This window comes from Amycolatopsis lurida, from assembly GCF_900105055.1.
Classification (GTDB): Bacteria; Actinomycetota; Actinomycetes; order Mycobacteriales; family Pseudonocardiaceae; genus Amycolatopsis; species Amycolatopsis lurida.
In genome coordinates this window covers 111,993-167,859 of record NZ_FNTA01000003.1, presented here as the reverse complement: position 1 = coordinate 167,859, position 55,867 = coordinate 111,993, and the positions used below count along the sequence as shown (strand labels likewise).

The 55,867-nt window shown below is 68.6% G+C and carries 56 protein-coding genes (2 of these 56 only partly in view); 26 read left to right on the top strand and 30 right to left on the bottom strand.

Annotated elements, in window-relative coordinates:
* The 3 genes from BLW75_RS03170 to BLW75_RS03160 all read right to left on the bottom strand — a co-directional run.
* Nucleotides 1-235, bottom strand: partial view of a histidine phosphatase family protein gene (locus tag BLW75_RS03170; protein ID WP_034318705.1) — the start only. It extends 476 nt beyond the left edge of the window; the window shows 235 of its 711 coding nt (coding positions 1-235); the start codon lies at nt 233-235; its stop codon lies beyond the left edge, outside the window.
* A gap of 62 nt (nt 236-297) precedes the next feature.
* Complete coding sequence (locus BLW75_RS03165) at nt 298-1,137, bottom strand: undecaprenyl-diphosphate phosphatase (RefSeq protein WP_034318569.1); 840 nt, start codon at nt 1,135-1,137, stop codon at nt 298-300.
* Nucleotides 1,137-2,183, bottom strand: a complete 1,047-nt coding sequence (locus BLW75_RS03160; protein ID WP_034318572.1) for an LLM class F420-dependent oxidoreductase — start codon at nt 2,181-2,183, stop codon at nt 1,137-1,139. The genes BLW75_RS03165 and BLW75_RS03160 overlap by 1 nt, the downstream gene beginning before the upstream one ends.
* A 137-nt stretch (nt 2,184-2,320) precedes the next feature.
* On the opposite strand from BLW75_RS03160, the gene BLW75_RS03155 reads away from it, so the two are divergent.
* The 3 genes from BLW75_RS03155 (at nt 2,321) to BLW75_RS03145 (ending at nt 4,631) form a co-directional block, all read left to right on the top strand.
* Nucleotides 2,321-3,286, top strand: a complete 966-nt coding sequence (locus BLW75_RS03155) for an aldo/keto reductase (RefSeq protein WP_034318575.1) — start codon at nt 2,321-2,323, stop codon at nt 3,284-3,286.
* A 113-nt stretch (nt 3,287-3,399) separates the two neighbouring features.
* Nucleotides 3,400-4,413, top strand: coding sequence for a YncE family protein (locus BLW75_RS03150; protein ID WP_034318578.1), 1,014 nt, complete (start codon nt 3,400-3,402; stop codon nt 4,411-4,413).
* On the top strand, nt 4,410-4,631 hold the full coding sequence (locus BLW75_RS03145) for a DUF5703 family protein (protein ID WP_016334446.1): 222 nt from the start codon (nt 4,410-4,412) through the stop codon (nt 4,629-4,631). The genes BLW75_RS03150 and BLW75_RS03145 overlap by 4 nt, the downstream gene beginning before the upstream one ends.
* Nucleotides 4,632-4,730: 99 nt before the next feature.
* Here BLW75_RS03145 and BLW75_RS03140 read toward each other — a convergent pair whose 3' ends face one another.
* The 6 genes from BLW75_RS03140 to BLW75_RS03115 all read right to left on the bottom strand — a co-directional run bounded on the left by BLW75_RS03140 (nt 4,731) and on the right by BLW75_RS03115 (nt 12,400).
* On the bottom strand, nt 4,731-5,474 hold the full coding sequence (locus tag BLW75_RS03140; protein ID WP_034318581.1) for an SRPBCC family protein: 744 nt from the start codon (nt 5,472-5,474) through the stop codon (nt 4,731-4,733).
* A gap of 9 nt (nt 5,475-5,483) precedes the next feature.
* Nucleotides 5,484-6,071, bottom strand: coding sequence for an ArsR/SmtB family transcription factor (locus BLW75_RS03135; protein ID WP_034318707.1), 588 nt, complete (start codon nt 6,069-6,071; stop codon nt 5,484-5,486).
* Nucleotides 6,072-6,111: 40 nt separating this feature from the next.
* A complete protein-coding gene (locus tag BLW75_RS03130) occupies nt 6,112-6,993 on the bottom strand; it encodes an alpha/beta fold hydrolase (RefSeq protein WP_034318583.1) in 882 nt (293 codons plus the stop codon).
* Nucleotides 6,993-8,315 (bottom strand): M20/M25/M40 family metallo-hydrolase, encoded by a 1,323-nt coding sequence (locus BLW75_RS03125; RefSeq protein WP_034318586.1) that lies wholly within the window; start codon nt 8,313-8,315, stop codon nt 6,993-6,995. The genes BLW75_RS03130 and BLW75_RS03125 overlap by 1 nt, the downstream gene beginning before the upstream one ends.
* Nucleotides 8,316-8,515: 200 nt before the next feature.
* Nucleotides 8,516-10,018 carry an FAD-binding oxidoreductase gene (locus BLW75_RS03120; RefSeq protein ID WP_158005408.1) on the bottom strand — a complete coding sequence of 501 codons (1,503 nt, stop codon included), beginning with the start codon at nt 10,016-10,018 and terminating at the stop codon, nt 8,516-8,518.
* A 273-nt stretch (nt 10,019-10,291) separates the two neighbouring features.
* Nucleotides 10,292-12,400 (bottom strand): acyltransferase family protein, encoded by a 2,109-nt coding sequence (locus tag BLW75_RS03115; protein WP_034318714.1) that lies wholly within the window; start codon nt 12,398-12,400, stop codon nt 10,292-10,294.
* 225 nt (nt 12,401-12,625) lie between these two features.
* Here BLW75_RS03115 and BLW75_RS03110 point away from each other — a divergent pair, with 225 nt between their 5' ends.
* Nucleotides 12,626-12,856 (top strand): hypothetical protein, encoded by a 231-nt coding sequence (locus BLW75_RS03110; protein ID WP_034318590.1) that lies wholly within the window; start codon nt 12,626-12,628, stop codon nt 12,854-12,856.
* A gap of 68 nt (nt 12,857-12,924) precedes the next feature.
* Here BLW75_RS03110 and BLW75_RS03105 read toward each other — a convergent pair whose 3' ends face one another.
* Together BLW75_RS03105 and BLW75_RS03100 are read right to left on the bottom strand one after the other, a co-directional pair.
* Nucleotides 12,925-13,419, bottom strand: a complete 495-nt coding sequence (locus tag BLW75_RS03105) for a hypothetical protein (RefSeq protein ID WP_034318593.1) — start codon at nt 13,417-13,419, stop codon at nt 12,925-12,927.
* Nucleotides 13,420-13,436: 17 nt separating this feature from the next.
* Nucleotides 13,437-13,967 carry a hypothetical protein gene (locus BLW75_RS03100; protein WP_143055286.1) on the bottom strand — a complete coding sequence of 177 codons (531 nt, stop codon included), beginning with the start codon at nt 13,965-13,967 and terminating at the stop codon, nt 13,437-13,439.
* Nucleotides 13,968-14,794: 827 nt separating this feature from the next.
* On the opposite strand from BLW75_RS03100, the gene BLW75_RS03095 reads away from it, so the two are divergent.
* From BLW75_RS03095 to BLW75_RS03070, 6 genes are all read left to right on the top strand, one after another.
* Nucleotides 14,795-17,674, top strand: a complete 2,880-nt coding sequence (locus BLW75_RS03095) for a type 2 lanthipeptide synthetase LanM family protein (protein ID WP_241783907.1) — start codon at nt 14,795-14,797, stop codon at nt 17,672-17,674.
* Nucleotides 17,675-17,687: 13 nt separating this feature from the next.
* On the top strand, nt 17,688-17,882 hold the full coding sequence (locus BLW75_RS03090) for a hypothetical protein (RefSeq protein WP_034318598.1): 195 nt from the start codon (nt 17,688-17,690) through the stop codon (nt 17,880-17,882).
* 89 nt (nt 17,883-17,971) lie between these two features.
* On the top strand, nt 17,972-20,860 hold the full coding sequence (locus BLW75_RS03085; RefSeq protein ID WP_034318601.1) for a helix-turn-helix transcriptional regulator: 2,889 nt from the start codon (nt 17,972-17,974) through the stop codon (nt 20,858-20,860).
* Between the two features lie 3 nt (nt 20,861-20,863).
* Nucleotides 20,864-21,103 carry a glutaredoxin family protein gene (locus tag BLW75_RS03080; protein WP_034318604.1) on the top strand — a complete coding sequence of 80 codons (240 nt, stop codon included), beginning with the start codon at nt 20,864-20,866 and terminating at the stop codon, nt 21,101-21,103.
* The gene (locus BLW75_RS03075; protein WP_034318607.1) at nt 21,100-21,312 is read left to right on the top strand and encodes a putative acetyltransferase; all 213 of its coding nucleotides are present in this window, start codon (nt 21,100-21,102) and stop codon (nt 21,310-21,312) included. The genes BLW75_RS03080 and BLW75_RS03075 overlap by 4 nt, the downstream gene beginning before the upstream one ends.
* Nucleotides 21,313-21,370: 58 nt before the next feature.
* Nucleotides 21,371-22,357 carry a YihY/virulence factor BrkB family protein gene (locus tag BLW75_RS03070; protein ID WP_034318610.1) on the top strand — a complete coding sequence of 329 codons (987 nt, stop codon included), beginning with the start codon at nt 21,371-21,373 and terminating at the stop codon, nt 22,355-22,357.
* A gap of 197 nt (nt 22,358-22,554) precedes the next feature.
* On the opposite strand, the gene BLW75_RS03065 is transcribed toward BLW75_RS03070, so the two are convergent.
* Complete coding sequence (locus BLW75_RS03065; protein WP_034318613.1) at nt 22,555-23,436, bottom strand: manganese catalase; 882 nt, start codon at nt 23,434-23,436, stop codon at nt 22,555-22,557.
* Between the two features lie 33 nt (nt 23,437-23,469).
* Nucleotides 23,470-23,925 carry a DUF4383 domain-containing protein gene (locus tag BLW75_RS03060; protein ID WP_034318616.1) on the bottom strand — a complete coding sequence of 152 codons (456 nt, stop codon included), beginning with the start codon at nt 23,923-23,925 and terminating at the stop codon, nt 23,470-23,472.
* Between the two features lie 186 nt (nt 23,926-24,111).
* Between BLW75_RS03060 and BLW75_RS03055 the strand changes: the two genes are divergently transcribed.
* Entirely contained in the window at nt 24,112-24,792 is a 681-nt protein-coding gene (locus tag BLW75_RS03055) for a hypothetical protein (RefSeq protein WP_091596829.1), read from the top strand.
* 123 nt (nt 24,793-24,915) lie between these two features.
* On the opposite strand, the gene BLW75_RS03050 is transcribed toward BLW75_RS03055, so the two are convergent.
* Nucleotides 24,916-27,240 carry a chitobiase/beta-hexosaminidase C-terminal domain-containing protein gene (locus tag BLW75_RS03050; protein ID WP_395766709.1) on the bottom strand — a complete coding sequence of 775 codons (2,325 nt, stop codon included), beginning with the start codon at nt 27,238-27,240 and terminating at the stop codon, nt 24,916-24,918.
* A 198-nt stretch (nt 27,241-27,438) separates the two neighbouring features.
* Nucleotides 27,439-27,894, bottom strand: coding sequence for a hypothetical protein (locus BLW75_RS03045; RefSeq protein ID WP_034318622.1), 456 nt, complete (start codon nt 27,892-27,894; stop codon nt 27,439-27,441).
* Nucleotides 27,895-28,065: 171 nt separating this feature from the next.
* Here BLW75_RS03045 and BLW75_RS03040 point away from each other — a divergent pair, with 171 nt between their 5' ends.
* The 3 genes from BLW75_RS03040 (at nt 28,066) to BLW75_RS03030 (ending at nt 30,468) form a co-directional block, all read left to right on the top strand.
* Entirely contained in the window at nt 28,066-28,893 is an 828-nt protein-coding gene (locus tag BLW75_RS03040; RefSeq protein WP_034318625.1) for a peptidoglycan-binding domain-containing protein, read from the top strand.
* Between the two features lie 121 nt (nt 28,894-29,014).
* Nucleotides 29,015-29,638 (top strand): cyclodeaminase/cyclohydrolase family protein, encoded by a 624-nt coding sequence (locus tag BLW75_RS03035; RefSeq protein WP_034318628.1) that lies wholly within the window; start codon nt 29,015-29,017, stop codon nt 29,636-29,638.
* A complete protein-coding gene (locus tag BLW75_RS03030) occupies nt 29,635-30,468 on the top strand; it encodes a bifunctional 5,10-methylenetetrahydrofolate dehydrogenase/5,10-methenyltetrahydrofolate cyclohydrolase (protein ID WP_034318631.1) in 834 nt (277 codons plus the stop codon). The genes BLW75_RS03035 and BLW75_RS03030 overlap by 4 nt, the downstream gene beginning before the upstream one ends.
* Before the next feature lie 97 nt (nt 30,469-30,565).
* On the opposite strand, the gene BLW75_RS03025 is transcribed toward BLW75_RS03030, so the two are convergent.
* Nucleotides 30,566-31,138, bottom strand: coding sequence for a TetR/AcrR family transcriptional regulator (locus BLW75_RS03025; RefSeq protein ID WP_034318634.1), 573 nt, complete (start codon nt 31,136-31,138; stop codon nt 30,566-30,568).
* Between the two features lie 112 nt (nt 31,139-31,250).
* Here BLW75_RS03025 and BLW75_RS03020 point away from each other — a divergent pair, with 112 nt between their 5' ends.
* Nucleotides 31,251-31,991 carry a class I SAM-dependent methyltransferase gene (locus BLW75_RS03020; RefSeq protein WP_034318637.1) on the top strand — a complete coding sequence of 247 codons (741 nt, stop codon included), beginning with the start codon at nt 31,251-31,253 and terminating at the stop codon, nt 31,989-31,991.
* Between the two features lie 43 nt (nt 31,992-32,034).
* Here BLW75_RS03020 and BLW75_RS03015 read toward each other — a convergent pair whose 3' ends face one another.
* The 3 genes from BLW75_RS03015 to BLW75_RS03005 form a co-directional block, all read right to left on the bottom strand.
* Nucleotides 32,035-33,492 (bottom strand): cellulose binding domain-containing protein, encoded by a 1,458-nt coding sequence (locus tag BLW75_RS03015; RefSeq protein WP_091596663.1) that lies wholly within the window; start codon nt 33,490-33,492, stop codon nt 32,035-32,037.
* The gene (locus tag BLW75_RS03010) at nt 33,489-35,780 is read right to left on the bottom strand and encodes a cellulose binding domain-containing protein (protein ID WP_241783909.1); all 2,292 of its coding nucleotides are present in this window, start codon (nt 35,778-35,780) and stop codon (nt 33,489-33,491) included. Before BLW75_RS03010 ends, BLW75_RS03015 begins: the two co-directional genes overlap by 4 nt.
* Nucleotides 35,781-35,967: 187 nt before the next feature.
* On the bottom strand, nt 35,968-36,333 hold the full coding sequence (locus BLW75_RS03005; protein WP_034318646.1) for an RNA-binding S4 domain-containing protein: 366 nt from the start codon (nt 36,331-36,333) through the stop codon (nt 35,968-35,970).
* 173 nt (nt 36,334-36,506) lie between these two features.
* On the opposite strand from BLW75_RS03005, the gene BLW75_RS03000 reads away from it, so the two are divergent.
* Nucleotides 36,507-38,048 (top strand): GMC oxidoreductase, encoded by a 1,542-nt coding sequence (locus BLW75_RS03000; protein ID WP_034318651.1) that lies wholly within the window; start codon nt 36,507-36,509, stop codon nt 38,046-38,048.
* A 41-nt stretch (nt 38,049-38,089) separates the two neighbouring features.
* On the opposite strand, the gene BLW75_RS02995 is transcribed toward BLW75_RS03000, so the two are convergent.
* Both BLW75_RS02995 and BLW75_RS02990 read right to left on the bottom strand, forming a co-directional pair.
* The gene (locus tag BLW75_RS02995) at nt 38,090-38,569 is read right to left on the bottom strand and encodes a carboxymuconolactone decarboxylase family protein (RefSeq protein ID WP_034318653.1); all 480 of its coding nucleotides are present in this window, start codon (nt 38,567-38,569) and stop codon (nt 38,090-38,092) included.
* Complete coding sequence (locus BLW75_RS02990) at nt 38,566-39,645, bottom strand: NAD(P)H-dependent amine dehydrogenase family protein (protein ID WP_034318723.1); 1,080 nt, start codon at nt 39,643-39,645, stop codon at nt 38,566-38,568. Before BLW75_RS02990 ends, BLW75_RS02995 begins: the two co-directional genes overlap by 4 nt.
* Before the next feature lie 351 nt (nt 39,646-39,996).
* On the opposite strand from BLW75_RS02990, the gene BLW75_RS02985 reads away from it, so the two are divergent.
* The 3 genes from BLW75_RS02985 (at nt 39,997) to BLW75_RS02975 (ending at nt 42,136) form a co-directional block, all read left to right on the top strand.
* Nucleotides 39,997-41,133 carry a Cmx/CmrA family chloramphenicol efflux MFS transporter gene (locus BLW75_RS02985; protein WP_034318655.1) on the top strand — a complete coding sequence of 379 codons (1,137 nt, stop codon included), beginning with the start codon at nt 39,997-39,999 and terminating at the stop codon, nt 41,131-41,133.
* Nucleotides 41,134-41,194: 61 nt separating this feature from the next.
* Nucleotides 41,195-41,791 (top strand): formylglycine-generating enzyme family protein, encoded by a 597-nt coding sequence (locus tag BLW75_RS02980; protein ID WP_034318726.1) that lies wholly within the window; start codon nt 41,195-41,197, stop codon nt 41,789-41,791.
* An 81-nt stretch (nt 41,792-41,872) separates the two neighbouring features.
* Nucleotides 41,873-42,136, top strand: coding sequence for an amphi-Trp domain-containing protein (locus BLW75_RS02975; RefSeq protein WP_034318657.1), 264 nt, complete (start codon nt 41,873-41,875; stop codon nt 42,134-42,136).
* Between the two features lie 211 nt (nt 42,137-42,347).
* On the opposite strand, the gene BLW75_RS02970 is transcribed toward BLW75_RS02975, so the two are convergent.
* A complete protein-coding gene (locus BLW75_RS02970) occupies nt 42,348-43,073 on the bottom strand; it encodes an SDR family oxidoreductase (protein ID WP_034318660.1) in 726 nt (241 codons plus the stop codon).
* 93 nt (nt 43,074-43,166) lie between these two features.
* Here BLW75_RS02970 and BLW75_RS02965 point away from each other — a divergent pair, with 93 nt between their 5' ends.
* A complete protein-coding gene (locus tag BLW75_RS02965; protein ID WP_034318663.1) occupies nt 43,167-43,841 on the top strand; it encodes a TetR/AcrR family transcriptional regulator in 675 nt (224 codons plus the stop codon).
* A gap of 1 nt (nt 43,842) precedes the next feature.
* Here BLW75_RS02965 and BLW75_RS02960 read toward each other — a convergent pair whose 3' ends face one another.
* Both BLW75_RS02960 and BLW75_RS02955 read right to left on the bottom strand, forming a co-directional pair.
* Nucleotides 43,843-44,691, bottom strand: coding sequence for a fructosamine kinase family protein (locus tag BLW75_RS02960; RefSeq protein WP_034318668.1), 849 nt, complete (start codon nt 44,689-44,691; stop codon nt 43,843-43,845).
* Nucleotides 44,692-44,778: 87 nt separating this feature from the next.
* Nucleotides 44,779-45,597 carry a helix-turn-helix domain-containing protein gene (locus BLW75_RS02955; protein WP_034318671.1) on the bottom strand — a complete coding sequence of 273 codons (819 nt, stop codon included), beginning with the start codon at nt 45,595-45,597 and terminating at the stop codon, nt 44,779-44,781.
* Nucleotides 45,598-45,654: 57 nt separating this feature from the next.
* Between BLW75_RS02955 and BLW75_RS02950 the strand changes: the two genes are divergently transcribed.
* On the top strand, nt 45,655-46,518 hold the full coding sequence (locus BLW75_RS02950; protein ID WP_034318674.1) for an alpha/beta fold hydrolase: 864 nt from the start codon (nt 45,655-45,657) through the stop codon (nt 46,516-46,518).
* On the opposite strand, the gene BLW75_RS02945 is transcribed toward BLW75_RS02950, so the two are convergent.
* A complete protein-coding gene (locus tag BLW75_RS02945) occupies nt 46,515-46,892 on the bottom strand; it encodes a hypothetical protein (protein ID WP_034318677.1) in 378 nt (125 codons plus the stop codon). The genes BLW75_RS02950 and BLW75_RS02945 overlap by 4 nt on opposite strands.
* A gap of 161 nt (nt 46,893-47,053) precedes the next feature.
* On the opposite strand from BLW75_RS02945, the gene BLW75_RS02940 reads away from it, so the two are divergent.
* Nucleotides 47,054-47,809, top strand: coding sequence for a thioesterase II family protein (locus BLW75_RS02940; RefSeq protein ID WP_034318680.1), 756 nt, complete (start codon nt 47,054-47,056; stop codon nt 47,807-47,809).
* 98 nt (nt 47,810-47,907) lie between these two features.
* Nucleotides 47,908-48,924, top strand: coding sequence for an alpha/beta fold hydrolase (locus BLW75_RS02935; protein ID WP_091596660.1), 1,017 nt, complete (start codon nt 47,908-47,910; stop codon nt 48,922-48,924).
* On the opposite strand, the gene xylA is transcribed toward BLW75_RS02935, so the two are convergent.
* Nucleotides 48,921-50,090 (bottom strand): xylose isomerase, encoded by a 1,170-nt coding sequence (xylA, locus tag BLW75_RS02930; protein ID WP_034318743.1) that lies wholly within the window; start codon nt 50,088-50,090, stop codon nt 48,921-48,923. The genes BLW75_RS02935 and xylA overlap by 4 nt on opposite strands.
* A 93-nt stretch (nt 50,091-50,183) precedes the next feature.
* Here xylA and BLW75_RS02925 point away from each other — a divergent pair, with 93 nt between their 5' ends.
* Nucleotides 50,184-51,341, top strand: coding sequence for an ROK family transcriptional regulator (locus BLW75_RS02925; protein WP_034318745.1), 1,158 nt, complete (start codon nt 50,184-50,186; stop codon nt 51,339-51,341).
* Here the strand turns inward: BLW75_RS02925 and BLW75_RS02920 are convergent.
* The 4 genes from BLW75_RS02920 to BLW75_RS02905 form a co-directional block, all read right to left on the bottom strand.
* Nucleotides 51,316-51,777 carry a hypothetical protein gene (locus BLW75_RS02920; RefSeq protein ID WP_034318747.1) on the bottom strand — a complete coding sequence of 154 codons (462 nt, stop codon included), beginning with the start codon at nt 51,775-51,777 and terminating at the stop codon, nt 51,316-51,318. The two genes, BLW75_RS02925 and BLW75_RS02920, sit on opposite strands and share 26 nt — an antisense overlap.
* 115 nt (nt 51,778-51,892) lie before the next feature.
* The gene (locus BLW75_RS02915; protein WP_034318749.1) at nt 51,893-52,270 is read right to left on the bottom strand and encodes a hypothetical protein; all 378 of its coding nucleotides are present in this window, start codon (nt 52,268-52,270) and stop codon (nt 51,893-51,895) included.
* A 309-nt stretch (nt 52,271-52,579) separates the two neighbouring features.
* Nucleotides 52,580-52,951, bottom strand: a complete 372-nt coding sequence (locus BLW75_RS02910) for a hypothetical protein (protein WP_143055285.1) — start codon at nt 52,949-52,951, stop codon at nt 52,580-52,582.
* A gap of 256 nt (nt 52,952-53,207) precedes the next feature.
* Nucleotides 53,208-53,747 (bottom strand): Lrp/AsnC family transcriptional regulator, encoded by a 540-nt coding sequence (locus tag BLW75_RS02905; RefSeq protein WP_241783912.1) that lies wholly within the window; start codon nt 53,745-53,747, stop codon nt 53,208-53,210.
* Nucleotides 53,748-53,825: 78 nt separating this feature from the next.
* Here BLW75_RS02905 and pdhA point away from each other — a divergent pair, with 78 nt between their 5' ends.
* Both pdhA and BLW75_RS02895 read left to right on the top strand, forming a co-directional pair.
* Complete coding sequence (pdhA, locus tag BLW75_RS02900; protein ID WP_034318750.1) at nt 53,826-54,917, top strand: pyruvate dehydrogenase (acetyl-transferring) E1 component subunit alpha; 1,092 nt, start codon at nt 53,826-53,828, stop codon at nt 54,915-54,917.
* On the top strand, nt 54,914-55,867 hold the 5' portion of the coding sequence (locus tag BLW75_RS02895; RefSeq protein WP_034318751.1) for an alpha-ketoacid dehydrogenase subunit beta. Its footprint extends 45 nt past the window's final position; only the first 954 of its 999 coding nucleotides appear in the window; the start codon lies at nt 54,914-54,916; the stop codon falls past the right edge of the window. The genes pdhA and BLW75_RS02895 overlap by 4 nt, the downstream gene beginning before the upstream one ends.

Here is a 55,867-nt window from a genome sequence, read left to right as displayed (position 1 = left end):
GCTCTTTGAGCTTCTCCAGACCGCGCGCCTCGGCCAGCTTCGCGACCGTCTGGCGGCAGCGGAGCATCGGCGACACCACCAGCTCGGCGAGGGGGACCGGCGCCAGGCGCTCGACGAGCGCGGCCGCCTGCGCCCGGCCGGTGTCGTCCAGGCCGACCTTGGGCGTGCGCCCGGCCAGGACGCCCGAACCGTTCGCCGTGGACTTGCCGTGGCGCAAAAGGATCACAGTACTCACGTGGCCCACCCTACGTGTCGTGCTTTGCCCACTCCCGCGTTTCGTCCTCTGGATGCGCGGGATCAGATGTGCGGACCCGCGCCGGGGTCCAGGACACCGGTGAAGATCAGCACGAACAGCAGGACACCGAGCACGAGCCGGTAGATCACGAACGGCACGAAGCTCTTGGTCTTGATGTAGGACATCAGCCAGGCGATGACGGCGTACCCGACACCGAACGCGACCAGCGTCGCCAGGATCGTCGGCCCCCACTGCGCCGGGGCACCGTCCTTGCCGATGTCGGTCAGCTTGTACAGCCCCGAGCCGAACACCGCGGGCAGCGCCAGGAGGAACGAGTACTCCGCCGCCTCCGCACGGGTGTAGCCGAGCAGCAACCCGGCGCTGGTCGTGCCACCGGAGCGGGAGACGCCCGGGATCAGCGCCAGCGCCTGGGCGAACCCGAAGCCGAGGCCGTGGGGCACCGTCAGGTGGTCGAGGGTGCGCTGCTGCTTCCCGATGCGGTCGGCCACCAGCAGGATCAGGCCGAACACGATCAGTGTGGTCGCGGTGATCCGCAGGTCACGGAAGGTTTCGTCGATGGCGTCCTGCAACAGCAGGCCCAGCACCACGATCGGCAGCGAGCCGACGATGATCAGCCATCCCAGCCGGGCGTCGGGGTCCTGGCGCCAGTCCTTCTTGTAGATGGAGAAGAACCAGGCGCGGAGGATCTTCCCGATCTTGGCCGAGAAGTACAGGATGACCGCGAGTTCGGTACCGATCTGGGTCACCGCGGTGAATGCGGCGCCGGGGTCGTCCCAGCCGGCGAGTGCGGCGGTGATCCGCAGGTGCGCGCTGGAGGAGATCGGCAAGAACTCGGTCAGGCCCTGGACGAGACCCAGGACCAGCGCTTCGAACCAGCCCATCAGGCGACACCGGCCGTTTCGATCGCCTCGGCCGCGACCTCGAGGGCGCGTGCGGAGCCCTCCGCGTCCGGCATGGCGGGCGCGACGGTCAGCGTCGTGGCGCCGGCCTCGGCGAAGGCCTGCATCCGTTCGGCGATGCGCTCCTTGGGGCCCAGCAGCGACGTCGCGTCGATGAACTCCAGCGGGACGGCCGCCATGGCGCCCTCGTAATCCCTGCCCAGGTACTTCTGCTGGACGTCGGCGGCTTCGCGCTCGAAGCCCATCCGGCAGGCGAGCTGGTTGTAGAAGTTCTTCTCCCGGCTGCCCATCCCGCCGATGTACAGCGCCGCGTACCCGCGGACCGCGTCGGCGCAGGCCTTCCAGTCTTCGCCGACCACGAGCGGGACGGACGGGACGACGTCGAAGCCGTCGAGCGAGCGCCCGGCCTGGTCCGCCCCGGCCTTGATGAGCTTCAGCTGCTCACCGGCGTGCTCTGGCGAGAAGAACACCGGCAGCCAGCCGTTCGCGATCTCACCGGTCAGTTCGAGGTTCTTCGGGCCGATGGCGGCCAGGTACACCGGGATCTCTTCGCGGACGGGGTGCACGGTCAGGGTCAGCGCCTTGCCGGGACCGCCGGGCAGGGGCAGCTGGAAGTGGTCGCCGTCGTACCGGACCCGCTCACGGCTCAGCGCCTTGCGGACGATCTCGACGTATTCGCGGGTGCGGCCGAGCGGTGCCGCGAACTTCACGCCGTGCCAGCCCTCCGAGACCTGCGGGCCGGAAACACCCAGGCCGAGCCGGAACCGGCCGCCCGAAAGCGTGTCCAGGGTCGCGGCGGTCATCGCGGTCATCGCCGGCGTCCGCGCGGGGATCTGGAGCACCGCGCTGCCCACATCGATCCGTGAGGTCTGCGCCGCCACCCACGAGAGCACTGTCGGCGCGTCCGACCCGTAGGCCTCCGCGGCCCAGACGACCGCGTAGTCCAGTTCGTCCGCCTTCTTCGCCAATGCCAGGTTGGCCGCGTCGTTCCCCGCGCCCCAATAGCCCAAGTTCAGTCCGAGTCGCACGGCGTGAATGTATCCACCGGAGAGTCACTCCTCCGTTCAGGGTGTTGACACCGCGATGACCCGCACGGTGGTACTCGATCACGACACGCTCACCTGCTCCGCGTCCAGCACTTGCCTTCCGGCTAGGCTCGCCCGTCGTGGAAAAGCGACAGCTCGGCCGGTCGGGACTTCGGGTCTCGCGGATGGCCCTCGGGACCATGACGTGGGGTGGCGACACCGACTCGGAGGAGGCGGCCAGCCAGCTGGTCGCGTTCGTCGACGCCGGGGGCACCCTGGTCGACACCGCCGACATCTACGGCGAGGGCGAGAGCGAACGCGTCCTCGGGGCGCTGCTCGGCGACCTCGTTCCCCGGGACGACATCGTGCTCGCGACCAAGGCCGTCGCCCGCCGCGCCGACGGCCCGTTCGGTGGCGGTGCCTCGCGCGGCGCGCTCTTGAGCGCGCTCGACGGCTCGCTGCGACGGCTCGGCACCGACCACATCGACCTGTGGCAGCTGCACGCGTGGGACACCACCGTGCCGGTCGACGAGACCCTCGCCACCCTCGAGTACGCCGTGACCAGCGGCAAGGTCCGCTACGTCGGCGTCTCCAACTACTCGGGCTGGCAGCTCGCGACCGCCGCGGCCCGCAGTTCCGCCGTCGCTCCGCTGGTCTCGACGCAGGTCGAGTACTCGCTGCTGGAGCGCGGCGTCGATCGGGAGGTCGTCCCGGCCGCGGAGCACCACGGCATCGGGCTCCTGCCGTGGGCACCGCTCGGCCGGGGCGTGCTCACCGGCAAATACCGCAGCGGGACACCCGCCGATTCGCGCGGCGCTTCGAGTGTTTTCGCCGGCTATGTCGAACATCACCGGACCGATCGCGCGGCCCGGATCGTGCAGGCGGTCGCGACGGCCGCCGACGGCCTCGGGACCTCGCCGCTGGCCGTCGCGCTGGCCTGGGTCCGAGACCGGCCCGGCGTGGTCGCACCCGTGGTCGGAGCCCGTGACACCGGTCAGCTGACCGGTTCGCTCACGGCCGAGGAGATCACGCTCCCGCCCGCCATCCGGTCGGCGCTCGACGACGTCAGCGCGATCGAGGTCGGATACCCGGAACGCGGCCTGTGAGCCGTCTCGAATACTGGATCAGGTGACTGTTGGGTGACGCGGACGTGACGTGGTGGAGTTCCTGGAGGATGCTGGACAGGTCCGTACGACGAGTAGCAGGTGGAGGCACCAACGTGGGTCGGCTGTCCGCCGTTTCCCGGATCGCGATCCCGCTCGCCGGTGTCCTGGTGCTCTCGTCCTGTAGCGCGGACGACACGCCGAACGACACCTTGCAGATCGTGCAGAACCCCGTCGCGGCGACCGCGGCGGTCTCCCCCGCGGTGACGGTCAAGCCCGCGGGGGCGGTGTTCGCGACGGCGGGCGTGAAAGCGCTGGTGACCGACGAGGCGAGCAAGACGCTGGTCGTCGCGGTTTCGGAGCCGCCTTCGCTGCGGATCTACGATCTCGCCGCCCTTGACGCCCCCAAGACGACCGTGGCGTTGCCCGGACCCGCCGAGCGGCTCACCGTGTCCCGATCCCAGGTGCTCGCCAGCGTCCCTGACAAGAGCCTGCTGGTGAAGGTCTCGCTGCCCGGCGGCGCGCTGGAGACTGTCCCCGTCGCGGGACAGCCCTCCGCCGGTCTCGCCGACGGTGACGCGACGCTGGTCTCGGTGCGGGACCGCAAGGCCGTCGAGGTGCTGGCGAAGAACGCGGGACCGAGGACCATCACCGGCCAGATCTACAGCGCCGACGACGTGCTGAACACCGGCGACGGCGTGGTCGTGCTCGACAAGCTCCGCACCGCCCTGTTCGCCGTCGACCTCGCCGAAGGCAAGATAGGCGAGGGCCTCCGGGCGGGCGACGGCGCGGCCAACGCCGTCACCGACGATCTCGGACGTGTCTTCGTCACCGATGCTCGGGCGGGGGCGCTGCTGGCGTTCTCCACAACGCCGTTGCTGCTGCGCCAGCGCTATCCCGTACCCGGCGGGGTGTACGGCATCGCCTACGACCGCACCCGCGGCCTCGCCTGGGTCACGCTCACCGAACGCAACGAGGTCGTCGGGTTCGACGTCCGCGGCGGAGAACCGATCGAGAAGCACCGGTTCCCGACCGTGCGGCAGCCAGATTCGGTCACCGTCGACGAGCAGGGCGGCCGTGTGGTCGTCGGCTCGGCCATCGGAGAAGGGATCCAGGTGATCACGCCATGACAGTGGTGGACGAGGCGGTGGTCGAAGGGGATTGGGAGTACCGGCGGTTGCAGCTTCCGCCCGGTGTTTCCCGGCGTGCGGCGGCGACACAGCTGTCGATCCACGCCGAGTTCGCCGGCTGGGAGCTCTCGACCGTCCGGCTCTACTCCGATGGGACGCGGAGGGTGTGGTTGCGCCGCAAGCGCACCGCCACTCCCCTGCCCGGCCTCATCACTTGAGCTGAACGGCGCCGCGCGCACGGGGGTCGTGAGTGATAAAGAGCGTTAGAACGACACTTACCACTCACGACGCGCGAGGTGCGACGAAGAGCCCCTTCATCACTTGAACACCCGGCCGAGCCACTCGGCCCAGAGCTTGTCCTGTTCCGCGGAGTCGACATCGCCGAACAGGTGATGCATCGCGCACATCGGCCCGGTGAAGCCGCGGACGAACCTCAGTAGGGCGTCCGCGGTCCGGATCCCGACCGTCTGCGCGTTCGTGAAGTAGACCTCGCCGTCCACAGTGGACACCGGCCCGGTGGAGAGGCGGACCCGGTCGCCTGTCTGCGGGCGCCCGGCGAGGCCGAGTTCACGGCCGAGCGTCAGCCACGCACTGTCCCAGTCCTCGATCATCGGCCCGAACACCGTCACCGGCACCGCTTTCCGGCCGGTGAACCGGTTGAGGTACTCGACGAGGGTGCGGAGGAACAGCTCGCCGCCCGCGGTCATCGCCTCGAACTCGTCTTCCCAGTCGTCGCCGGGCAGGAAACCGCTCGTCACGGTCCGCAGCACGGTACTGCCGCCGGACCGGCCCTCGATGAGGAACTCGTAGGCGACGAAGCGCCCGTCCGGCGCGGGTTCCGTGCCGTAGACGAGCCGTTCCAGCGGGTCCCACGACGTGATCGCCGAGGTGGGTTCGAAGCCGCCGAAAGCGGTCTTCACGGTGCCGCCGACGCCTCCGTCGACCTCGTTGCGCCCCATGAACCAGGACGTGATCCCCGGCCCGGTCGCGATGGCGTCCCAGACCTGTTCCGGGGTCGCGTCGACCTCGACGCGGTCGGTGATCTCGAATTCGCGGCCCATTCAGCGCTCCTAGGGCTCGGTGCGGACGCTCGGGTGGACGGCGACGACGATCCGGTGATCTCGGCCCTGTTCGGCGCCTTCGTCGTGGTACTTGCTCACCAGGTTCGTGATCGCGACGGTCAGCTCTTCGGCGAACGCGGCCCGGTCCGCGGCGGAAGAAAACCGCACCTCGCCGTCGATCGCGAAGGTCGCGACCCGTTTGCGCGCCTTGGTCGATCCGGTGATCAGCAGGCCGACGTCGCGCACCAGCCTGCCCGCCACGGCGAGCAGCCACCGTGCGGACAGACGGTCCGGTGACTGGGCCGGATCGGGTTGCACGGCCGAGAGCGCCGTCGGCGAGATGACGTACGACGACGCCGTCGCGCGCATCATGCGCTCGGTGACGTTGCCCTTCCGCCGCTCCTCGACGAGCTCGACCAGTCCGTGCTTCTCCAGCGCGCGAAGGTGGTAGTTCACCTTCTGTCTCGGCAGGTCCACCCGCCCGGCCAGCATCGTGGCCGATGCCGGTTCGGCGAGTTCGGCGAGCAGCCTGGCCCGGACCGGATCCAGCGACACTTCGGCCGCTTCCGCGTCCTCGATCACCGCAACGGAGAACATGTCGAAACGGTGCCACCGAAAACAGATTTTGTCAAGAAAGTCAGGATTGTCGGCGAGCATGGTTCGCCAGCGCCAGAAGGCGGGGAATCACCTGCGGAGCCGCCTCGAGCGGCACGACATGCCCGACTCCGGGCAGCACCACGGCCGTACCGTTCTCCACCGCGCCCGCCAGCTCCTCGACGTCCGCCGTCGGCACTAGCTTGTCGCGCTCCCCCACGATCGCCGTCACCGGCACCCCCCCGACCTGCGACAACGCCGACTCCCGGGTGTAGGCGTCCAGCGCGGGGCGGAACGCGGACACCGTCTGTGGCCAGTTGCCGCGGATCATCCGCACGGTCAGCTCGACGTCGGCGGGCACCGGGTCGTCGCCGAAAAGCCACCACCGCAGCCCGGCGGTCACCGCCTTGCTCGTATGCTCCCGCACCAGGCCGATCAGCTTCGTCCCGAAGACGATCTCCAGGTCCCGCCCGAGTTTCCCGAGCGCGTTCGGCCAGATCGCGTCCGGTGTGACGCCGCCCGCCGACATGGCGAGCAATCCGAGTCCCGCCACCCGCGCCGCGAAGACGTCCGGATGGCGCTGGGCGAGCGACAGGATCGCGAGCCCGCCCATGTCATGGCCGACCAGGACCACCTTGCCGTCGGGGACCACTCTGTCCAGAACTTCGGCCAGATCGTCGGCGAGTTTCCCCATGGTCGCCGACGAGGCCCGGACCTCACCGGATTCTCCGTGGCCACGCTGGTCGTAGGCCACTACGGCCAGCGATTCCTCCGGGGACGCCTCGGCCAGCACCGGCGCGATGGCACGCCAGCTTCGCCTGTCGAGGGCGTACCCGTGCAGGAGGACCACGGTCACCGGCGCCGACGGATCACCCCAGCGGTCGAAATGCAGGGGTGTCCCATCGGCGGCCAGCAGACCGGGCATCAGGCAGAGCGGAGGAAGCGGTCGAGCACCCGCACGCCGAACTTCAGCGCGTCGACCGGGACACGCTCGTCGACCCCGTGGAACAGCGCGGAGAAGTCGAGGTCCGCGGGCAGTTTCAGCGGGGCGAACCCGAAGTTGCGGATCCCGAGCGACTGGAACGATTTCGCGTCGGTGCCGCCGGAAAGCATGTACGGGAGCGTGCGGGCGCCGGGGTCCTCGGCGAGGACCGCGTTGGTCATCGCGTCGACCAGGGCGCCGTCAAAGGTCGTCTCGACCGGCGGCAGCTCCATCCACTCCTTCTCGATGTCCGGCCCGAGGATCTCCTCCAGTTCGGCGTTGAACGCTTCGAGCCTGCCGGGAAGGATCCGGCAATCGACCGAAGCCTCCGCGACGGACGGGATGACGTTCGACTTGTAGCCCGCGGTGAGCATCGTCGGGTTCGCCGTGTCGCGCAGGGTCGCGCCGATCATTCGGGAGATGTTGCCGAGTTTCGCGACGGAACCCTCGATGTCGTCCTCGGGGAAGTCCCAGCCGGTGATCTCGGTGACGCCGTCCAGGAACTCGCGGACGGAGTCGGTCATCACCAGCGGGAAGCGGTGGTTGCCGAGCCTGGCGACGGCCTCGGACAGCTTCGTGACGGCGTTGTCGCGGTGGATCATCGAGCCGTGACCAGCGGTGCCGCGCACCCGCAGCTTCATCCAGCGGATGCCCTTTTCCGCCGTCTCGATGAGATACGCGCGGACGTTGTCCTTCAGCGTGATCGAGAAGCCGCCGACCTCGCTGATCGCCTCGGTGACGCCTTCGAACAGCTCGGGCCGGTTCTCGACCAGCCACTGCGCGCCGTACTTGCCGCCCGCCTCTTCGTCGGCGAGGAACGCGAAAACCAGGTCGCGCGGCGGAACGATGCCGTTGATCTTGTAGTGGCGGGCCAGCGCGAGCGCCATGCCGCACATGTCCTTCATGTCCACCGCGCCGCGACCCCAGACGTAGTCGTCCTGGATCGCGCCGGAGAACGGGTGCACCGACCACTCCGAGGCGTCGGCGGGAACGGCGTCGAGATGACCGTGAATCAGGAGCGCGCCGCGCGACGGGTCCGCGCCCGGCAGCCGGACGATCACGTTGTGGCGGTCCTTGCCGCCGGACTCGACGTAGGTGATCTCGTAGCCCGCGTCGGTGAGCTTCTCGGCGACGTACTCCGCGGCGGCGCGTTCACCGACCAGCGTGTCGGGGTCGCCCGTGTTGGTGGTGTCGATGCGGATCAGTTCACTGGTGAGGGTGACTGCCTCTTCGGCGGCTGCTTCGATCAAATTCGGTTCGGTCACCAGGCATTCCTACCATTGGCGGAGCCGGCCGACCCGCTGCCGCCGCGTGGTGGACGGGGTGTGAAGACCCACTTCCCCGTCATCTGTCGTGAATGGGCGGCCACTCGAACGCATCTCTCGAGGAACGAGCGCCTCAAGGAACGCCGGACACGCGCCGCACGAGAGGCTGAATGGGCCGACCAGGTGGCGCACCCTTATGACTACGCGTAGTCGGCGTGCGCGGGCCCCGGTTTGATGTTGTGGTTGCCCGCGAAGACGTTCTCCGGATCCCAACGGCGCTTGGTCTCGATCAGGCGCTCGGTGTTGACAGGTGCGTAGACGCGGTGCGTGAACGGATCGTCGACCAGGTCGCGGAAGTTGCCGTAGACGCCGCGGCCGGCATTGATGGCCGACCACTGCTCCTCGATCCGCACGATGTCCTGCGGTCCGGAACCTGGTGGCAGGATGCCGGTGAAGATGGCCAGGGCCTCCGTATCGCGCCAGCCGAACGCTGTCTCGGTGGGGACGACCCGGTTGACGGCTCCGATCATGCTGCGAATGCTCAGGATCGATCCCGGCGCCTGCTCGCTCAACTCGGCGAGGCTCGCGATCACCCCGTCGTCGAGAACGACGAATGCGTTGTGCTCCTCCGACACGACATCGTCGACGTACGCCTCGGGCTCAGGCGCGTCGACGGAGACACTCTCCAGGATGTCCTCCAACGCCTCGGGCTCACCGCCGTCTTCAAGCACCGACACGTAGGGGCGAAGGTCGAAGCTGGTGTGGAGGATTCCGGGGAGCTCCAGCAGCGGGGCGATCGCCGCCCGGGCCTCGTCCTCGTTGTCGCCACCCCAGAGGACGAAGAACTGGCAGTTCGCCGGGGAGCGCCCCTCGGCAGGCATGACGAAGACGGTGGAGTTCAACCGCTCGTCGGCAGCGTGCAGAACGTCGCGCCATCGGCCGAGCAGCTCGGCCATCCCCGTGGCGTCAGACGGCTTGGTCGTCGTGATCGTGCCGTAGTAGACGGTGCCGGGCAGAGGATGGGCCTGGAACGTGAACCGGGTGACGATGCCGAAGTTGCCACCGCCACCGCGGATCGCCCAGAAGAGATCGGCGTGGTGCTCGGCATCGATGGCCAGAACCTGGCCGGACGCGGTGACGATCTCGGCGGCGACCAGGTTGTCCAAGGCCAGACCGTGGCGGCGCACGAGCCATCCGACGCCGCCGGTGAGCGTGAGGCCCCCGACCCCCACCGAGCTGGTGTCCCCAGAACTCAGGGCCAGCCCGTGCGGCCGTAGCGCGTGGGCGACCTGCCCCCAGACCGCGCCACCACCGACATCCACTCGGCCGTCGTCGTGGACCCGAACCTCGTCGAGCGATGTGAGCAGGATCAGCAAATCGCCATCGCTGACAGCGAAGGGTCCGTGCCCACCGCCGCGCACGGACACCGGCAGGCCATGCCTGGTGGCGAAGCTGACCGCCAGGCCGACATCACCCGCTGTGGCAGGACGCACGATCACCGCGGGCGTGGCCACGACCACGTCCTCTGCGACGATCTGGTCGAAGCCGGGGTCTGCGGACACGAGAACGTCCCCCGTGCTCTTGCTCCGCCACGTGGCCAGCTCGGCAGGCGCAATGGAGGCAGAACGATTCATTGTCATGGCGATCGCCCTTTCCGGCTCCGCACGAAGGCGCGCACAAGGTCCATCAGCCAGGCCGAGCATACATTGTAAACATGCCCGTGTCGCGTGCCGTCGGATCCGCCCTGGAAGGTGTGCCTGAACGCTCTTTCGACCAGGGAGTTTCTCGGCACCGTGGGGGACAAACGCGGCGGCGGACACGACGACGACCGACCGTGGCATTGGTCGGGTAACCGCAACACCGTCGACGTTCGACCGCTGCGAGCCACAGGCGTCACAGCAGGAGCGGGACTCCTCGACCCAGTACGTGAACGTCGGTCTCCCCGTTGCCCGCCGAATCCCAGGGCTCGCGCCCGGTCACACCAGGCCGAGTCCCGCGATCAGAGGCGCGTAGAGCGTCCGCACGTACGAGTCCGTGAGGTGATTGTCCCGGTACACCACGACGTTGCCGACGACAGCCGGGCACACGCCGCCGACGCAGAGCCAGGGCGTCAGGTCGACGACCGTCGTGCGTGGCACGCGTTCGGCGGCCTCCACCAACGGGTCCTTGTCCTGGCCGAACGCGTCACCAAAGGGCGTGTCGCATTCCGTGTGCCGTCCGGGGTTGATTTCCAGGCAACGCGGGATGTTCTCGGCCGGCCTGGGCACATCGCGGATCACGCCGGTTCGGATACCGGCGTCCGAGATACGCCGCAACATGGTCTCGTAACCGTCCACGGTCTGCGCACGCGACTCCCAACGCCATTTCAGGTCCTTGTCATAGGACTCGGGAGACATCGCGGAGGTCACCACGAGTTCCGGCCTCATGGCGAGGATTCCGGCGAGTTCGAGTTCGTTCTGGTCGGAGCAGACGGTGAGACCGGCCGGTGCGACGGAGGTGAAGGGGCAGCCGTTACGCAGCATCATCTTCACCCGCCACTCAGGATGCTCGCGCACGAACCGCGCGAAAACGGTACTGAACATCGCCGCGTGCGAGTCGCCGACCAGCACGATCGTCTTCGGCGCGGTCGCCGCGCCGTAGATGCACTTGTCACCGGTGGGCGGCCAGTTCTCGATGTCGTACACGCTGCAGTTGACGGACAGGTCCCTCAGCGGCCAGTCCTGCGTCGCCACTGCCGGGTCAGGAGTCAGCGGGACACCGTCCGGTGCCGCTCTCGGGTTGTCCTTGTCGAGCGCGAGGGCGCCCGGGTGACTTTCATCGAGTCTGGCGGCCGACGCGAGGCGCTCGAGCTCCGCCGAGGCGTACTGCCACGGTACCGTCGCGGCGACCGCCGTGACCGCGACCAAGGCCGCTCCGAGCAGGTATGCGCCGCGGAGCCGGGGTGTGCGGCGGCGGAAGGGCGTGGTCCTCCCGCCGCGGAAGGCGTCTTCGACCAGGTGTTTGGACACCATCGCCAGCGCCAGACTGAGCACGAAGACACCCACCGCCTGCCGCCGCGTCAGTTCCGTGCTGCCCGCGAGCTGCAGGACCACCACGATCACCGGCCAGTGCCAGAGGTACAGGCTGTAGGAGATGTCGCCGAGATAGCGCAGCGGCTGGAGCCCTAGCACGACCGAGACTTCCGGGCGTGCCACTCGCTGGTCGGCGGCGACGGTCCCGGCCAGCAACAAGCCGACGGTGCCCAGCGTCGGGAGGAGGGCGAGGTAGCCGGGAAACGCCATCGCGGTGGTCAGCACGAACGAACCGAGCAGGACCGCGACCATCCCGCCCCAGCCGAAGAGCAGCCGGGCCCCACCCTTGAGCCGGACGCGATGCACGGTCATCGCGGCGAGGCCGCCGAGCCCGAGTTCCCACATCCGGGTGGGCGTCACGAAATAGGCGCGGCCGTGGTCGAGCTCGCTGTAAACCACCGAGAACACGAAAGACGCGGCGGTGACGAGGGCGACCGCGATGACGGCCTGACGGGCGGCCTTCGGCCCGGCGCGGTGGGCCAGGCGAGCACAGACGAGCAGGACCAGGGGGATGAACAGGTAGAACTGCTCTTCGACGCTGAGCGACCAGAAATGCTGGACCGGCGACGCGGCGGCGGTGGCATGGGCGTAGTCGGCGGACTGAGCGGCCAGCGCCCAGTTCTGGACGTTCAGCGCGGAGGTCAGGACGTCGCTCATGATGGCGGGCCAGCGTGAGATCGGCAGGACCAGCCAGGTCACGAACACGGTGCTCAGGAGGACGACCGACGCGGCGGGCAACAGGCGCCGGATACGGCGAGCGTAGAACTCGCGCAGGCGGATGGTGCCGGTGCGGCGCAGTTCGCCGGCGAGGGTGCCGATGATCAGGTAGCCGGAGATGACGAAGAAGACGTCGACACCGACGAAGCCCCCAGGCAACCATTCCGGCCGGAGGTGGTAGACGATCACCAAACCGACCGCCAGCGCGCGCAACCCCTGGATATCCCGACGCTGGGCACGTGGCCCGGCCGACGCCGCTCCCGGCGGAACCGTCTGTTCGACCTGCGCGAGCGCCACCGCACCCCCCTGCCCCATCGCTTCGGCCGCGCGGGACGAAGGCGGCCACTCGGCCAAGAGCGTAGATCACCCGATCGGGCACGTGTCTTCACCCTCCCGAGTGCAGTGGGTCGCCATTGCCGACACGGGCGTGGAGGTGAACTCGGCCGTTCGGCTGACAAGCGAGTCCGATTCATGATTGTTTGTGCACGCACGTGTTCCAAGAAGAGAACTGGGGCTTCACAAGTGAAGAAGAAGATCGCGGCGACCGCCGCTGTCCTTGGCGCAATGGCGTCGACGATCGCGTTCGCGCAGCCTGCCGGCGCGGGTGTCGATCCGAGGTACTACTACGAGTCCAGCTGGTCGACAGAGGGCGACTGCCGGCTCAACGGCCACTCCGGCCAGCAGAGTGGCCGATGGTCGGCCTACTTCTGCTCCGCGTCGACCTGGTCGTGGGACCTCTACATCAAGCGGTAGCCCACGAAGCCGGGCTCCGGCGGCGCGAATTCGCGCCGCCGGAGCCCGGGTGGGAAACCGAAGCGCGGTCAGTTCACCGTCACGGTCGCGGCCACCGGCGGCTGCTCGTCCGCGGGCAAGGCGCACCACCAGTAGGTGAGCGGCTTGCCGAAGCGGTGGAGCCCGAGGGTGACGGTGCCGGGAGTCGAGAAGGTGACCTGCTGGGTGCCCTCGACGCTGAAGTGACCACCGGTCGTGATCCTGGCCGGGTTGTTCAGCACGTCGATCTTGACCTCGCCGGTGCCCGCCCCTCCCTGTCGCAGGAAGCCGACCAACCGGGCCGACCCCGCCGACAAATCCGCATTCGGCCATGGCTCTACGCCGTCGATCTTGACGAAGACCGGCACAGGCACCCCGCTGGTCGCGGTTGCCGGCGCGGTGATCGTCACGTTCACCGTTCTCGGACCGCTGTATGGGCGGCAGGTCTGGGTCACAGTACCGGCGGAGGCGGTACCCGCCGTCACGGTCAAGCCGAACCCGGTGGCCACCGCGATGGCGACGGCCGCGATCTTTCGACGGAACATGGGGAGGTCCTTTCCACTCAAGGCTGCACGGTCACGGTCTCGGCCACGGGCGGATCGGCCTGCCCGCAGTTGTAGTACGGAGGAACGCCGTATCCGTTCGAGGCGAGGGTGCCCGTTCCCGTACTGGTGAAAGTGACTTTCGCCGTCCCCTGCATGATCCACGGATCGCCCGGCTCGAGGACGGTCGGCGAGCTCAGGTAGAAGTTGACGGTGCCGCTGCCTGCGCCGCCCAAAACGAGCCGGCCTGAGGTATAGGGCCTACCTGAACCCGGCCCCGGATAAGGCTGGACGTTTTCGACCTTGACGGAAACGGCAGCCTCCACGTTCTTTTTCACGGTGGCGGGCGCGGTGACGGTCACGTGCACGGTCTGGCTGGCAAGCCTCGGATGACAGGCGAAGGTCTGGGTGACGGTGCCGGCCGCGGCCGAATCCGCCGCCACGGTCAGCCCGAACGCTGTCGCCAGCGCGACGGAGACGGTCGCGATTGTTCGACGAAACACGGGAAAACCCCATTTCCGGTGAGTGCGTGAGCGATCACCGTCCCGCAATCGGCCGGAGCGAAGCGTCTTCCTTCGTGCTATCGGACGCGGAGTGTCGTCACCCGTATCGGTGATTCTCGCCGACTCACCATTCGTGGCGTGTGGATCACCGATTCGTGTCACGCGCCCGCCCACTTGCCGTAGCGGAGGCTTAGATTCCACATCGGCCAACCTGGAGCTCGCTACGCACAGTGTCATCGCCCGCGAGGCCCACCCCTGGCGCAAAACACGAAAGACTTACGTGTTTATCGTAGGAAGATTCACGACCCGCCGACGGCCCGGGAAATCGTTTTTTGACAGCGTGCCAACGTGGTGAAAATCTTCGATCGCTCCTCGCGAGAGCACAACCGAACACGAAATCCGATACAAGGAGCCCCTCAATGCAGATGTTCACCCAGCACGTGCACCACGGCCACGACCTGATCTCGGGTCTGCTCGCGCACCTGGCCCACGTGCTCGGATGGCTGGTCTGACGCTCTAAGCACAGGGTTTGACGGGGGCCAATCTGTTGGCGCGGGTCGGCCCCTCGTGTTTGCGACCCGGTAAAGGGACACGACCGTGTCTCTTTACCGGGTTCCGGTTTTTAACCACTGAAAAGGAAAGTGCGTCAATTCTCAAGGGTTCCGGGCGGACGCGGGCCGGACCCCCAGTAACCGGCCCGCGCCCGAGTTCCGCGCCACCCGACCATGGTGCGGCCGGGACCGGTCCCCGCGCATGGGTGCCTGGACCCCATATTCCGCTGAAGACTCCCTCGTCCGTCACTCTCCGGACATCTTCGTGCGTGCGCTGAATGTGGGGGTGCGGTACCCATGTGCGTGCGACGCCGGGCTGAAACCATGACTTCCGTGACGCCCCGACCAGCCGCGCCGTCCCTGCCGCCGAGGTGGTGGGTACATGGCCAGACCCCGCGCGAACGGACAGCGGACAAGCCCGCATGGGCGGACTTCGCCGAACACGCCATCACCACGCTTCCGCCGGAGCGTCCCCCAGCCGGTGACTGGCGTGTCGAGTTCGCCGGGGTCTTCAGGTCGCTCGTCCACGCCACCTTGCGTGACGCCGTCCCGGACGATCTCCCCGGCGCCGATGTCGAGGCCCTCCGCCGGGGTTTCGCGGCTCAACTCGACCAGCATCTGCTCAACCTCGCGGTCCGGACACTGGTCCTCGAACTCCACCGCGACCGCAAGGCCGGACACCTCCGGGGCGAAACGCCCGAAGAGCGCTTCTCCGATTTCGTGCGACGGCAAGCCACTCCGGCCGGACTCGTCCGGTTGTTCGGCGAGTACCCGGTGCTGGCCCGCCTCGTCGCCCAGGCGTGCCTGCACGCCGCCGAAGCCAACGCCGAAACGCTGGCCCGGTTCTCGGGCGACGCGACCTTGCTGCCCTGCTCGGTCGCCGACGGCGAACTCGGCACACTCGTCGAGGTCGCGGGCGGTATCGGTGACTCGCACGCACGCGGGCGTTCGGTCAAACTGCTCCGGTTCTCCAGCGGTGCCAAGGTGATCTACAAACCCCGGCCGCTGATCCTGCACGAACGGTTCACCGACGTCGTCGAGCACCTGAACAAACGGCTGCCCGGTCTCGAACTCCGGACCGCGGACGCGTTGCCGCGTGGCGACTACGGCTGGCTCCGGTTCGTCGAGCACCGGCCGTGCGCCGACATCGGCGACGTCGACCGCTTCTACCGGCGGCAGGGCATCCTCCTGGCGCTCCTGTACGCGCTCGACGCCACCGACGTCCACTACGAGAACATCATCGCCTGCGGGGACCAGCCGGTGCTGATCGACATCGAGACGCTGTTCCAGCCGTCGCCACCCGATCCGCCGGAGGGTGACCCCGCGGCCGCGATGCTGGCACGATCGGTGCAGCGCACGCTGCTGCTCCCCCAGCTCTTCGCCGGCGAAGACGGCGCCGTCGACATCTCCGGCCTCGCCGGCCGCGGCGGCAAGCTGCCCACCGACCGCGTGGATTGGGCCGATCCGGGCACCGACCGCATGCGGCTGGTGCGGGTGCCCGGCGAACTCGCGGGCGGGAACAACCTGCCGCGTCTCGACGGCCGCGACATCACCCCCACCGAGCACAGCGCCGCGCTGCTGGCCGGATTCCGGCTCGGCTACGACGCGATCTCGACCGGCCGGGACGAACTCGCCGAGCATCTCCGGCGCTGCGCCGAGGATCCCATCCGGGTGCTGATCCGGCCGACGAACTTCTACTTCCGGCTGCTGGACGAGACCACCCATCCCGACCTGCTTCGCGACGCCGCCGACCGCGACCACGCGTTCGACCTGCTCGAACAGGATTCCGCCGACGAGGAGAAGCTGCTCCGCCTCGTGCCCCACGAGCGGGACGACCTCTGGGCGGGCGACGTGCCGATGTTCACCTCGCACCCCGGCTCGACGTCGCTGCTGGATTCACGCGGCGAAAGCGTCGACGGAGTGGTCGACCGGCCGTCGCTGGCGACCGTGCAGGCGAAGCTCGCCGAAATGGACCCGCTCGACCAACGCGACCAGGAATGGCTGATCTCGGCCACCCTCGCCCTCAGCACGGTGACCGAGGGCCACCACGGCGGCTCCGAAACCGCGGAGACGGCGGCACCGAACCAGGCGCCCGACCCGGAACGGCTGCTGGTCACCGCTTGCGGCATCGCCGACCAGATCGTCGCCAACGCCTTCTCCGACGAACACCGCTCCAACTGGCTCGGGATCGAACTCGTCGACGACCGCTACTGGACCGTGCTGCCGATGGGCGCCGGGCTCGGGGAGGGCTACTGCGGTGTCGCGTTGTTCCTCGCCCAACTCGCCGAACTGACCGGGATCGCGCGATACCGCGACCTGGCCGCGTACGCGATCACCCCACTCCCCGGCCTCTTCGCCACGCTCCGCGCCGACCGCGAGCTGGCCGCCACCGCCGGCTGCGGCGGCCTTCTCGGGCTCGGCGGCGTCGCGTACACGATCGCGCGGCTCAGCACGCTGGTCGGCCTTCCCGCCGGCGATCTCATCGAGCAGGCCGTCGACCTGATGCCGGACGCGACTCCCGAAACGCCCTCCGGGTTCACGACGGGGCTGGCGGGCGGTGTCGCGTCGATGCGGTCGGTGTATGTCCAAACAGGACTGGAGTCGGCACTGGCACGGGCCGACCGGTACGCCGGGGAACTGCTCGGCCGCGAACGTCCACAAGAAAGGTCGTTCGCCCGTGGTTCGGCCGGGATCGACTGGGTACTGCGGGCACACGACCGTTTCCGCGAAGAACCGCCCGGAAAGGCGGACGATCGGGCGGAAAGCACCGGCGGCTGGTGCGACGGTCTCGCGGGCGACGCGCTCGGCCTTGCCGCCCACCTGCCCGATCCCGGGTATGCCAGAGACCTCGACCGGACGATCAAACGGCTGGCCGACGGGGCACCGCTGAAGGATCTCAGCCTCTGCCACGGCGAGTCCGGAGTGTTGGACGTGTTGTGCGTGCTGGCGGAGAACGGGCACACTGGCGCCGCCGCCGCGGTACGCCGCCGGACCGGTCATCTGCTCGCCGCCATCGACCAGCGCGGTGCCCGCTGCGGGACCCCCGGCGCGGTCCCCTCGCCCGGGCTGCTGAGCGGCCTGGCGGGAATCGGCTACGGCCTGCTGCGGCTGGGATTCGGTGACCGCGTCCCCTCCGCGCTCCTGCTCCGCCCCGACCGGCCGCATCCCGCGGCCACCGTTGTTCCGCCGGTAAATCGAGTATGAGGAGAAAACCCGCATGTACGAAAGAGATCTGCCCGCCACCGAAGACGTCCTCGGCGCCGTGAACCTGCCGCGCGCCCTCGAGGTCGGCTCGCGCAACCACGCGCTGGCGGGCGGCAAGCCGCGGCTGAGCGCCAACCCGCTCGCCACCCTGTCCACGGACCCCGGTTCGCCGTCCGTCGTCAGCGTCTTCACCGGCGGCTGGATCTGAGACATGATCACGAAGGCGGGTACGCGCCGCCCGCCTTCGTGATCATTTATTGGCCGTGACGGGGAAATCCGCTCGCTATAGTCACCGCGGTGGGGATCCGTTCGTCGCGAGTGATCGGCCGCGACGCCGAACTGGCAGAGCTCTCCGGAGCTCTCGATCGCGCCATCGCGGGTCGCGGCGGCGCGATCTTCCTCGTGGGCGAAGGCGGCATCGGCAAATCACGGCTCGCCATCGAGGCCGCCTCACGAGCGGTCGCCGCCGACATCCCGGTGTTGCAGGGCCGGGCCAGTTCGATCGGCCCGCTCGTCCCGTTCCGGCCGCTGGCCCAGGCACTGTGGTCGCATTTCCGCGGCGGCGGCCCGCCGTCGGCCGCCGAACTGGACCCGTTCCTCCCCGTGCTCGCCCAGCTCGTCCCCGACTGGGGCCGGGGTGACCGGCCGCGGGAGTCGGGTTCCCTGATGGTGCTCGCCGAAGCGGTGTTCCGACTGCTGGCCGTCACCAGCCGCGACCGCGGCGCGCTCCTGGTTCTCGACGATCTCCAGGACGCCGACGCGGAGACGCTGTTCATTCTCGAATACCTCGTCGACAACCTGCCCGCGGCGCAGGCCCTGTTCGTCGGCACGCTCCGCAACGAGCCCTCCGACGCCCTGCGCCTGGCGACCTCCGGCGCGCAGCGGATGAGCTGCGCCGTCGTCGAACTGGGCAGGCTCGGCCTCTCGGACACCCGTGCCCTCGCCGCCGCCTGCCTCGAGACCGAGCCGGGACGGCTTCCCTCGGCCGCGGCGGAACTGTTGTGGCGCAACAGCGCCGGCCTTCCGTTCATCGTCGAGGAACTGCTCCACGGCATGGTGAACGACGGACTGCTGGTCGAGGGCCGCGACGGCTGGCGCGTCATCGGCGAGCTTCGCGCTCGCGTTCCCGCCGCCCTGGTGACCAGTATCGGCGTCCGGATGGAGCAACTCGGCGAGCAGGCGGGTGAACTACTGTCGGTCGCGGCGATCATCGGCCGCCGCTTCCCGCTGACGGTGGTCCAGACGGTCACCGGAACCAACGACCGGACCCTGCACAACCACCTGAGCGCCGCGGTCTCGGCGAACCTGGTGACCACCGACGAGACGACGCCCGGCTGGTACGCCTTCCGTCATCCGCTGACCGCGGAAGCGCTGCTGGCGCGCCAGACGCCGGCACGGAAGGCGGCGCTCGCCCGTCAGGCCGCCGACGCCGTCGAAAAGCTGTACCCGGGGCTGCCGGGCGACCTGTGCGCGCTCGTCGCGTCGCTCCGGCTGACCGCATTGGACGAACAGGCGGCAGGCCGCCTGTTCGCCGAAACCGGTCGCCGTGCCCTCGACGCGGGCGCCGCCGACTCCGCGGTCACGATGCTCACCAAGGCCGTCGACCTGCTCGCCGGGGCCGACACGGGTGATCGGGCCGAGGTGCTGGAGACGCTGGTGCTCGCGCTCGGGCAGACCGGTCAGTTCGACCGCGCCGTCGAGCTTTCCGCCGCGTTCGGGGAGATCGGCACCCTCGAACGGGCCGCGAAACTGCATACCCAGCTGGCCTGGGCCGCCTACATCGCCGGACGGCACGACGAATGCCTGGCCCAGATCGAACGCGCCCGCGCTCCTCTCGGTTCGGCGATCTCACCGGCTCAGCAGGCCGCGCTCGACGCCGTCGAAGCGAACCTCTGGCTGGACGTTCCCGGCCGGGCGGGCACGGCGGAGCGGCTCGCGCGCCAAGCCTGGAAAGTGGCCGAGGCGACCGAGCAGCCGTTCGTCGTCTGCCAGGCGCTGCAGGTGCTCGGCATGCTCGCGCTGTCGCGGGACCTCACCGAATCCGAGCACTACATGCAGCTCGCTCGGCGGACCGCCGAGGACAACCATCTCCACCACCTGCGCACCCAGGCGCTGGTCCGGCTGGGCGGGCATCGCGTGCTGATGAACGGCGACGAGCAGACCCTGCTGCTCGCCCGCGCGGACGCTCAGCGCACCGGGTCGATCACCCTGCACTGCGCGGTCGATTCCGTGCGCACCATGCACGCGATCCTGCGCTGCGAATTCGGCACCGCGCACGCCTTGCTGGCCGAGAACCTCGCCGTGCTGGGCAGGCTCCGGTTGACCGCGTTGCTGCAATACGCCCATATGACGAGGGCGATGTCCGCCGGGCACCGGGCGGACCGCCCGGCGATGGAGCAGGCACTCGACGACTTCCGGGACAGCGGCGGAGAGAACGCGCAGGAGATGGTGCTCAGTATCGGGCTGGCGCGGGTCTTCTGTTCGCTGCTCGAGGAGGACTTCGACCGGGCCCGCCGCGAACTCGGCCAGGTCGTCGAACTGGAGGACCGGCGGCCGAGCCGGTTCCACCTCGCCGGCCAACACGGTCTCCGGACACTCGTCGACACGCTCGGGGGCGTGCCTTGCCCGGAGGATGGCTCCGCCGTGAGCGGGATGCGCTGGAACCGGCAGTTCGTCGAATTCGCGCACGCCGTCGAGCACGGCAGGCGAGGTGACGCGGCGGCGGCCGGACAGGCGGTGGCCTCGGCGCTGGAGACGTCGTCGCCCTATCCCCTGGCCCGCCATCTCGGGCTCCGGCTGATCGCCGAACCGGCCGCCGCCGACGGCTGGGGTGATCCGGCGGGCTGGCTCAAAGAGGCCGAAGAGTACTTCCATCGCAGGGAGATCCCCGCGGTCGCGGCCGCCTGCCGGAGCCTCCTGCGCAAACTCGGCGCACCCGTCCGGCAGCGCCGCTCCGGGGTCGACCGGGTACCGGGTGACCTGCGGGCTTCGGGCGTCACCGTGCGCGAGTACGAGGTCCTGGTGCTGCTCGCCGAGCGGATGGGCAACAAGGACATCGGCGCCCGCCTGCACATCTCGCCGCGGACGGTCGAGAAGCATGTCGCGAGCCTGCTCGCCAAGACCGGCCTCGCCGACCGTGCGGCCCTCGCCGAACACGCCGGCGGACCGCGACCTGGCATGCTGTGATCCATGAGCGACCTCACCGTGTACGGCGCCGGTTGGTGCCCCGACGTCAAACGCAGCCGCGCCCTCCTGGACTCGAAGGGCATCGAGTACGACTACCTCGACGTCGAAGCGGATTCCGGCGCCGAGGAGGCCGTGCGGGCGCTGCAGAACGGTGAGCGGCGCATCCCGACCATCGTCTGGCCGGACGGCACCCACCTGGTCGAGCCGAGCGACGACGAGCTCACCGCGCACCTGAACCGGTGACCCTTCCGGACGTGCCGCTCGGCACCAGGGTCGTCGTCCGGTATCGGATCGAGGGCGGGTTCACCGACGCGCTCGGCTACCTCCGTTCGCGTGATGACACCGACTGCACGGTCGAGACCAAACGCGGACTCGCGACGATCCGGCTGGCGGACATCGTGCTGGCGAAGACGGTCCCGCCGCCACCGCCGCCACGTTCCCGCCCGGCCTGACCACCCGTTTCACCCCGGCGACATCGGGTAAGCCAAGGAATCCCCACAGGAGGTTCCCTTGGCTGACACAGCGAAAGACCCGGACGGTCCCACCGAATTGTCCCGGCGATCGTGGTGGGCGGTGCTCAAACGGACGTTCGTCCAGTTCAACCGCGACAACATGCTGGACTGGGCGGCGGCGCTCACCTACTACGGCGTGCTCTCCCTCTTCCCCGGTTTGCTCGTGCTGACCGCGATCCTCGGGCTCCTCGGTCCGTCGGCGACCCAGGCACTCGTCGAGAATGTGAGCCGGATAGCGCCAGGTCAGGGCCGGGACATCCTGGTCGGCGCCATCGAGGAGCTGTCCAAGACCGGAGGGCTGGCCGGAACGGCGGCGATCCTCGGCACCGCGGGCGCGTTGTGGTCCGCGTCCGGCTACATCGGCGCGTTCATGCGGGCGTCCAACGTCATCTACTCGATGCCCGAAGGCCGCCCGATCTGGAAGACCGTGCCGTTGCGGATCGGACTCACCATCGCCGTGCTGATCGTGCTCGCCCTGTGTGCCGCCGGGGTGGTGGCGACCGGCGGGATCGCCCGCTACCTCGGCGACCTGATCGGTCTCGGGTCGACCGGCGTCCTCGTCTGGGACATCGTGAAATGGCCGGTGATCGCGCTGCTGGCGGGGCTCGCGTTCGCGATGCTCTACTGGGTGAGCCCCAACGTGCGGCAGCCGAAATTCCGGTGGCTGACGCCGGGCGGCATCGTGGCCGTGCTGCTCTGGGCCGCGGCCACCGCCGGGTTCGCCTTCTACGTCAGCAACTTCGGCTCGTACAACAAGGTCTACGGTTCCCTCGCCGGTGTCATCGTGTTCCTGATCTGGCTGTGGATCTCGAACATCGCCGTCCTCCTCGGCGCCGAACTGGACGCCGAACTCGCGCGTGGCAAGGAACTCGCCTCCGGCTCCCCGGCCGACGACGAACCCTTCCTCCCACCGCGTGACACCAAGGCGATGGACGACGACGAAGCAGCCGCGGTCGCCGAAGCCGAAACGAAGAGCTCCGACTGACACACGATCTGGACATCGTCGACTGCCTTCTCTCGACTGTCCACAAGGGACACTTTCCGAGGTATGTCAAAGGGGTCGTGAGTGGCAAAGAGGGTTAGAACGATCATTGCCACTCACGACCCCCTCGCCAAGCCCGTCTCCCACACATGTGAAGGGCTCCTCCCCTCGGCCACGGGAGGAGCCCTTCACATCGGGTACTAGCTCTTGCTCGACTTGGTGGCCTTCTTCTTGGCGTCCTTGACCTTGCCCTTGACCGTCCCGACCGCGTCCTGCAGCGGCGCGTAGGTGCCGTAAAGCGCGGGATCGGGCTTCGGAGCGGTGCCCGGTCCTCCGAGCGGCTCGGGCTCCATCAGGTACTCGATACCGTCTTCGCCGAAGCTCCAGCCACCCTTCGAACCGTCCGGGCCGTCGGACAGATGCCAGATGGTGTTGTTGTGCTCCTGGTTCTCCTCGTCGAACAACGCCGTCGGCGCGATGTCGCTCTCCAGACCGTCGGCCTTGAGCTCCTCGATCGCGGCGAGCCACTGCTTCTGGTGCACCGTGTCCCGCGCGAGGTTGAACTGCAGCATCGCCTTCACGCCGGGGTCGTCGGTCATGTTGTACAACCGGGCCGTCTGCAAGCGACCCTGCGCCTCGGCCGCGGCGTTCGCCCGGAAATCGGCCAGCAGATTGCCCGAGGCCACGACGTAGCGGCCGTTCCAGGGATAGCCCTGGCTGTCGCTCGGCGTGGCGCCGCCACCGGAGATGATCGCCTGCTGCGGGTCCATCCCGCCGAGGATCGCCGCGGTGGCCGGATCCTTCGCGGCTTCGGCCACCATGGTGGCGGGCGCGCCTTCGAGCAATCTGGCGACCATCGTCGCGAGCATTTCCACGTGACCGATCTCCTCGGTCGCCGTATCCATGATCAGATCCTTGTACTTGCCCTCGATCCGGCAATTCCAGCCCTGGAACAGGTACTGCATGGTGACGGTCATCTCACCGTAGGCGCCGCCGATGAGCTCCTGCAGCTTACGGGCGTACAAAGCGTCCGGTTTTTCGGGTTTAGCCTCGAATTGGAGTGATTTGGTATGACGGAACACAGAAAACCTCCAGAGAATTGAGGGGAGAACGGGTCAGCGCGAGTCGGCGATCGGCGCCTTGGAACCGGAGAGCGGAATGAGCCCGAGTGCGATCATCCCGATGGCCAGCCCGAGGTGCAGCCAGTTGTCGGCGGTGTTGACCGGCACGAAATTCGCCGCCGACCCGTGGTCGATCAGCAGCCCGTACAGCCAGAGCACGAGATAGATCACCCCGCCTCCGACGAGGAAGGCCTTCGCGCCGCTCACCGTCCGGGCCAGCAGAATGCCCGCGACGCCGAACGCCAGGTGGACGATGTTGTGCAGGATCGACACCTGGAACACGCCGAGCAGCAACGCACCGGACTCGTGCCCGGCACCGCTCAGCTGGTCGTAGTTCGTGGTGATACCGGGGATGAAGCCGAGAATGCCGACGAGCAGGAAGACCGCGCCCACGCCGAGGGCGATGAGCTGGCGCGGAGCCCGCCGAACAGTGGCCGGCGATGCAGTCATGATTTCCTCCGATCCAGGTGGAACAGGACTGTCGGACGCCCGATGGGCGAACAGCACGCGAGTACCCGGGGGAAAGCCCGTCACACAGGGAAATGGGGGTTTTCGATTCCGTGCGAATTCCCGTGTAATCCGACCTGTCCGGGGTAGCCCCTGCGGAGCACACACGTCATCAGGAGGGTGGAAATCGTGGCCGAGGACGACACACCGCAGGCCGGGCCGGCCGGCAGGCTGCTCCGCGCCGGATTTCACGCCCTGGCGGCACTTCGCGGCGCCAGGGCCTTCCACCCGAACGGTCTACTGTTCAACGGTGAACTTCAGGCTTTACGGCGTGATGAGCTCGCCCTGCCGGAGGAACCGGTCGCCGTCACCGTGCGGATGTCCAAGGGCGCCGGTCTCCCGGGACGCGTGCCTGACGCGCTGGGGCTGGCGGTGCGGATCCCCGCCGTCGGAGGTCATCCGTGGGATCTCACGTTGACCACTTCGGGCACCGGCCTCGTCGGCCGCGTGCTGCCGCGGCCGGCTCGCGCCTGGACCGCCGGCCGCTACAGCACGTTGTTGCCGTACCGCACGAAGGGCGAACTGATCTGGCTGTCGGCCCGCGCGGAAACGCCACGGCACGCCGAAGCGTCGCTGGACGGATTGAGGCGGCTGATGGCTGAAGGGCCGGTGACCTTCCTCTTCGAGACCGTCCGCGCGAACGGACATCGGAACCCCTGCGCGAGGCTGACCCTCGACGAGGTCGACGACGACTCCCCTCAGCCCGCCTTCGATCCGATGCTCAATTCGCCGCCCGACTGGGAGCTGCGGCCGGGCTGGCTCACCGGGCTACGCGAGCGGGCCTACGAAGGTAGTCGAAAAGGGCGTTAGATCTTTCTCAGCCGCGCGGTATAGGTCGTTATACACGAAGCGACTTTCCCCGAGTACGTGAAGGCCCCCTTCATTGCGTCTAGCGCAGTGAAGGGGGCCTTCACGTACTTCAGGCGACGAGCATTACGGGTAGCTCACCAAGTTGCTCGGCCGTGTGTCCGGCGGCGTCACCGCCCCGGCGTCGTTGATCACGTGCGTGATGGTCCCCTTGTAGTTCAACGAAACCGTCACCATGTTGTGGAACCGCACACCGGCGCGGTTCGGCACCTCGAACGCGTGATACAGGTTCACCGACGGGTTGTCGTTGAAGAAGCAGTAGCTGCCCAGGCCCCACGCCTCGTGGGAGGTCACGCTGTCCCCCACCTTGTACGCGGCGTAACCGTTGAGCCCGTTCGGACTCTTCCAGCCTGCCTGATCCGGGACGTCGTACGGGATCTCGTTCTGGAAGAAGATCGTCCTGCCGTTCTGGCCGTTCCAGATCACCTGGTACTTCTGGTAATGCTCGACGAACAGGCCGGTGGCCAGCACGTTGTCGCCGTTGACGACCACGCCGGTGTCTCCGGTGTTGACCGCCCAGCCGTAGGTGCCCGCGTTGCCGTGGTCGGCCCGCCACGCCCAGATGTGGTCGATGATCGTGTCACGGCTGTTGACGATCAGGCTGTTCGTCGCCTTCCCCGCGATCTGGCCGCCGATCCGGAAGAAGACGTCTTGCAGGGTCGTCGGGTTCGCGGAGTGGTTCGCCGTCGAGCCCGCCTGCCCGACCGTGAGCAGCGACTGCGAGTTGGTCGTCCCGGCGTCGAACAGGAGGCCCTTGATCCGGACGCCGTCCACGTCGGCGACCTTCATGGCGTCGACACCGTTGTCCGGCACCAGTGTCGGGTAACCGACGCCGAGGACGACGGTGTTCGCCTTCGTCACGTTGAGCGTCTGGTTCAGGTGGTAGACGCCCGGAGTGAAGAACAGGTTGCAGCCCTGGGAGAGCGCGGTGTTGATCGACGCCGCCGTGTCCCCCGCCTTCACCACGTAGAACTGGCTCATCGGCAGCGAGCTGCCCGGGGTGCTGCCGTTGGCCCAGCTCGGCCCGGAAGCGTTGGTGCGCGACGAAGGCAGGAACACGCGATACTTGCCGGAGCCGTCGAGGTACAGATACGGGACGTCACGGGACACCGGCGTGGTGCCGAGCGTCGTCTCGGGCGGGTTCGGGAAGGTGTTCGCGGGCGCGCCACTCGTCCCCGAGAAGACCATGTTCCAGACCCCGCCGTCCCAGCTGCCGTAACTGCTGTCCCGGGTGTACCACTGCTGCTGCGAGATCGACGCGGTCTGCCCGGACACCTTGCTGTCGGCGGTGTAGCCACCGCTGGCGAACCCGTAGCTGGCCGGGTAGAGCTGGAGCCCGCCGCGAATGTCCATCCGGCGGAACGGCGCGGCCTGCGCGACGGCCCAGCGGGTCGATCCGCTACTCGGGACGACGGCCAGGTTCTCCGCCGAGCGCCAGAAGTTCTGCAGCGCCACCCCCTTGTCCGACTCGTTGAACGCGTCGACGGTCACGTCGCCGTTGATCACGACGTCGCCCGGGTTCTGCCCGAGCCCCGCGACGGAGGTGTAGTAGCCGACGTTGTCGTGGATGCCGTTGTACACGCCGGGCTTGAACAGGTGCGCGTACCGGCGCTCGGTGAACTGCGCGGTCAGGGTGTCCTTCTGCGCGTTGAAGTCCGCGTCGAGTTTGGCCTGGATCGACGACGCCGACATGCCGGGGTCGAAGATCCGCACGTTCGGGCCGAAGTCCGGGACCTCGGCCTGTGCCGGGCACGTGGCCTGCGTCGATCCGATCGTGTAGCTCGCCGACGCCACCGGGGAGCTCGCCGAACCGGACTTGATCGCGATCGCGGAGATCGTCGAGGTGGCGGAGACCGTGATCGGCCCGGTGTACACAGTGGACGACGCGGTCGGCGTGGATCCGTCCACTGTGTACCGGATCGTCGCGCCCGTGGTCGCGCTCGACAACGTCACCGAGCGGGCGCTCGGGTAGCTGCCACCTGGCGGATCGAACGTCGGTGAGGCGACGGTCGTGCCGCTGCCGCCGTGGGTGTACGTGAAGTGCGGGGTGTCGTACTGCGGCCCGCTCTTCTCATAGGTGAACCAGTAATCGAGCACCGTGCCCGCCGACAGCGAACCGACGGTGTGCCGCCATGTGCCGCCGTTGTCGGTCATGCGGACGTTCTGCTGCCCCACTCCCGGAACGCCGGTGTAGTGGATGTCGACGTACCGCGCGGGGGTCGACGGAGTGAAGGAGAACTGTGCCTGGCTCGCGTTCAAGGAGGCGGCAGTCTGGCTGTAGTCGGCGGCCGCGGCGGTGGCACCGCCCAGCCCGGCCGCGATCAGGAGTGCGGAAAGGCCGGCGGCGAGCACGCCGCGCACCCCTTTCCGCCATGGGGACCGCACAAGGATCCGGTTCACGTCGTGACACCTCCGGCGTTGGAAATCCACGGGCGAAGCAATTCGTTGCGCGCGACAACAAAGTAGCCGTCCGTGCGATATGTCCAGATCACGCTTCGGTAACACTGGTGGTCCAAACCACTGAGTGCGCCGGACAGGGCAAGGCGATACGGCCGTTCGGCGTCCCTGGTGCGGTGCGATCGGGTGCCGTCAGCGGTCCGGGACGACGTAGAGCGTCGACGCTTCCCCGCCGTGCATGGCGCTCAGACTGGTCCGGCAGGCCAGGAGGACCTCGCGGTTCGCGACGGTGTCCGGCGGGACACCGCAGCCGTCACAGAAGAGCTCGACCGCGCCGGGGAAGGTCTCGTCGACCCGGACTTCGACCATGCGATCGCAGCGACGGCACCAGCGATGCCCGGTGACGATCAGGACGTGCATCGGATCGGAGATGCACTGATGCACCCAGCCGCGGTGGACGTAACACGTCGTCCGGACGTGCGCGCTCAGGCCGTGCTCCTCGGCCACGTCCTCCGCGGCGAGGATCGCGGCGAGCCGCCGGTCGGGGATCTCGCTGTACCGGTCGCGGCGCCGCGCCGGTGGGGCCGAGTCCGCCGCCGCGAGCAGTCTGAGATGAGCCCTTGAGGGTGGCTGAGTACGTAGCACCATGTCGGTCTCGACCTTTCGGCGTCCACCGGAAGTCTTATCAGCTCACTTCCGATTTCGCCGGAGTGACACCCGACCGGGCGACAAGGACCCGGGAAAAGTTCGTTTGTACGGCCCTTGTATTCACCCTGCCCATGCTGTCCGGACAAACCGAATCCGCTCAGGAGGCAGGAATTGTTGACCAAGGTAGCCGTGCTCGCGACAGCGACCGCGCTCTCCTTCGGCGTGGCCGCCGCACCGGCCGGCGCCGAAGTGACCGCGTTGCCCACGGCCAACATGGAAGCGGTGCTCAAGGCCGCGCAGATCGACCCGCGCCGGGCCGACAGCGCGCTGACCCCTGGTGCCAAGGACAGCGTGGTGCTGGTGGAGCAGGCGCTGGCCGACAAGGGACTGCTCGCCCAGCAGTACGTCGACGGCCATTTCGGGACGTCGACCATCACGGCGTACTCCAGCTACCAGAAGTCGCTGGGCTACACCGGGCTCGACGCCTCCGGCCTGCCGGGAAAGACGTCGCTCGAGAAGCTGGGCGAGGGCCGGTACACCGTCACCGCGGTGGTCTCGGCGGGTAGCCGCCTGACCTACCACGGCAAGACGATGAACACGCGGACCAAGGCGATGCTGGTGAAGGCCGAGGGTCTGCTCGGCAGGCAGCTCACCATCACGCAGGGCTCGTACAACCCCGGCGGCGTCGGCGCTTCGGCCGGCACTCACGATGGTGGCGGCGCGCTCGACATCGGTGTCGAGGGCATGTCCTCGACCACGCGGACCGACGTCGCGCGGAAGCTGCGCCAGGTGGGCTTCGCGGCTTGGGTCCGGACCCCGGCCCAGGGTTTCGCCTACCACATCCACGCCATCGCACTGTCCGATCCGGACCTGTCGTCGGGCGCGCAGCACCAGGCCGGTGACTACTACCTCGGCTACAACGGCCTCGCCGGCCGCGGTTCCGACGACGGCCCCGCCGTCACGCCGAAGCTGACCTGGGAGGAGTACCAGCGGTCCTGACCCCGCCGGCCGGAGGCCACCTTCGCCGACGTCGATCGTCGCGAAGGTGGCCTTCGGGCTGTCCGGGAAGCCCCGGGTAGGCTTCGGCGCGACGGCAAAACCAGCGGGAAGGGAACATCGCGTGGAGGCTCAACCGGTCGGTCAGTGGCTCGACGAGCTGGCATCGAAGGCCTCGACGCCCGGTGGTGGCGCGGGTGCCGCGATGAACGCCGCGGTCGGTGCCGCCCTGGTCTCCATGGTGTGCAACCTGACCATCGGCAAGCCGAAGTACGCCGAGCACGAGGCCACCATGACCGAGGCGCTCGCCAAGGCCGAGGACCTCCGGACGCGCGCGCTCGGCCTCGCCGCCGACGACGCCGCCGCGTTCGACGCGGTGGTCGCCGCGTACAAGCTCCCCAAGGCCACCGACGAGGAGAAGCAGGCGCGTACCGCCGCGATCCAGGCCGCGCTGGTCGGCGCCGCCGAGGTCCCGCTGCGCACGGCCGCCCTCGCCGCCGAGGTCATCGACGTCGCCGCCTCGATCCTCGAAGGCGCCAACACCAACGTCATCTCCGACATCGCGGTCGCGGCTTCGTCCGCCAAGTCCGCGCTCGAATCCGGTGTGGTCAACGTCGAGGTCAACCTCGCGTCCATGGCGGACGAGCAGCTCCGCAAGGAGACCGAGGCCCGCCTCACCGAGTACACCCCCGCCGCCGGGCGCGCCGACGCCCTCATCGCCCAGGTTCGCGAAAGGCTCGCCCGATGACCCTGATCGACGGGCGCGCGATCGCCGCCGCCATCACCGCCGAGGTCACCGAGACCGCCGCCAAGCTCCGCGAATCGGGCACCGCCCCGACGCTCGCCGTGCTCGTGCCGACCGACGACGACGCCACCGCCTGGTACGTGCGCTCGATCGAGCGTGCCGCGAAGAAGGTCGGCGTCGACTGCCGCGTGGTCCAGCTCGAGAAGCCCACCGGCGAGGACGTCACCCGCGAACTCGACAAGCTTTCCGCGGACCCATCGGTCCACGGCATCATCTGCCAGACCCCGTTGCCCGAAGGTGTCACGCTCGACGACGTCGGCGCGCACATCGATCCGCGCAAGGACGTCGACGGCGCCAACCCGGTCAGCCTCGGCCGTCTCACCGCGGGCCTCCCCACCTACGCGCCCGCCACCGCCGCCGCGGTGCTGGAGATCCTGAAGCGGGAGCAGGTCGCCCTTTCCGGTGCCCAGGTCACCGTCGTGGGCCGCTCGACCATCGTCGGCAAACCGGCCGCGCTGCTGCTGCTCGGCGAGCACGCGACGGTCACCGTCTGCCACTCCCGCACCAAGGACCTCGCGGCGGTCACCAAGACCGCGGACGTCCTGGTCGTCGCCGTCGGCCGCGCGCACTTCGTCGGCGCGGACCACGTCAAGCCCGGTGCCGTGGTGATCGACGTCGGCACGAACCCGACTCCCGAAGGCGGGCTCGTCGGCGACGTCGATCAGGCCGCGGTCGAGGGAATCGCGGGTTCGATCACGCCGGTCCCCGGTGGTGTCGGCCCGGTCACGACGTCGCTGCTGCTGCGGCACACCGTCACCGCCGCGCAGTCCTGATCCACCGAAAGGGTGGCGAGTCCACTGAGGACTCGCCGCCCTTTCGCTTGCCTGTGATCAGGCACCACACACGAAGTTACGCCTTCAATCACGCGAGTTACGTCCCGATCACCGTCTCCACCACCTTCCGCACCTGTGCCGTTTCCGGCGCCGGGGCGGTGCGGTCGGCGTAGAGCAGATGCGCGGCACCGATGAGCGTGGCCGCGAGGGTTTCGACGTCGGCGTCCGCCGCGATCCTGCCCTTCGCCCGTTCCGCATCGAGATAGCCACCGATCATCACGGCGGCCTGGGTCAGCACCGGAACCCCGGCGGGCCACTCGCGGCGCAAGCGGGCGCGCAGTTCGTCGCGGAAGATCACGAGCGGGACGATCGCGACCGCGACCGACTCGAACACCGCGGTGAGCGCCGAGGTGAGGTTGTCCACGATCGTTCCGGTACCGACGGCTTCCCGAAGGCCTTTCTCGTCCAGCCTCTCGATCCGGTCCAGCACGAACTCGGCCAGGAAGCCGTCGAAGTCTTCGAAATGCCGATGGAGAACGCCTTTCGCGCAGTCCGCCTCCGTGGTCACGGCGCGGCTGGTGAGCCCGCTCGGCCCGTCCCGCAGCAGAACACGCTCCGCCGCGTCGAACAACTGCGCGCGGACGGCGCGCAGGGCTACCCCGGTCGGCATACGACTCCTTGCGTTGACGAGTGGGCAAGCGCCCACTTAAGGTGGGCACATGCCCACTCTACCTTCGGGGCAAGAGCCTCATCGCCATCGACAGGCCGCGGAATCCTTCGGCGTGGACGTCGAACGCTACGACCGGACCCGGCCCGCCTATCCCCCGGAACTCATCGGTCACCTCATCGCCGCCGCTCCTGGCCGCGACGTCCTCGACGTGGGCGCCGGCACCGGGATCGAAGCGCGCCAGTTCCAGGCGGCGGGTTGTCACGTCCTTGGCGTCGAACCGGATCCCCGGATGGCCGAGTTCGCCCACAGGAGCGGCATCGACGTGGCGGTCGCGAAGTTCGAAGACTGGGAGCCCGCCGGACGCCGGTTCGATCTGCTCGTCTCCGGACAGGCCTGGCATTGGGTCGACCCGGTGGCGGGCGCCGCCAAGGCCGCCGAAGTACTACGGACCGGCGGACTCCTGGCCGCCTTCTGGCACGTACCCGAACCGCCTGAAGAGGTCGCGAACGCCTTGGCGGACGCTTACCGGCGGCTCGTGCCGGATTCCCCGATCGATCTCGACAGCGTGCCGAAACAACCCTCGGACCCGTACGGGCCACTCATCGTCAAGGTCGCCGACGGCCTGCGCGAAGCGGGCGGGTTCGGCGAACCGGAACGAAGCCGCCACGACTGGGACCGGGTCTACACCCGGGACGAATGGCTCGACCAGCTTCCGACGTTCGGTTCGCTCACCTGGGTCGAATCCGCAGTGCGACAAGAGATCCTCGCTGAAGTCGGCGCGGTGATCGACGGGATGGGCGGACGGTTCACCGTGCGCTACGCCACCGTCGCGATCACCGCGGTCCGGGACTGACCACCGGTGACGGGAGCCGCGCCGCTCCCGTCACCGGTGTCCGTCAAGGGGTGACCGGGATGTTGGTCAGCCCGCTCACCGCCCTCGACACGGTGTTGGACGCGTGGACGACGTTGGGCCGATCCGAGCACTTCGACGTCGACGTGATCTTGATGGCGTACTGACCGACCCCGCCGAGATCGGACTTGTTGTCCCGCCACACGTTCCCGCACCCGTTCGGGAACGACGGGGTGGTCGCCGGATTGTGCGTCTCGTACCCGTTCGCGAAGGTCCCCGGCGAAGCGAAGGTGCCGGTGTTGCCCTCGATCACGTACCCGGATCCCTTGACATCGACCCAGGAGTCGGCCGAGTTCTGCCCGGAAACCCCTTGGCCGTCGAAGGTGTTGCCCCGGATCACACCGTCCACGGTGCCTTCCTTGACATCGATGGCCTCCGCGGCGACGTACGGTCCGATGTGGTTGTCGAGCACCTGGATCCGATCGCTGCGGTCGGCCCCGCCAGAGTTCCCGTGGCACGCCCAGTTGGAACTCGCCGAGCCGAGGTAGACGCCCTCGCCGTAACCCGCCTGCACGAGGCCGGTGTGGCTGATCGTCGAATCACGGATGACGCTGTCCGCCGAGGAACGGCGGAAGTGCACCGCCTCCTCGTCGATCCGGTGCACCCGGACCGCCTCGATCACGGTGTGGTGCGAGTCGTCCGCGACGATTCCCTTCTTCGACTCTTGCACGGTGAAGCCCTTGAGATGCCAGTACGGCGCACCGTAGAGCCAGAAGCCGTACCCGGAGTCCCAGCCCGCGGTCGGTGCCGGACAGGACGGCGCCTCACCCGACGGGCCGTCGTTGACGAGGACCGCCGTCGACGGTCCGGTCACCGTGATCGGCGCGCCGGCCGTGCCGGGTTTCGTGGCCACGAACGAACCCCTATAGGTTCCGGCGGCCAGCCGGATGGTCTGGCCGGGGCTCGCGGCGGCCAGCGCGGCCCGCAGCTCCGCCGCCGTGCTCACGTCGACCACGTCTCCCGCGGGGACGCTGGTGGTCGTCGTCGGCGGTTTGCTCGTGGTCGTGGTGGGGGGCGGAGTCGTGGTGGTGCTCGGCGTTTCGCCCCCTCCCCCGCACGGCCTGCCGTTGACCGTGCAGCCGGTCGGCAGGCCGAGCCCCTTGGTGTTGAAGCCGAACGACGCGGTGCCGCCGGGTTTGACGGTGCCGTTGAAGCCGGCGTTGGTGACCTTGTAGTGCCGGCCGGTCCTGGTGAGCACCGAGCTCCAAGACGACGTGATCGAGGTGCCCTCGGGGAGATCGAATTCGATCGTCCACTGTGTACTGTTCGCGTCGCCCGCGTTGGTCAGCGTGTACTTACCGCCGTACCCGCTGTCCCACGCCGAACTCTGGGCAAAGGTCGCGGTCAGGCTGGGCGCGGCGGCCTCGGCGGTGACGACGGCGCCGAACAGGCCGGCCGCCGACGCCGTGGCCGCGATCGCGGCGAGCAGTCGTTTCCTCGTCATTCCGTGCCTCCGCATTTCGTTCCGGCGATCGTGCACGCGACCGGGAGTCCCTGACCGGCGGCGTTGAAGCCGAACGTCGCCGTGCCGCCGGGTTTGACGCTGCCGTTGTGGGCCGCGTTCCCGAACCGGTAGTGCTGTCCGGTCCTGGTCGGCACCGAACTCCACGATCCGGTGATCGTCGTCCCGGACGGCAGGTCGAACTCGACCGCCCACGAACCGACGGCGGCCGAACAGGTGTTGGTGATCGAGAAGGCGCCTCCGTAGCCGCTCTCCCAGACCGACTTACGGGTGAACGTCGCGTTCAGGCACGCGCTCGGGGTCTGGGTCGTCGTCGAAGACGGGGAAGACGGCGGGGTGCCGTCGACGGACTTCAGGAAGAGCGACGACGCGGCATCGGTCTTGGTCGCGTCGACGCCGTGCCCACCGGTGTAGTCCCGCTGCTCGTTCTTCGCCCAGTCGGCGATGGGTATGCCACCGACGTCGAGGTGTTTGTACCCGGTGCCATCCCAGCCGAAGGAGTAGACACGATGCCGGTCGGCGTAGAAGTCGTTATACGGGCCGTTGTCCGCGAGCTGTTTGGTCATGGCGTTGTTGAAGAACACGTTGCGGTAGCCGGTAGCGCCCGACCACTTGACCGCCTTCTTGCCCGCGCCCCACCAGATCGGGAACCAGTTCGAATCGTCGGGTCCGCCGCCGCCCTCCTCGCCGCAGTTGGCCCGGCAGTTTCCGGAGCGGTGCGCGTACGGGACCTTGACCGTGTTGAGTTCGAACAGGTTGTTGCGTTCCCAGCCGCCGTGCAGGTTGAGGTCGGAGTCGAACGAGTTGCCGATCACCACGTTGCCCGCGGCGGACCACTGGAAGGTGAAATGCCGCAGCAGGGTCGAAGTGTTGCCGGCGTAGAGCGAATCCCAGACCCGGGAACCTCGGAAGTAGCCATTGCCGCCCTTGCCCTTGTTCCACGAGCCATGGAGTTCGTTGTCGACGATCTGGAGATTCTTGGCCTCCTCGGTGACGATCGGATGTGATCCGGTCATCTCCGCGCGGATGCCGCGGACCCAGGAGTTCGCCGCCCACTTGAAGACGATCCCGTGCATCTCCGCGGCCGGCGCCATGTTCCCGTAGTTGTTGTTCGCCTCAGCGGGGTTCAGGCCCGGCATGTCCTGGGTGAAGCCGAGATTCTCGAACCCGACACCGAGCACCGGGTCGACCAGCGGTGCCGCCTTCGAGTCGTAGGTGGCACCGTCGATCGGGCTCGAACCGTCGGAAGTGGAGTTCACCGGGACGTCGTACTCGAGCGGTTTGTCCAGGGTGATCGTGCGCGCGGTCGTGTCGAGCGCCGCGATCGTGAAGATCTGCTGGCGCATGTGCATGTTCAGCAACGGGAAGGTGGTCGGCGTGGCCTGCTGCTGCTCGTAGAACTTCCGCGAGTTGGCCGCCCTGATGTTGACCAGGTTCCCGGCGGCGAGCGAGGTGAGCGCACCGCTGCTTGCCAGGTGGACGACCTTGTCCCCCGTCCGCGCGGCGAACGCGGTGTCGCCCGGCTTGCCCCGCAGCTTCACCCCGGCTTTCCAATGGACGTTGATCGTGCCCTCGAAGATGTCCTTGCGGTTCGCGGGCGCCGAGGCGTGGTCGCTGGAGTAGGACGTGTGCACTCCCCTGGACTGGACCCGGAACAGCCCGCGACCGGGCCACAACCAACCGCCCTTGCCCGCGCCCGAGGTCATCCCGTCCTCGTCCCAGTCGGAACCGTCCGGGGTGAGCGTGTCGTAGAGGGTGTTCGCGTCGGGTTCGTAGACGAACTTCGTGGCGTCCTTGCCCGCACCCCGCAGGATCAGGTAGTCGGCGTCGACGTGGATCTCGTGCGTGACGTCGAACCGGCCCGCCGGGAAGGTGATCGTGCTGAGCTTGGTGTAGCTCCCGGACGGCGAACACGCGCTCTTGATCCCGTCGATCGCCGACTGGATCCCGTTCGTGTCGTCGGCGCCGTCGTCGGGTTTGACGTTGTACTGGCTCGCCAGTTCGGCCGCGGTGACCTGGCAGGTGGCGTTCGGATTCACTTCGCCGGAGCCGGGCAGCGCGGCACCGCCGCGATACCCGGCCTTGGACCAGTCGTAGAGTCCCGAGACCGGCGCGCGACGGTTGGCCGCTCCGAGGTCGAGGCCGGGCAACGCGCCGGGACCCGGCGCCGCGTCCGCCACCTGGGGCGGTACCTGCAGTAGTGCGGCGGTGGCGACCACGGCGGCGATCGCCGGGAGGACGGCTCGACGAAGAGGACTTTTTCGGGACACCCGAAACCTCCGTGACGGACTGACGGAAGGTGTTGCGGCGTGTACACCCGGACCCCGTCTTTATAGTTCACGTCCCTGTCGGTCGTCAACGGATGTGAATTATGTCCATGTATGTGAACGGCACCGGATCGAGGCGCCGGTGTTCTACGCGCGCTCGGCGCTCGATGACACCTTGTGCGCCAACGGGTCAGTGCTCACCTGAGCGGAACCGGTCGAGCACGCGGCGCTCCCGCTTCGTCGGGCGTCCCGCGCCCCGCTCCCGCCGCGCGACCGGAATGGCGGCCTCGGGCGGCGGCGCGGGCGTCCGGTCGATGAAGCAGGTCGCGGCGTCGGCCGCACCGACCCGTTTCTGGATCACTCGCGTCACTTCCAGAATCCGCGTCGTGTCGTGTACCCGCGCGCGCACTTCGTCACCGGCCACGACCGTGGTCGCGGGTTTGGCCGGTTTGCCGTTCACGCGGACATGGCCGCCCCGGCATGCCGCCGCGGCGTCCGGACGCGTCTTGGTCAGCCGGACGGCCCACAGCCAGCGATCAACTCGAGTGGACTCCACAGCAGTACATAGTGGCCTATCGGCCGGCTTTATTGCCACCCGGCATAGCCGCAGGTATAACTTGTTCTAAATCCCTCAACGGTGAGGAAGATCACGTGAGCGACGAAGCCATGCGGAGAAGCGCTTCTGGACAGTTATCCCGCCGCCTTTTTATTGCAGGAACTGGTTCTATCTTGGGCGCGGCCGCCCTCGGCGGGACCGCTTCCGCGAAAAGTTCGATCGCCGATGCCGCCCGAATCCCGGCACTCGTCGTCGGTTCCGGATACGGCGGCTGCGTCGCCGCGCTCCGGCTCGCCGAGGCCGGCGTCGACGTCCATCTCGTCGAACTCGGCATGGCCTGGGACACCCCGGGCACGGACGGCAAGATCTTCGCCAACACCACCAAACCCGACTACCGCTCCTTCTGGCTGAGGACGCGGACCAAGCAGCCGTTGAGCAACTTCCTCGGCTTCCCGCTGGACAAGGACGTCCCGCGCCACACCGGGATCCTCGACGCCGAGGACTTCAGCGGCATCACCGTCTACCAGGGGCGCGGCGTCGGTGGCGGCTCACTGGTGAACGGCGGCATGGCCGTCACGCCGAAACGGGAGAACTTCGGCGCCGTCCTGCCCACGGTCAACGCCGACGAGATGTACGGCGTCTACTACCCGCGCGCCAACACGGGCCTCGGCGTCGCCACCATCGACCAGAACTGGTTCGAGACCGCCGAGTGCTACCAGTACGCGCGGGTCGGCCGGAAACACGCGCAGCGGTCCGGCTTCCCGTTCCTGTTCGTCCCGGACGTGTACGACTGGGACTACATGAAGAAGGAGCAGGCGGGCACGGTGCCGAGGTCCGCGCTGGCCGGGGAGATCCTCTACGGCAACAACGCCGGAAAGAAATCGTTGCAGCAGACCTATCTCCCGCGGATCAAGGCGACGGGGCGGGTGACGATCTCGCCGCTGCACCGCGTCACGTCGGTGACGCCCGCGTCCGGCGGCGGGTACACCGTGGTGATGGAGCAGCTCGACACCGGCGGCACCGTGACGGCGACGAAGTCCGTCACCGCGGACAAGGTGTTCTTCGCCGCGGGCAGCGTCGGCACGAGCAAACTGCTGGTCAAGCTCAAGGCCACCGGCGCGCTGCCGAACCTCAGCAACGAGGTCGGGAAAGGCTGGGGCGACAACGGGAACGTCATGTGCGGACGGGCCAACCACATGTGGGACGCCACCGGGGCACTCCAGTCGTCCATCCCGACCGCGGGTATCGACAACTGGGCGGCGGGCGGCGCGTTCGCCGAAGTCGCGCCCCTGCCGACCGGCATCGAGACCTACGCCTCGTTCTACCTGTCGATCACCAAGAACCCCCACCGCGCGACGTTCTCCTGGAACCCGAGCGCGAACAGGGTCGACCTCGACTGGCAGACCGCGTGGAAACAGCCGTCGATCGAGATGGCGAAGACGATCTTCGACAAGATCAATGCCAAGGAAGGCACGATCTACCGGACCGACCTCTTCGGCACGTACAAGATCTGGGGCGACCACCTCACGTACCACCCGCTCGGCGGCGCGGTACTCGGCAAGGCGACCGACAATTACGGCAGGCTCCACGGATATCCGGGGCTTTACGTGATCGACGGCGCGCTGATTCCGGGAAACACCTCGGTGAACCCGTTCGTCACCATTACCGCACTGGCGGAAAGGAACATCGAAAAGATCGTCGCCACCGATCTGTGACGACGATCGAAAAGGCCGAGGGCGCCGCCCTCGGCCTTTTCTCATAGCTTCGGCAGAACGCAGACGGTGTCGATCCCCAAAACGTGGTTCAGCCGTCCGAAGGCGAGCCAGGATCCGATGCTCATGCTCAGTTCGACGATTTCCTTCTGGCTGTAGTGCTCGGCCATCCGCTTCCAGAACTCGTCGTCGATGCCGTGGTGGTCGAGCGCGTAACGTTCGGCATACTCGGCGGCCAGCCGGGTCCGCTCGTCGAACGCGTCGGTGGTGCGCCACTCGGTCACCGCGTCGGCGAACTCCTCCTCGACCTTCACCCCGTCGCGCTCGGTCCGCCAGTCCAAGCAGAAGACGCAGCCGTTGATCTGCGCGATCCGCAACCGGGCCGCCTCGAACTCGCGGAGCCCCAGCGTGGTGTGCGAGTACACCGCGAGCGAGAGTTGCGAGGCGGCGACACCGATACCGGGCACCATCTCGCCCCATACGTAGCCGATCGGGTCCTTACCCTCGGGAATGTCGATGTTCATCGCGCGCTCCTTCCGAGCTTGCCGGTCGCCGGTCGCAGGGGGACGTCGAGCGCGTCGTAGAGGCCCGGTTCGGCCTCCACGAGCCAGTCGATGGCGCCGACCAGCCTGCCGACCGCGGTCGCGTTGCCGCCGGCGGACCGGTTCTCGCCCTCGTCGACGGCCTCGACCGAGACTTCGATCCTGGGGCGGCCCTCGATGATCACCTTGTGCGCCCCGTCGCCGCTGGGCGGCATCGGCCAGTCCGGCGCACACGACGAGTGGATCCGGGTGACGTGCTCGATGACGATCCGGGGCGCACCGTCCACGATCCCCTGCACTTCGAAGCGGACCGCGCCCTGAGTGCCCTCTTCGAAATCGCCCATCGCCCGCGTGGTCACGGTCTTTTCCAACGGACGTCGGTCGAGCGTCTCGCGGATCTCGTCCAGGTCGACACCGAGACCGCGGGCGATCAGCCGCACCTGCCCGCCCCACACCATCGTGGGCACCGACGGGGCCAGCATCGGCGGCTCGTAGTCCATCGGCTGCCCCATCCCGACCAGATAGCGGACGGAATCCGGCTGGTCGTAGGTGGAGTAGTCGAAGATCTCCTGACAGCGGACGACGTCCACGGTGGTGCCGAGCCCGCTGATCAGCAACGGCAGGATGTCGTTGCCCCATCCCGGATCCACGCCGGAGACGAAGAGCGAGCCGCCGCCCTCCGCGATCGCCGCGAGCACCGGCTCGCGCAGTTCTGCGGGCGCGTTGCGCTGGTCGTACAGCGCGTAGAGCGCGGGCGTCACCACCACCGCCCCGGCCCGGATCGCGCGGACGATGTCGGCCAGCGCTTCGGCGGGCCGGATGTCCCCGGATGCCGCGTACACCACCGCTCGCGGCCCCGCCGCCAGAACCGCTTCGACATCATCGGTCGCCGCCACACCCAGTTCGCCGTCGATTCCCGCGAGCGCGGCCGCGTCACGGCCGACCTTCGCGGAATCGTGCACGAGCACCCCGGTGAGTTCCAGCGCCGGATGCGCCTCGACGGCCCGGATGGAGGCACGGCCGATGTTGCCTGTACCCCAGACAACAGTGGGAATCATGAAGTCGAGGTTAACCGAATCCCAGTACCGGAACAATGAGGAAAACCGCAGGTCAGAGCGCATTACTCGGGTTCATTCCGGCGGGCAACGAAAGCGTTCCGGTACGCGGAACGGGGGCTGTTCCAATCGGGTTGAGGCGCGACGGCGGACGTGTGTAGTGTGCGTCCCGTGACGAGCCCCGAGTCGGACAGAACCCCGCCGCCGGTCATCCGGCGGCGAGTCGTCGTGTCCGGCCGTTAGGCGTCGGTCCTCTCGCTTCCCGGTGACCGGAGCGCTGTTCCGTGCGTCCGGCCGGACTTCTTCCTGCCTCGCGCACGGCTCCTCCTGCTCACTTTCCTTGGGAGTCGTCCGTTGCCCCTGTTCGTCTATGTCCTCGGCCTTGCCGTCTTCGCGCAAGGCACCTCCGAATTCATGGCTTCCGGTCTCGTGCCGGGGATCGCCGGTGACCTGTCCGTCCCGGTGGGCGCGGCCGCCGCGCTGACGTCGGCCTACGCCGTCGGAATGATCGTCGGCGCACCCGCCATGGCCGTGCTCAGCGCGCGCTGGCCACGACGCCGTGCCTTGGCCGGGTTCCTGACCGTCTTCGTCGTGGTGCACGTCATCGGCGCCGTGACGACGAGTTTCCCGCTGCTGTTCGGCACCCGGATCGTCGCGGCCATCGTCAACGCCGGCTTCCTCGCCGTCGCCATGCCCGTGGCGGTCACCCTGGCGCCGCCGGGAAAGCAGGCGCGAGCGACCGCGGTGCTGCTGGCGGGTATCACGCTGTCGTGTGTCGCCGGAGTGCCGGCGGGTGCCGTACTGGGTGACCTCGCCGGCTGGCGGTCCGCGTTCTGGGCCGTCGCCGCGTTGTGCCTTCCCGCGCTGGTACTGGTGTTCCGTTCCGCACCCGCCGATGCGGCGGTTCCGCGCGAAGTCTCGATCAGGCACGAAGCACGTGAACTGAAAGCACCTCCCGTCCGACAGGCGATGCTCCTCGGCGCGTTGGTGAACGGCGCCACCTTCGCGACGTTCGCCTTCCTCGCGGTCATCGCGACGGACGTCGCCCACCTCCCGGCCGGGGCGGTTTCGGGGCTGCTGGCGGCGTTCGGCGTCGGCGCGTTCCTCGGCGTCACGGTGGCAGGCCGCACGGGCGACGGCGAACTCCGGCGCGGTCTCGTGCTCGGGTTGTGCGCCCTGCCGGTGGGCTGGGTGGTGCTGGCGATTGTCGGCACGCACCCGGTCGCCCTGTTCGTCGTGACGTCCGTCCAAGGTGGACTGTCGTTCGGCTGCGGTTCCGCGCTCGTCGCCCGGATCATGCACGTGGCCCCGGGAGCTCCGACGCTGGGCGGCTCGTTCGCGACCGTCGCGCTGAACGCGGGCGCGTTCCTGGGGCCGGTGCTCGCCGGTTTCGTCACGGAGTCGACCGGTGATTACCGGTACGCCATCTGGATCAGCGCGGCTATCACCGTCGTCGCGCTGCCGCTCGTCCTGCGAGAGAAGCGCTCGTGAACCGCGCGGGCGGGTGGACGTCGAGCCACCCGCCCGCGCGCTGGGTAGCATCGGCCGCACCATGGAGATGATCACTGTGCCGGCGGGCGAGGTGACGCTGGCGGACCGGCGTACACAGCGGAAGTGGACCGTCGAGGTCGCGTCTTTTCTGCTCGCCCCGGTTCCGGTCACCCGCGAGCCCGGCAGGCTCCCCCTCGTCGACGTCTCCTGGCAGGACGCCCTGGGGTTCTGCAACACCCTGTCCGAACAGGAAGGCCTCACTCCCGCCTACCGGCTGGATTCCCCGGCCTGGGACCGGACCGCGAACGGCTATCGGCTGCCCTCGGAAGCGGAATGGGAGTACGCCTGCCGCGCCGGCACGAGCGGTCCGCGCTACGGGCCGCTCGACGAGATCGCCTGGTACCGCGAGAACTCCGCGGAGACCGTGCACGAAGTCGGTGGCAAGGCGCCCAACGCGTGGGGCCTCCACGACATGCTCGGCAACGTCTGGGAATGGTGCTGGGAGGTGTACGACGCCGAGGTGTACGGCGAATACCGGGTTCTGAAGGGCGGCGGCTGGTTCGACGAGCACTGGAGCTGCCGGGCTTCGGTACGACGTCGCAGTCACCCGACCTTCCGGGTCGACGACGTCGGCTTCCGTCTCGCCCGGTCACTGTGACCCCGGCTCCGCGACATGATGATCACGCGATTGAATGACGGCACGGACACCCGGCCAGGGTGTCGGACCCTGGAGGAAACCGTGACCGGAACCGCTCCCCGAGACGTCGAACGCGTCTACTCCACCGCCGACGTCGTCGCGAAACTGCGCCGGCTCGCCGACGCGCTCGAGTCCGAGACCTCTTTCCGCATCCAGATCGCCGGGGAACGGTTCCGCGTCCCCGCCCGCGCGCAGTTCTCGATCGAGCACGAGCGCGGTGACGGCGAGGAAGAGGTCGAGTTCCAGCTGAAGTGGAAGATCGAAGAGAGCGACTCGGACGACGACTCCGAGGGCACCGTCGTCTGATCTGTCCATAAAGGACTGGGCGGGCTCGTGCTTCGGCGGTGGGCCCGCCCGCTTTTCATGTCGCGAAAGTGGCTTTCGCGACGCGCCTGGGCAGCACCGGGTACTCGGAGCGACCGGTCACCCACCGGCGTTGCGAAAGCCTCTTTCCCAACGCTGAAGGTTGCGAAAGTGGCTTTCGCAACGTGCCCGAGCCCGGAATCCGGGTCGCCGCTCAGACGATGCCGCCGTTGGCGCGAAGGACCTGGCCGTTGACCCAGCGGGCCGGGCCGGCCAGGAACGAGACGACCTCGGCGATGTCGGACGGGGTGCCGAGGCGTTCGAGCGGAGACTGCGCCGCCATGCTCGCGACGGTCGCCTCGTCCTTGCCGTCCAGGAACAGCGCCGTGGCGGTCGGACCGGGCGCGACCGCGTTCACGGTGATGTCGCGGCCGCGCAGTTCGCGGGCGAGGACCAGGGTGATCGCCTCGACCGCGCCCTTCGACGCGGCATAGGCGGCGTATCCCGGCAGCGCGAGGCCGAGCACCGATGTGGAGAAGTTGATGATCGCGCCACCGTCGCGGACGCGGCGGGAGGCCTGCTGGTCGACCACGAAGGTGCCGCGGATGTTGGTGCGGTGCAACCGGTCCAGCCGGTCGAGGTCCAGCTCGGCCACCGGCGCGAGGTACAAGGCACCCGCGGCGTGGACCACGACGTCGACTCCGCCGAAGGTCTTCTCCGCGACGTCGAACACGGCCGCGACGGCCTGCTCGTCCGCGACATCGGCCTGTGCCGCAATCGCCTGACCTCCACCGGCGGTGATCGCGTCGACCGCGGCCTGGGCCTCGTCCTTGTTGCCGCCGTACACGACGACGACCGCGAACCCGTCGGACGCCAGCCGCTCGGCCGACTGCCTGCCGATGCCCCGCGAGCCGCCGGTGACGATCGCTACGCGTGCCATGCAAGTACTCCCATCAGGCGTTTTCGTTGATAACGAGATCACTGTATCAGCGATATCGAACCAGCGCTATCAGGTAGGTGTTATCGTCGATTCATGACGTTGACGACGAAAGACCGGTTGATCCGCGCGGCCGCGGAGCTCTTGGAGGAGGGCGGGCGCGAGGCGCTGTCGACGCGTGCGGTCAGCGCCGCCGCCGGTGTGCAGGCGCCGACGCTCTACCGGATCTTCGGCGACAAGGACGGTCTTCTCGATGCTGTCGCCACGTACGGCTTCAAGAGCTACCTGGAGGGAAAGCACGCTCTCGGGCAGACCGGCGACCCGGTGCGCGACCTCCGGCGAGGTTGGGACCTGCATGTCGAGTTCGGCCTGCGCCGGCCCGCCTTCTACATGCTCATGTACGGCGAGCCCCGCGTTCGCGAAGCGCGTCAGGAGGCCGACGCGATGCTCCGCCGGATCATCGAACGCATCGCCGAGGCGGGCAGGCTGCGCGTGCCGGTCGAACAAGCCGCGCAGTTGGTGCACGCGACGGGAATGGGGGTGATCCTGTCCTTCCTCGCGAGCCCGCCGGAACAGCGCGATCCGGATCTGCTCATCGCCGCGCGCGAGCACGTGATAGCGGCGATCACCACCGACTGCCCGGACAAGGCTTCGGACATCCCCAGCCGCGCGATCGCGCTCAAAGCCGCCTTGGAGAAGGAACCCGGCGACGTCCTGACTCCCGCCGAGCGAGCGATGCTCGCCGAATGGCTCGACCGCCTCGCGCGCTGAGCTACCGGCCGACGGCCTTCGCCGCCGCGACCGCCTGCCCGGCATAGGACCGTCCGAAAAGGACGGTGTGCACCAGAAGCGGGAACAACTGGTGCGCGCCGATCCGATCGGTCCAGCCGTCGGCGAGCGGGGCGACCTCCTGGTAAGCGGCGAGCACCCGGTCGAGCAACGGGCAGCCGAACAACTGCAGCATCGCCAGATCGGTTTCGCGATGGCCGCCGTGGGCGGCCGGGTCGATGAGCGACGCCTCGACGGCTCCCCACAGCACATTGCCGTTCCACAGGTCACCATGCAGGCGCGCAGGCGGTTCCGACACTTCGGGAAGCCGCGTGCAAGCCTGCTCGATGACAGCGGCTTCGTCACCGTTCAGCGTGCCTTCGTCGACCGCACGGCGGAGGTAGGGCAGGACCCGATGCTCGGCATACCAGGTCGGCCAGTCCTCGCCCGGCGTGTTCTCCATCGGCGCCAGGCCGATCCACGCGTCAGTGGGCCCGTCCGGCGGCGCCGCGCCGAACGCGGGCGCGCCCGACGTGTGCAACTCCGCGAGCCCCCTCCCCAGCCGCTCCGCCGCGTGATGCGTCGGCCTTCCGCCGCCGACCAGTTCCGTGACCAGCCATTCGCCGTCGTGGCCGCGAACCTCGGGCACCCGCACCGCACCGGGCTCTCCCAGCCACCGCAGGCCCGCGGCCTCGGCCGGCGTCGCGTTCCGGGCGTGGCCGCGTTTGACGACCACCGTGTCGCCGCTGTCGAGTACCACTTCGGTCACCCCGCTCGACAGGCTCCTCTGCTCGGCGACGGCGCGTCCGGTGATCTTCGTGGCAGCCTCGGCAGGCGTCGAAACCTGGGTCATGCCCGCAACCTACCTCCGCCGATCGGGTGAACGCTCGTTGTACGGAGAGGAATCCGCGTGCGTGCGTTTTCGAGAGACGAACGGCCTTCACCGGGGCGAAACGAACAACCCAGCCGGTTTCCCGACCTCGGTCGGGCTGTGCCCGGTCAACGCCCGGAACTCTCGGACGAGGTGCGCTTGGTCGCTGTAACCGCTCGAATGCGCGACCTCCGCCCAGGAGAGCGACGGCGCCCGGTCCAGCAGCGCCAGCACTCGATTGAGCCGGGCGATCCGTCCGACGGTGCGGGGATTCAGCCCGATCTGCTCGCGGAACCGGACGTTGAGGTGCTGCCTGCTCCAGCCGATCTCGTCCGCGAGGAGGTCGACGCGGACCGGGCCCGCGCAAAGCCGATCCCACGCGTATCGGACAGGTGCGGCCAGCTCTGGGCCGCGAGCGAGCCTCGCCGCGAGGTACTCGTCCAGCAGCCGGAATCTCTCCGGCCAGTCCACCGCTTCGGCCAGCCGGCCGGTCAGCGACCCGGCGGGCAGCAGGTCCGACGCCGCGACGACCGAGTTCGCCAGCTCCCGCAACGGAATCCCGAACAACGCGTACGAACCGAGCGGGGTCAGGGTGACGACGATCCCGCGTGAACGCCCGGCCTGCTCGACGCGCAACGGCCGGTCCCGCAAGCCCAGCACCGGCGACGCGGGAACATCCGGCCCTCTGGCCGGCGCGTCGATGTCGATCACCCAGGTGAGCACGGACAACGGGGTGACCTGCCAGGAGTTGGCGCCCGCGTCGGGAAGGTCATGTGCGACGTAGCTCGACACATGGGCGGCGAGGACGGGGTGCGGCCGACCGAGAATCCGCTCGCCGGGCGCGCGGACGATGTGCCGCCGCGGAACCACGAGACCCCACCCGCCCATGGCGCCATCTTACTTTCGTTCAAGACCCGGAAGACGGGTTTGCCTAGCGTTCCGCTCATGAACGAAATCGGGGGTTTCAGAAATCCGGCGGCCGAAAAACGCTATTTCGCCGCCTACGACCGCGCGATGGCCGAATGCCCGGAACCGGGCACGGTCTTCGACGTCGAAACGCGCCACGGCACCACGCGGGTCTACCGCTACGGCGACGGTGGCAGCTCGGTCGCCCTGCTGCCGGGGCTCCTGGCGACCTCGGCCTGCTTCGCGGCACTCATCCCGGCCTTGGCCGAACACCACACCGTCTACGCGATCGACACTCTCGGCGAAGCCGGCCGTAGCGTGCAAAAGGCGCCGTTCAAGGACATCCGCGACCGCACGAGCGCCCTCGACGACGTCTTCGAGGACCTGGGATTGAAGGACGTACGTCTTGTCGGCGGTTCGACCGGGGGCTGGCACGCGGTCAACCAGGCGATCCACGAACCCGGCAGGCTCGCGTCCATCACGTTGCTGGACGCGACCACCGTCTCGGCGCCGTTCACGCGGAAAGTCTTCCGGTACGGCTTGGCCGCCGCCGTACTCGACAGCGATCGGCTGTGGCGCCGGTTCTTGGCGTGGTCCGCCGGCGAGGACGTGTTCGACCAGCCGGCCGCGCGGCTCGTGCTCACCGGTATCCGGTGCTATCGCGCCCGGGTGCCGTTCCAGGTCTGCCCGAGCGACGAGGCGTTGCGGTCCATCGAAGTGCCCACGCTCGCCCTGTTCGGTGGGCGCAGCGTAGTGCACGATTCCGCCGCTGCCGCCGCGCGACTCAAGAGCCTGCTCCCCCATGCCGACGTCGAAATCCTGCCGGACGCCGGTCACTACCTCTATCTCCGCCCGCCGGACCGAGACCTGATCATCGAGCGGATCCTCGACAGGGTCGCTTAGGCGGCCCGCGCGCCGGAGCCTCGGCGCGCGGCGGCCAGACTGGCTCGGCAGGCGGCGATCAGTCTGGCCGAGGCGGCGCTTTCGCCGTGACCGCACCGAGGACAGGACATCGTGACGTCGCCGGACAGTTCGTCGACGGAGACGGTCAACGCGGTGGCGCACGAGCGGCACCAGCGATGGCGCGTGACCGGGTTGACGTGCAGCGGGGAAGCGACGCACTGGTGGATCCAGCGGCCGTGCACGTGGCAGGTCAGGCGGTCGTCCGGGGACAGGCGGCCGATGTCTTCGGCGTCGTCCTCCATCGCCAGCAGAACCGGCAAGGTGCGGCTCACCGGGTTCAGCCGCGTGGTCGAGGCCAGTGTCGTGGTGTTCATCGCTTTCTCCTTCCGGCTCTTATCAGGACGTCGAACGGGCAGCGCCAGATACGACACGGCCGGGCAGCCTTTTGCCGAAACCTCCCTCAAGAGGGTGAAATGATCTTGGTCGAATCCGAACCGTCACCCCATTCGGGTTAATCGCGCGTATCTTTCGGATCATGACGGCCGCCCTCGTTTCACTGTCCACATCAGACAGTCTCGAACGCGGCTACCTGCTGTTTCCCCCCGCGGGCGGAAACAGCCAGGCCTTCGACGCGCTCGCGGGCGCGGTCGACGCGGACGTCCGGGCCTTCGAATATCCCGGACACGGGGGACGGCTCGCGGAATCGCCTGCGTCCTCTCTCGAAGAGCTCGCCACATACTTGGCCGCCGCGACACCGAAGGCCTGGTTCTCCCGCTCCGTGACGATCGGATTCGGAATGGGCGCCTTCGTCGCCTTGGAAACCGCTCAACGCCTCGATGTCGCCCCCGGCGCGCTGGTCGTCGTGGACGCGTGCGCCCCGCAGCGGCGCTCGCCGGACAAGAACGCCAAGGCCGGCGCGTCGGCGATGGGGCGGGTGTTCGGCCGCACCGGGCTCACCCCAGTCGCGGGCTATCGCGACTCGCCCGAATGCTGGGAGTACGCCCTCGACCTGCTGCTCGGCGACCTCCAACTGCTGAACGCCTACCGCGGGCCCGCCAGGACACGGCTCCCGTGCCCGATCGCGGCGATCCGCGGCGCCGACGATCCCGCGTCCACGTCGGGCGATGACGCCACAGGTGGCTGGCGGGTCTGGACGTCCGGTCCGTTCGTGGGGCGCGTCGTACCCGGCGGGTATCTGGGCGTTCTCGACTCCGGCAGGGAGGCCGCGTTCTGGGCCCGGATCCGCAGGCTGGAGGCGGCCTTCGTGGGCGCCGAGCCGGAAGTCGCCTAGTACGTGACGTACACCGGTGACGTCGTCCGACGGTCGCCGCGCCAGTGGCCCGCACCCTAATTTCGTCCCGTACCAGGCGTTTCGCGGGAGGAATCAGGATGCTCAGCAGGAGAAGGTTCGCGCAGGCCGTCGTCGCCGCGACAGCGGGAGCCACCGTGGCGGGTTGCTCGGCCCAGCCCGCGGCGGCACCGGCGGCGACGCCCGCCACGACCGGCGGGAACACCTCGCTCGGTCCGATCAAGCAGATCGACGCCGGAGAACTGAGCATCGGTTACGCCGAAGCCGGCCCCGCCGGCGGTCCGGTGGTGGTCCTCCTACACGGCTGGCCCTACGACATCCACAGCTACGTCGACGTCACCCCGCGTCTGGTCGCGGCCGGGTACCGGGTGATCGTGCCGTTCCTGCGCGGCTACGGGCCGACCAGGTTCCTGTCGAAGGACACGTTCCGCAACGGCCAGCAGTCCGCGATCGCCGCCGACATCGTCGCGTTGCTGGACGCCCTCAAGATCGACAAGGCCGTCTTCGGCGGCTTCGACTGGGGCGCCCGAACGGCCGTGATCATCGCCGCGCTGTGGCCCGAACGGTGCAAGGCACTCGTCTCGGTGAGCGGCTACCTGGTGACCAACCGGGAGACGAACAAACAGCCGCTATCCCCGGCCGCCGAGCTCGGCTGGTGGTACCAGTACTACTTCGCAACCGAGCGCGGCATCCTCGGCTACACGAAGAACCGCCACGACTTCAACAAGCTGATCTGGAAGATCGCGTCGCCGAAGTGGAACTTCGACGACGCGACCTACGACCGTTCCGCGGCGTGCTTCGACAACCCGGACCACGTCGCCATCGTGATCCACAACTACCGGTGGCGGCTGAGCCTTGCCGACGGCGACCCGAAACTCGACGCACTGGAAGCGAAACTCGCGCAAGGACCGGCGGTTTCGGTGCCCACCATCACGATCGGCAGCGATTTCGACGGCCCGAACACCGACGGCAAGGCGTATCGGTCGAAGTTCTCCGGCAAGTACGAGCACCGCGTCCTGAACGGCATCGGCCACAACGTCCCGCAGGAGGCGCCGGAGGAGTTCGCCAAGGCCATCCTCGACGTCGACCGGTTCTAGCGTGCCCCGGTGAGGTGTTCGAGGGCCAGTTGGGACAGGCGGATGAAGCCGTAACCCCGTTCCGCGGCCTCGTCCGGGTCGAAGTCCTCGAACGCCGAGCGGTTTGCCAGCAGATCCGCCGCCGTCTCGCCCTCGTCGAGGGTCGGTGTCGCCAGTTCCGGGACGAGCGCGGTGTCCAGCGCGGCACGTACCTCGGGATCGGCGCGGAACGAGCGGGCTCGTTCGGCGAACAGGAGGTAGCCGGCCATGTTGGCCTCGGCACTGGCCCAGACGCCGTCCATGTTCTCCGTGCGCAGCGGCTTGTAGTCGAAATGCCGCGGCCCGTCGTAGCCGCCGTGCTCCAGCAGATCGACCAGGAAGAACGACGACAGCACGTCGCCGTGCCCGAATACGAGGTCCTGGTCGAACCGCGGGCCGCGCTGGCCGTTGAGGTCGATGTGGAACAACTTGCCCTGCCACAGGGCCTGCCCGATGCCGTGGACGATGTTGAGCCCGGCCATCTGCTCGTGCCCGACCTCCGGGTTCACACCGACGATCTCGTGATTGTCCAGCGTGGAGATGAACGCCAGCGCGTGCCCGATGGTCGGCAGCAGGATGTCGCCGCGTGGTTCGTTCGGCTTCGGCTCCAGCGCGAGCCGAAGGCCGTAGCCCTGGTCGAGGACGTACTGAGCGAGGAAATCGATACCTTCGCGGTAGCGGTCCATCGCCGCGCGAACGTCCTTCGCGGCGTCGGTCTCGCTGCCTTCGCGGCCGCCCCAGAGCACGAACGTCGACGCGCCGAGTTCGGCGGCCAGGTCGAGGTTCCGCAGCACCTTCCGCAGCGCGTACCGGCGGACGTCGCGGTCGTTGCTGGTCAGGCCGCCGTCCTTGAAGACGGGGTGGCTGAACAGGTTCGTGGTGACCATCGGGACGACGAGACCGGTCTCGGCGAGCGCGCCCTGGAAGCGTTTGAGGTGCTGCGCGCGTGCCGCGTCGGCCGAGCCGAACGGGACGAGGTCGTCGTCGTGGAAGGTGATCCCCCAGGCCCCGAGATCCGAGAGCCGGTGCACGGCTTCGACCGGGTCGAGCGGAGGACGGCTCGCTGGGCCGAACATGTCGTTCCCCTGCCAGCCCACGGTCCACAGCCCGAAGCTGAACTTGTCCTCACGCGTCGGTGCCTGAGCCATCTCGCCTCCCAATTAGTTTGATGCCTGAACTTATCGACGCCACTCTGGCGGGTCAAGGCTTTCGTTCAGGCATCGAACGAATACAATCGCGCGATGATCGGCACGCGCCCGGCGGGACAGCACACCGTGCGGCAGCACAACGCCGCCCTCGTCCTCGGCGCGATCGCGGATGGGCCGGGCACTTCGCGGGCTGGGCTCGCCGCCGCCACCGGACTCACGAAGGCCACCGTGTCGACCGTGGTCGACCGCCTGATCGCGGCGGATCTCGTCGCCGAAGGCGAGCCGGAACAGCGCTCCGGCCCCGGACGGCGCGGCACCGTCGTGTCGCTCTCCCCCACCGGCCCGCACGGGCTCGGGATCGAAATCGGTGTCGACTACCTGGCGTCCTGCCTCGTCGATCTGACCGGCACCGTCCGGGCGCAGGAAGTCCGGTACGCGGACAACCGGACTCCGCGCGTCTTCCAGCGCGTCTCGGCGTTCCTGCGCAAAGCGCGGAAGCAGGCGGACGCGCTGGGTGTTCCCGTCGGCGGTGTCGGTATCGCGGTCCCGGGCCTGGTCGAATCCGGGCTCGTGCGGCTGGCGCCCAACCTGGGCTGGCGCGACGTCGACCTCGCCGACCGGCTCGGCGAGACGTTCACCGTCGCCAACGAGGCGAACTTCGCGGCACTCGCCGAGCTCTGGCACGGCTCGGCGTTGCCGGATTTCGTCCACGTGTCCGGGGAGATCGGGATCGGCGCGGGCATCGTGCTGGACCGCGCCCTGTTCGAAGGCGTCCGCGGCGCGGGCGGCGAGATCGGCCACTTGCCGGTGGCGCCCGACGGCCCGCCGTGTTCCTGCGGTGCGAACGGTTGCCTGGAGCGGATGGCGGGCCAGGAGGAGATCCTGCGGCTCGCGGGCGCGGAAACGGTGGACGACCTGGTCACCGCGCTGGAATCCGGCGAGGACACGGCGATTTCCGCGGTGACCACCGCGGCCGGACATCTCGGCGTCGGACTGTCCACTGTGGTCAATCTGATGGACGTTCCGGCGGTGGTGCTAGGCGGAACCTACGCGCGACTGGAGCCATGGCTGCGTGAGCCACTCCTCGCCGAGTTGGAGCGCCGCGTGCCCAGCACGGCGTGGTCGCCGGTCCGGGTCGTCCGCTCGGCGCTCGGCACGGGAGCCGCCGTCCGCGGGGCCGCCGGCTCCGTGATCCGCGGCATCCTCGCGGATCCCGAGCACTATCTCACGGCTCACTGGCCATCCGATTAGGACGCTCAGGGCCACTGAGCCCCGGCAGCAACGGCTCGATGGCCTGCGCCCGGCGTTCGATGTCGGGCCTCCTGGCCCGCCGCGCGTAGTCGATGAGGGCGTCCCGGTCGCCCTGGGGAAGCCAGCCCTGCTCGCTCCCGGTCTCCAACCGCACGAGGTACTGCACCAGCTCCACCGACTCGGCGCCGAACTCCCGCATCCGGCGTGTCAGCAGCTCCGCAGCCGCGAGATAGCCGTTGTTCCACGCGTGGACCGCCAGCAACTGCGCCGTCGCGGCGAGGATGTCGCCAAGGTGGAACCCGCCCTCCGCCGCGAGATGCCCGGCGAGGCGGAAACTGCGTCTGCCCTCACCGACCGGACCCTCCTCGCGAATCGCTTCGAGCAGCGCCCCGATCTGCCGCGTCAGGTAGTCCTGACCCGCGCCCTCCACCTTCACCGCATTCCTCCACCCAGTCGCCGCGATCGTAGGAAGGTGTCAATGGGGAGTAGGTCAGATACAGCGAATGCCGAACCGTTATCACCCGAATGGGGTGTTCGGCGGGGCGTTTCGGTCAGCAAGGTGCCACGGCTCCGGTCTCGCCCGCGGCGCACCAACCCGGATGACGGCGGAGCCACTCGTCGCGCTGCTTCTCGATGTCGCGCTGCGTCATTCCCCGTCCGGCGTTGACGCAACCGCCGGTCCGGCACTTGATGTTCGTCCCCGGTTCGGCGCACTGATCCTCGTCCTCGCGGCAGGCCGCCTGTGCTTTCGTGTCGGCGGGAGCCTTGCTCGTGGCGGGCGCGGCTGTTGTCGAGGCGGTCACGACCGTCGTGGTCACCTCAGCGGTCGTCGTGACCGTGACGGGTGGGCGCGCCGGCGGTGCCTGCTTCGCGCAGGCGACCACGAAGCACGACACGGCTACCGACAGCACGAGCAGGACCCGCGCCATGATTCCTCCGCCTCCGCCATCGAACCCGCCTGTATTCGGCGAGAAGGCGGAAGGCGTTACAGCGCGGCGAGGGCGCGGAAGAGTCCGCAGGAGAAGAAGGCGCTAGAGCGCCCGCGAAGCCCGGCAGCGCTGCCCACCAAGTCATGAAGCCCTCTGTGGCGAGCGGGTTTCAGTTCGCTCACACCCCCTTGACCGAACCGCCGCGCACCGGCGCCGCACACCGAGCTGCTCAGAGCTGGTGTGCGGCGAGCTCGGTTTCGGCCGGCCCGGGGGCGAGGACGCGCGCGCTCAGCCGTTGCCGACCGCTTGTCAGAAGTCGCGGTAAACCCACTTCTCCGTGTGTCCTTGGCCTGCCCCCGGGGCGTCCAGGAAAACCTTGAGGAGGGTGGCGCCGCCTGCGACGTCCGCGGGAACCGGAACGTGGATCGGATGGTTTTTGTTGCAGTGCTGCTTCGAGCTTCCGCTGCCGAGATAGTTGGACTTCGCGTAGGAGTCGCCCCAGATGAATCGGCATCCGACGGCATGCAGCGTTCCGTCGATGGTCACCGTCCTGTTACTGAAAGTGACGGTGCCATGGAAGACGCTGGCGCCGTACTCGATGTGCAGCTCCTTGGTGACGGATTCCGGTGCGGCCGTGGCAGCCGGCGCACCTGCGAGAACGAGAGCGACAGTGGCCGCCATGGCCGCCATTGCTCCGCGTAGCCGTCCGGTGCGGCTCCTGGCTGCCGGCGCGGGATGCGGTGTGGACCTCAGCATCGAGACCAAGGAAGTCCCCTCCTGTGTGGTCAAGTCGGAACCCGGCGATCCCGGGCTCCCAGCCCCCTCCACGTCCGACACGTCGCCCAGGTTGCCACCTGCCGAACTGGTTCGCCCGAATGCGGCCCTCGCGACCACACGCACAGGACCTCGTGAGTGGTAAGGACGGTTAGAACCGTCCTTACCACTCACGAGGGGCGACGCCCGGTTGTTCCTCGAAGATCAGCCACGTCCGCGTCGACCGCACGCCGTCCAGCGCCTGCAACCGTTCCAGTACGACGTCCCGCAGCGAAGCGTTGTCCGGTGTCCGTACGAGCAGCAGGATGTCGAAGTCGCCGCCGACGAGCGAAACGTGCTCGACGAACGGAATCTGCCGCAGCTCGGCCGACATCGTCCGCCATGACGTCTGCTCGACGGTGATCAAGATGTACGCGCTCGTCCCGAGACCGGCACGCCGCGGGTCGATCCTGGCGCCGAAGCCGGTGATGACGCCTTCGGACATCAGCCGGTCCAATCTCGCGTAGGCGTTGGTCCGCGAGATGTGCAGCCGTTCCGCCAGCGCGCGGACGGCGAGCCTGCCGTCCGCGGTCAGCTCGGCGAGGATCGCGCGATCGATGTCGTCGAGGGCAAGGACCGTTCGTCCCGGATCCCGGCCGTGAGCCACGCCACTACTGGACGGTTGGCCCGGCTGAACCGATTCGGAGGACAGTTTGTCGCTCATTTCGCGTACCTCTTGAACACTGGGACCCCGGAAACCACCATCTCAGCATCATATGTCTGTGAAAGGTGGTGCTACGCCATGTCGCGGGAGACCCCTGCCGCCGCGTTGCTGCCGTCCGAAGTCCCGGTGCGGTTCCTCGCCGAGGACGGCACCCGCGTCGACGAGCACGGCGGCTATTCGGAGCCTCCGTCCGGACGGCTCGTCGAGGCCTATCGGCTGATGGTGCTCGGCCGCCGGTTCGACGCGCAGGCGACCGCGCTGACCAAACAGGGCCGGCTCGCGGTCTACCCGTCGAGTGCCGGGCAGGAGGCCTGCCAGGTCGCGAGCGCGCTGGCCCTCACCGACGCCGACTGGCTCTTCCCCACCTACCGCGACTCGGTCGCGCTCGTCGCTCGCGGGCTCGAACCGGGCGAGATCTTGACGCTGCTTCGCGGCGACGCGCACTGTGGCTACGACCCCGCCAAGACGCGCGTCGCTCCCCAGTGCACCCCGCTGGCCACGCAGACCCTCCACGCGGCCGGGCTCGCCCACGCGATGCAGCGCCGCGGCGAGGACAGTGTCGCGTTCGCGCTCATCGGCGATGGCGCCACCAGCGAGGGCGACTTCCACGAGGCACTCAACTTCGCGGCCGTGTTCAAGGCTCCCGTGGTGTTCTTCGTGCAGAACAACGGGTTCGCGATCTCCGTGCCGTTCGAGAAGCAGAGCGCCGCCCCCGCACTGGCGTACAAGGGCGTCGGCTACGGCGTCCGCTCCGAACAGGTCGACGGCAACGACGCCGTCGCCGTTCTTTCGGTGCTGGACGACGCCGTCGCGCACGCGCGGTCCGGTCGCGGGCCGGTCCTGGTCGAAGCACACACCTACCGGATCGACGCGCACACCAACGCCGACGACGCCACTCGATACCGCGACCAAGCCGAGGTCGAGAAATGGCGCGCGGCCGACCCGGTGCGCCGTCTCGAAACGTACCTGACCACCGAGGACCTGTTGTCCGCCAACGACATCGAGCGATTCCGCGCCGAAGCGGAGACGTTCGCCGCCGGGGTGCGCGACACCCTCAACGCCGACGTCGCGCCGGATCCGATGTCGCTGTTCGAGCACGTGTACGCCGTTCCGACCCGCCAACTGGCCGCCCAGCGCGCGCTGGTCACCGCTGAACTGGAGGCCCGATGACCGAGATCTCGATGGCCCAGGCGCTCAACGCCGCTCTGCGCGACGCGGTCAAGGACGACGATCGCGTGCTCATCTTCGGCGAGGACGTCGGCCCGCTCGGCGGCGTGTTCCGGGTGACCGACGGCATCACCGCCGATTTCGGCGAGGACCGCTGTTTCGACACGCCGCTGGCCGAGTCCGGCATCGTCGGCTTCGCGGTCGGGATGGCGATGGGCGGGTTCCGCCCGGTGGTCGAAATGCAGTTCGACGCCTTCGCCTACCCCGCGTTCGAGCAGATCACCTCGCATGTCGCGAAGCTGCGCAACCGCACCCGCGGCGCGCTGTCGCTGCCGATGGTCATCCGCATCCCCTACGCGGGCGGGATCGGCGGCGTCGAGCACCACTGCGATTCGAGCGAGGCCTACTACACGCACACTCCCGGCCTGCGCGTCGTCACGCCCGGCACTCCCCAGGACGCTTACGACCTCCTGCGCGATTCGATCGACTCGCCGGATCCGGTGGTCTTCCTCGAACCCAAATGCCGCTACTGGTCCAAGGAGCCCGTCTCCTTCACCCGGGACGGCGCGGCCATGGACCGCGCGGTCGTACGCCGCCAGGGCAAGGACGTCACACTGATCGCGTACGGCCCGATGGTCGCCACGGCGCTGGAGACCGCGGAGGCCGCGACGGCCGAAGGCTGGGATGTCGAGGTCGTCGATCTCCGGTCGCTCAGCCCGTTCGACGACGAGACGGTGACCGCTTCGGTGCGCCGCACCGGACGCGCGGTCGTCGTCCACGAGGCCTCCGGGTTCGGCGGCTACGGCGCCGAGGTGGTCGCCCGGGTCACCGAGCAGTGCTTCCATCAGCTGCACGCGCCGGTCCTGCGGGTCACCGGCCTCGACATCCCTTACCCGCCGCCGAAACTGGAGCGCCATCAGCTTCCGGACGTCGACCGGATCCTGGACACCGTC

Excerpts from the sequence above, each read along its gene's own strand:
- BLW75_RS03165 (WP_034318569.1), bottom strand. The coding sequence starts at position 1,137 with ATGGGCTGGTTCGAAGCGCTGGTCCTGGGTCTCGTCCAGGGCCTGACC.
- BLW75_RS03145 (WP_016334446.1), top strand. The coding sequence starts at position 4,410 with ATGACAGTGGTGGACGAGGCGGTGGTCGAAGGGGATTGGGAGTACCGG.
- BLW75_RS03140 (WP_034318581.1), bottom strand. The coding sequence starts at position 5,474 with ATGGGCCGCGAATTCGAGATCACCGACCGCGTCGAGGTCGACGCGACC.
- BLW75_RS03135 (WP_034318707.1), bottom strand. The coding sequence starts at position 6,071 with ATGTTCTCCGTTGCGGTGATCGAGGACGCGGAAGCGGCCGAAGTGTCG.
- BLW75_RS03130 (WP_034318583.1), bottom strand. The coding sequence starts at position 6,993 with ATGCCCGGTCTGCTGGCCGCCGATGGGACACCCCTGCATTTCGACCGC.
- BLW75_RS03120 (WP_158005408.1), bottom strand. The coding sequence starts at position 10,018 with ATGCTCGGCCTGGCTGATGGACCTTGTGCGCGCCTTCGTGCGGAGCCG.
- BLW75_RS03105 (WP_034318593.1), bottom strand. The coding sequence starts at position 13,419 with ATGTTCCGTCGAAAGATCGCGGCCGTCGCCATCGCGGTGGCCACCGGG.
- BLW75_RS03095 (WP_241783907.1), top strand. The coding sequence starts at position 14,795 with ATGACTTCCGTGACGCCCCGACCAGCCGCGCCGTCCCTGCCGCCGAGG.
- BLW75_RS03090 (WP_034318598.1), top strand. The coding sequence starts at position 17,688 with ATGTACGAAAGAGATCTGCCCGCCACCGAAGACGTCCTCGGCGCCGTG.
- BLW75_RS03080 (WP_034318604.1), top strand. The coding sequence starts at position 20,864 with ATGAGCGACCTCACCGTGTACGGCGCCGGTTGGTGCCCCGACGTCAAA.
- BLW75_RS03060 (WP_034318616.1), bottom strand. The coding sequence starts at position 23,925 with ATGACTGCATCGCCGGCCACTGTTCGGCGGGCTCCGCGCCAGCTCATC.
- BLW75_RS03045 (WP_034318622.1), bottom strand. The coding sequence starts at position 27,894 with ATGGTGCTACGTACTCAGCCACCCTCAAGGGCTCATCTCAGACTGCTC.
- BLW75_RS03030 (WP_034318631.1), top strand. The coding sequence starts at position 29,635 with ATGACCCTGATCGACGGGCGCGCGATCGCCGCCGCCATCACCGCCGAG.
- BLW75_RS03025 (WP_034318634.1), bottom strand. The coding sequence starts at position 31,138 with ATGCCGACCGGGGTAGCCCTGCGCGCCGTCCGCGCGCAGTTGTTCGAC.
- BLW75_RS03015 (WP_091596663.1), bottom strand. The coding sequence starts at position 33,492 with ATGACGAGGAAACGACTGCTCGCCGCGATCGCGGCCACGGCGTCGGCG.
- BLW75_RS02995 (WP_034318653.1), bottom strand. The coding sequence starts at position 38,569 with ATGAACATCGACATTCCCGAGGGTAAGGACCCGATCGGCTACGTATGG.
- BLW75_RS02990 (WP_034318723.1), bottom strand. The coding sequence starts at position 39,645 with ATGATTCCCACTGTTGTCTGGGGTACAGGCAACATCGGCCGTGCCTCC.
- BLW75_RS02980 (WP_034318726.1), top strand. The coding sequence starts at position 41,195 with ATGGAGATGATCACTGTGCCGGCGGGCGAGGTGACGCTGGCGGACCGG.
- BLW75_RS02970 (WP_034318660.1), bottom strand. The coding sequence starts at position 43,073 with ATGGCACGCGTAGCGATCGTCACCGGCGGCTCGCGGGGCATCGGCAGG.
- BLW75_RS02965 (WP_034318663.1), top strand. The coding sequence starts at position 43,167 with ATGACGTTGACGACGAAAGACCGGTTGATCCGCGCGGCCGCGGAGCTC.
- BLW75_RS02960 (WP_034318668.1), bottom strand. The coding sequence starts at position 44,691 with ATGACCCAGGTTTCGACGCCTGCCGAGGCTGCCACGAAGATCACCGGA.
- BLW75_RS02955 (WP_034318671.1), bottom strand. The coding sequence starts at position 45,597 with ATGGGCGGGTGGGGTCTCGTGGTTCCGCGGCGGCACATCGTCCGCGCG.
- BLW75_RS02950 (WP_034318674.1), top strand. The coding sequence starts at position 45,655 with ATGAACGAAATCGGGGGTTTCAGAAATCCGGCGGCCGAAAAACGCTAT.
- BLW75_RS02945 (WP_034318677.1), bottom strand. The coding sequence starts at position 46,892 with ATGAACACCACGACACTGGCCTCGACCACGCGGCTGAACCCGGTGAGC.
- BLW75_RS02940 (WP_034318680.1), top strand. The coding sequence starts at position 47,054 with ATGACGGCCGCCCTCGTTTCACTGTCCACATCAGACAGTCTCGAACGC.
- BLW75_RS02935 (WP_091596660.1), top strand. The coding sequence starts at position 47,908 with ATGCTCAGCAGGAGAAGGTTCGCGCAGGCCGTCGTCGCCGCGACAGCG.
- xylA (WP_034318743.1), bottom strand. The coding sequence starts at position 50,090 with ATGGCTCAGGCACCGACGCGTGAGGACAAGTTCAGCTTCGGGCTGTGG.
- BLW75_RS02925 (WP_034318745.1), top strand. The coding sequence starts at position 50,184 with ATGATCGGCACGCGCCCGGCGGGACAGCACACCGTGCGGCAGCACAAC.
- BLW75_RS02915 (WP_034318749.1), bottom strand. The coding sequence starts at position 52,270 with ATGGCGCGGGTCCTGCTCGTGCTGTCGGTAGCCGTGTCGTGCTTCGTG.
- BLW75_RS02910 (WP_143055285.1), bottom strand. The coding sequence starts at position 52,951 with ATGGCGGCCACTGTCGCTCTCGTTCTCGCAGGTGCGCCGGCTGCCACG.
- BLW75_RS02905 (WP_241783912.1), bottom strand. The coding sequence starts at position 53,747 with ATGAGCGACAAACTGTCCTCCGAATCGGTTCAGCCGGGCCAACCGTCC.
- pdhA (WP_034318750.1), top strand. The coding sequence starts at position 53,826 with ATGTCGCGGGAGACCCCTGCCGCCGCGTTGCTGCCGTCCGAAGTCCCG.